Origin of the sequence: Aporhodopirellula rubra, assembly GCF_014192335.1 — a bacterium.
In the GTDB taxonomy this organism is placed as follows: domain Bacteria; phylum Planctomycetota; class Planctomycetia; order Pirellulales; family Pirellulaceae; genus Rhodopirellula; species Rhodopirellula rubra.
In genome coordinates, this window is the sequence record NZ_JACHXU010000012.1 from 78,656 (window position 1) to 136,326 (window position 57,671).

At 56.6% G+C, this 57,671-nt stretch carries 42 protein-coding genes (1 of these 42 cut by a window edge); 24 read left to right on the top strand and 18 right to left on the bottom strand.

The genetic code is table 11. The annotated features are described in order from the left end of the window. The first annotated feature begins 665 nt into the window (after positions 1-665). The 5 genes from FHS27_RS16860 to FHS27_RS16880 all read left to right on the top strand — a co-directional run bounded on the left by FHS27_RS16860 (position 666) and on the right by FHS27_RS16880 (position 11,000). Positions 666-2,087, top strand: coding sequence for an efflux RND transporter periplasmic adaptor subunit (locus FHS27_RS16860; protein ID WP_184306066.1), 1,422 nt, complete (start codon positions 666-668; stop codon positions 2,085-2,087). 98 nt (positions 2,088-2,185) lie between these two features. After that, the gene (locus FHS27_RS16865; protein ID WP_184306067.1) at positions 2,186-5,293 is read left to right on the top strand and encodes an efflux RND transporter permease subunit; all 3,108 of its coding nucleotides are present in this window, start codon (positions 2,186-2,188) and stop codon (positions 5,291-5,293) included. Positions 5,294-6,002: 709 nt separating this feature from the next. Beyond that, positions 6,003-7,439, top strand: a complete 1,437-nt coding sequence (locus FHS27_RS16870) for a maltoporin (protein WP_184306068.1) — start codon at positions 6,003-6,005, stop codon at positions 7,437-7,439. A gap of 151 nt (positions 7,440-7,590) precedes the next feature. Beyond that, the gene (locus FHS27_RS16875) at positions 7,591-9,537 is read left to right on the top strand and encodes a serine/threonine-protein kinase (RefSeq protein WP_184306069.1); all 1,947 of its coding nucleotides are present in this window, start codon (positions 7,591-7,593) and stop codon (positions 9,535-9,537) included. Positions 9,538-9,728: 191 nt separating this feature from the next. Then, positions 9,729-11,000 carry a hypothetical protein gene (locus FHS27_RS16880; protein ID WP_184306070.1) on the top strand — a complete coding sequence of 424 codons (1,272 nt, stop codon included), beginning with the start codon at positions 9,729-9,731 and terminating at the stop codon, positions 10,998-11,000. Between the two features lie 114 nt (positions 11,001-11,114). Here the strand turns inward: FHS27_RS16880 and FHS27_RS16885 are convergent, their stop codons facing one another. Then, the gene (locus tag FHS27_RS16885) at positions 11,115-11,432 is read right to left on the bottom strand and encodes a DUF1294 domain-containing protein (RefSeq protein WP_246419961.1); all 318 of its coding nucleotides are present in this window, start codon (positions 11,430-11,432) and stop codon (positions 11,115-11,117) included. A gap of 48 nt (positions 11,433-11,480) precedes the next feature. Between FHS27_RS16885 and FHS27_RS16890 the strand changes: the two genes are divergently transcribed. Next, positions 11,481-13,739, top strand: coding sequence for an AAA domain-containing protein (locus FHS27_RS16890; protein WP_184306072.1), 2,259 nt, complete (start codon positions 11,481-11,483; stop codon positions 13,737-13,739). A 6-nt stretch (positions 13,740-13,745) separates the two neighbouring features. On the opposite strand, the gene FHS27_RS16895 is transcribed toward FHS27_RS16890, so the two are convergent. Beyond that, complete coding sequence (locus FHS27_RS16895) at positions 13,746-15,074, bottom strand: MerR family transcriptional regulator (RefSeq protein ID WP_184306073.1); 1,329 nt, start codon at positions 15,072-15,074, stop codon at positions 13,746-13,748. A 174-nt stretch (positions 15,075-15,248) separates the two neighbouring features. Next, positions 15,249-15,770, bottom strand: a complete 522-nt coding sequence (locus tag FHS27_RS16900) for a CBS domain-containing protein (RefSeq protein ID WP_246419965.1) — start codon at positions 15,768-15,770, stop codon at positions 15,249-15,251. A gap of 313 nt (positions 15,771-16,083) precedes the next feature. Between FHS27_RS16900 and FHS27_RS16905 the strand changes: the two genes are divergently transcribed. From FHS27_RS16905 to FHS27_RS16940, 8 genes are all read left to right on the top strand, one after another. Then, on the top strand, positions 16,084-16,563 hold the full coding sequence (locus FHS27_RS16905; protein ID WP_044256526.1) for a hypothetical protein: 480 nt from the start codon (positions 16,084-16,086) through the stop codon (positions 16,561-16,563). A 156-nt stretch (positions 16,564-16,719) separates the two neighbouring features. Next, the gene (locus FHS27_RS16910; RefSeq protein WP_184306075.1) at positions 16,720-17,472 is read left to right on the top strand and encodes a flagellar hook-basal body protein; all 753 of its coding nucleotides are present in this window, start codon (positions 16,720-16,722) and stop codon (positions 17,470-17,472) included. A gap of 133 nt (positions 17,473-17,605) precedes the next feature. After that, positions 17,606-18,409: a flagellar basal-body rod protein FlgG gene (flgG, locus tag FHS27_RS16915; protein WP_009102571.1), complete on the top strand. Its 804-nt coding sequence runs from the start codon at positions 17,606-17,608 to the stop codon at positions 18,407-18,409. 11 nt (positions 18,410-18,420) lie between these two features. Beyond that, positions 18,421-19,776: a flagellar basal body P-ring formation chaperone FlgA gene (gene flgA, locus FHS27_RS16920; protein WP_184306167.1), complete on the top strand. Its 1,356-nt coding sequence runs from the start codon at positions 18,421-18,423 to the stop codon at positions 19,774-19,776. Beyond that, positions 19,773-20,615, top strand: a complete 843-nt coding sequence (locus tag FHS27_RS16925; protein ID WP_184306076.1) for a flagellar basal body L-ring protein FlgH — start codon at positions 19,773-19,775, stop codon at positions 20,613-20,615. The genes flgA and FHS27_RS16925 overlap by 4 nt, the downstream gene beginning before the upstream one ends. Positions 20,616-20,681: 66 nt before the next feature. After that, entirely contained in the window at positions 20,682-21,794 is a 1,113-nt protein-coding gene (locus FHS27_RS16930) for a flagellar basal body P-ring protein FlgI (RefSeq protein WP_184306168.1), read from the top strand. Between the two features lie 9 nt (positions 21,795-21,803). Beyond that, complete coding sequence (locus tag FHS27_RS16935; protein ID WP_009102564.1) at positions 21,804-22,151, top strand: rod-binding protein; 348 nt, start codon at positions 21,804-21,806, stop codon at positions 22,149-22,151. A gap of 39 nt (positions 22,152-22,190) precedes the next feature. After that, complete coding sequence (locus FHS27_RS16940; protein ID WP_184306077.1) at positions 22,191-22,703, top strand: hypothetical protein; 513 nt, start codon at positions 22,191-22,193, stop codon at positions 22,701-22,703. A gap of 251 nt (positions 22,704-22,954) precedes the next feature. Here FHS27_RS16940 and FHS27_RS16945 read toward each other — a convergent pair whose 3' ends face one another. From FHS27_RS16945 to FHS27_RS16980, 8 genes are all read right to left on the bottom strand, one after another. Continuing rightward, entirely contained in the window at positions 22,955-23,482 is a 528-nt protein-coding gene (locus FHS27_RS16945) for a gamma-glutamylcyclotransferase family protein (RefSeq protein WP_184306078.1), read from the bottom strand. 10 nt (positions 23,483-23,492) lie between these two features. Beyond that, a complete protein-coding gene (gene polA, locus FHS27_RS16950; protein ID WP_184306079.1) occupies positions 23,493-26,819 on the bottom strand; it encodes a DNA polymerase I in 3,327 nt (1,108 codons plus the stop codon). A 502-nt stretch (positions 26,820-27,321) separates the two neighbouring features. Then, the gene (locus FHS27_RS16955; protein WP_246419968.1) at positions 27,322-29,139 is read right to left on the bottom strand and encodes a hypothetical protein; all 1,818 of its coding nucleotides are present in this window, start codon (positions 29,137-29,139) and stop codon (positions 27,322-27,324) included. A gap of 248 nt (positions 29,140-29,387) precedes the next feature. Next, positions 29,388-32,147, bottom strand: coding sequence for a glucuronate isomerase (locus tag FHS27_RS16960; protein WP_184306081.1), 2,760 nt, complete (start codon positions 32,145-32,147; stop codon positions 29,388-29,390). A 61-nt stretch (positions 32,148-32,208) separates the two neighbouring features. Beyond that, positions 32,209-33,192 carry a putative 2-dehydropantoate 2-reductase gene (locus FHS27_RS16965; RefSeq protein WP_184306082.1) on the bottom strand — a complete coding sequence of 328 codons (984 nt, stop codon included), beginning with the start codon at positions 33,190-33,192 and terminating at the stop codon, positions 32,209-32,211. Between the two features lie 78 nt (positions 33,193-33,270). Further along, positions 33,271-35,409, bottom strand: a complete 2,139-nt coding sequence (locus FHS27_RS16970; RefSeq protein ID WP_246419969.1) for a DNA polymerase Y family protein — start codon at positions 35,407-35,409, stop codon at positions 33,271-33,273. Next, positions 35,291-36,370: an ImuA family protein gene (locus FHS27_RS16975; protein ID WP_184306083.1), complete on the bottom strand. Its 1,080-nt coding sequence runs from the start codon at positions 36,368-36,370 to the stop codon at positions 35,291-35,293. Before FHS27_RS16975 ends, FHS27_RS16970 begins: the two co-directional genes overlap by 119 nt. 196 nt (positions 36,371-36,566) lie before the next feature. Continuing rightward, a complete protein-coding gene (locus FHS27_RS16980; RefSeq protein WP_009102541.1) occupies positions 36,567-36,707 on the bottom strand; it encodes a hypothetical protein in 141 nt (46 codons plus the stop codon). Positions 36,708-36,790: 83 nt separating this feature from the next. Between FHS27_RS16980 and FHS27_RS16985 the strand changes: the two genes are divergently transcribed. After that, complete coding sequence (locus FHS27_RS16985) at positions 36,791-37,108, top strand: LapA family protein (RefSeq protein ID WP_221225169.1); 318 nt, start codon at positions 36,791-36,793, stop codon at positions 37,106-37,108. Between the two features lie 314 nt (positions 37,109-37,422). Here FHS27_RS16985 and FHS27_RS31150 read toward each other — a convergent pair whose 3' ends face one another. Then, positions 37,423-37,869 carry a hypothetical protein gene (locus FHS27_RS31150; protein WP_246419970.1) on the bottom strand — a complete coding sequence of 149 codons (447 nt, stop codon included), beginning with the start codon at positions 37,867-37,869 and terminating at the stop codon, positions 37,423-37,425. Between the two features lie 462 nt (positions 37,870-38,331). Here FHS27_RS31150 and FHS27_RS16995 point away from each other — a divergent pair, with 462 nt between their 5' ends. Then, positions 38,332-39,423, top strand: a complete 1,092-nt coding sequence (locus FHS27_RS16995; protein WP_221225170.1) for a hypothetical protein — start codon at positions 38,332-38,334, stop codon at positions 39,421-39,423. Between the two features lie 23 nt (positions 39,424-39,446). Here the strand turns inward: FHS27_RS16995 and FHS27_RS17000 are convergent, their stop codons facing one another. Together FHS27_RS17000 and rimO are read right to left on the bottom strand one after the other, a co-directional pair. Then, the gene (locus tag FHS27_RS17000; RefSeq protein WP_184306086.1) at positions 39,447-40,424 is read right to left on the bottom strand and encodes a hypothetical protein; all 978 of its coding nucleotides are present in this window, start codon (positions 40,422-40,424) and stop codon (positions 39,447-39,449) included. Between the two features lie 283 nt (positions 40,425-40,707). Continuing rightward, on the bottom strand, positions 40,708-42,186 hold the full coding sequence (rimO, locus tag FHS27_RS17005) for a 30S ribosomal protein S12 methylthiotransferase RimO (protein ID WP_184306087.1): 1,479 nt from the start codon (positions 42,184-42,186) through the stop codon (positions 40,708-40,710). Between the two features lie 233 nt (positions 42,187-42,419). On the opposite strand from rimO, the gene ypfJ reads away from it, so the two are divergent. Then, positions 42,420-43,271, top strand: coding sequence for a KPN_02809 family neutral zinc metallopeptidase (gene ypfJ / locus FHS27_RS17010; protein WP_184306088.1), 852 nt, complete (start codon positions 42,420-42,422; stop codon positions 43,269-43,271). Between the two features lie 41 nt (positions 43,272-43,312). After that, a complete protein-coding gene (proB, locus tag FHS27_RS17015; RefSeq protein WP_184306089.1) occupies positions 43,313-44,524 on the top strand; it encodes a glutamate 5-kinase in 1,212 nt (403 codons plus the stop codon). A gap of 124 nt (positions 44,525-44,648) precedes the next feature. Here proB and FHS27_RS17020 read toward each other — a convergent pair whose 3' ends face one another. The 3 genes from FHS27_RS17020 to FHS27_RS17030 all read right to left on the bottom strand — a co-directional run bounded on the left by FHS27_RS17020 (position 44,649) and on the right by FHS27_RS17030 (position 48,851). Further along, complete coding sequence (locus FHS27_RS17020; RefSeq protein ID WP_221225171.1) at positions 44,649-45,632, bottom strand: hypothetical protein; 984 nt, start codon at positions 45,630-45,632, stop codon at positions 44,649-44,651. A 269-nt stretch (positions 45,633-45,901) separates the two neighbouring features. Next, positions 45,902-48,340 (bottom strand): flagellar hook-basal body complex protein, encoded by a 2,439-nt coding sequence (locus FHS27_RS17025; RefSeq protein ID WP_184306091.1) that lies wholly within the window; start codon positions 48,338-48,340, stop codon positions 45,902-45,904. A gap of 55 nt (positions 48,341-48,395) precedes the next feature. Continuing rightward, positions 48,396-48,851 carry a flagellar hook assembly protein FlgD gene (locus tag FHS27_RS17030; protein WP_184306092.1) on the bottom strand — a complete coding sequence of 152 codons (456 nt, stop codon included), beginning with the start codon at positions 48,849-48,851 and terminating at the stop codon, positions 48,396-48,398. A gap of 314 nt (positions 48,852-49,165) precedes the next feature. Between FHS27_RS17030 and FHS27_RS17035 the strand changes: the two genes are divergently transcribed. The 6 genes from FHS27_RS17035 (at position 49,166) to FHS27_RS17060 (ending at position 56,002) form a co-directional block, all read left to right on the top strand. After that, positions 49,166-50,059: a class I SAM-dependent methyltransferase gene (locus tag FHS27_RS17035; RefSeq protein WP_184306093.1), complete on the top strand. Its 894-nt coding sequence runs from the start codon at positions 49,166-49,168 to the stop codon at positions 50,057-50,059. A 652-nt stretch (positions 50,060-50,711) separates the two neighbouring features. Next, complete coding sequence (locus FHS27_RS17040; RefSeq protein ID WP_184306094.1) at positions 50,712-52,349, top strand: LTA synthase family protein; 1,638 nt, start codon at positions 50,712-50,714, stop codon at positions 52,347-52,349. A 14-nt stretch (positions 52,350-52,363) separates the two neighbouring features. Then, positions 52,364-53,272: a hypothetical protein gene (locus FHS27_RS17045; protein ID WP_184306095.1), complete on the top strand. Its 909-nt coding sequence runs from the start codon at positions 52,364-52,366 to the stop codon at positions 53,270-53,272. Positions 53,273-53,911: 639 nt separating this feature from the next. Continuing rightward, complete coding sequence (locus FHS27_RS30815) at positions 53,912-54,646, top strand: LicD family protein (RefSeq protein ID WP_221225172.1); 735 nt, start codon at positions 53,912-53,914, stop codon at positions 54,644-54,646. Between the two features lie 82 nt (positions 54,647-54,728). Continuing rightward, a complete protein-coding gene (locus FHS27_RS17055) occupies positions 54,729-55,463 on the top strand; it encodes a class I SAM-dependent methyltransferase (RefSeq protein WP_184306096.1) in 735 nt (244 codons plus the stop codon). A gap of 92 nt (positions 55,464-55,555) precedes the next feature. After that, complete coding sequence (locus FHS27_RS17060) at positions 55,556-56,002, top strand: adenylyltransferase/cytidyltransferase family protein (protein WP_184306097.1); 447 nt, start codon at positions 55,556-55,558, stop codon at positions 56,000-56,002. Between the two features lie 731 nt (positions 56,003-56,733). Here FHS27_RS17060 and FHS27_RS17065 read toward each other — a convergent pair. Continuing rightward, positions 56,734-57,671 carry the 3' portion of a capsular polysaccharide export protein, LipB/KpsS family gene (locus FHS27_RS17065; protein ID WP_184306098.1) on the bottom strand. 514 nt of this gene lie beyond the right edge of the window, so the window shows 938 of its 1,452 coding nt (coding positions 515-1,452); the start codon falls outside the window, past its right edge; its stop codon occupies positions 56,734-56,736.

Below are 57,671 nucleotides of genomic sequence, written 5' to 3' on the forward strand. Positions count from 1 at the left end.
GGTTGGCTTTCACACAGATCAATCGCGAGCAGATTCGTCCTATTTCCAAACACCCTCGCGTAGTAGGCACAGGCCCTGTGCCTACATCCAACGCCAACAACCTCTCGACGAGCCAAAACTCGCATTGACGAGTCGAAAACAGGTCGCCATTCAGATCCGTTTTACACCCGAACGGCACAGGGCCCGTGCCGTCTACGCTCGGCATCGACCAAATCTCGCAAGCGGTTGGCTTTCACACAGATCAATCGCGAGCAGATTCGTCCTATTTCCAAACACCCTCGCGTAGTAGGCACAGGCCCTGTGCCTACATCCAACGCCGACAACCTCTCACGGCGGATTGGCGAGCGCAGCAATCGACAACCGATACGTCGACAGCCACATCCGTTCTGTTTGCAGACAAGTTCACACCCAACGGCACAGGGTCTGTGCCTTCTACATGGATGCTCTGACAGTGTCGTGGCAGGAACACCGCGCACTTTCGCGATCGAAACCTTCCGACTTTGCTTGGCCTCATTGGGACGCAAAAGTCGCATTGATTTAGTGAGAAGTCATTTTCCTTTCGTCCGTTTTGATCAGCTGTGATCAGGAGCAACTTACCTCCACGCGACAATCTGTTCGATCGCATTCGCGCATCGCAAACCGTCAACAACTAAGAGAAGCACAACATGAGTTCATCCCATTTTTGGGGGACGTGGGGCAAGCGATTACTGGTGTTCCCGCCGATCATCGTGGCGATCATCGCGTACACGTGGTTAGTCAAACATTCACCTCCACTGTCATTGCAGCCCGAGGAAGAAGCATCACGAATGTTGGATACCATTGTCGTTGAGCGAATGGATGTTCGCCCACTGGTCAGCGGATTCGGGACGGCTAAATACGCCCGCTCTTGGCGTGCGGTAACGCAAGTCGAGGGACGAATCGTCAACATCCATCCTGATCTTCGTGCGGGATCAAGAATCCAGGCCGACGCGGTGTTACTGGAAATCGATGATTCAGACTACCAATCCCGTATCGACGAATTGAATGCCGCGATCGATCAACAGAACGCGGAGATCGAACAGCTCGAACAATCGATTCTCAACGACGAAAAGAACCTGACTCTTGAGAACGAGGTCCTCGAAGTTCTGCAGCGAGAATTTGACCGCGAGCAAACCCTGTTATCTCGGCAAGCCGGCTCGAGTGCATCCATCGACTCGAAACGACGCGAGTTACTGACCCAAGTGAAAGCCGTTCAGGACCTCCAGAACAGCATGTCGTTGGTCGCACCACAAATCAAAGCACTGCAAGCGATGGTGCGACAATCCGAAGTGCAAAAGGAACAGGCACTCCGAGACATCGAACGGACCACGATTACCGCACCTTTCGACATGCGAGTCGGCAGTGTTCAGTTGGAGGTAGGGCAGTTCGTCAGCTCGGGTGAAGAACTGTTCGTCGGTTACAGCGGCACGGACATGGAAATCGAAGTGCAACTCCCGCTGCAGGACATTCATCGACTATTCGTTTCCGAGATCGGTGACGTGGAGTCCCGGGAGACATTGAACCCCGAGACCTTCAAAGAAATGTTTCAATTTGACGCGCTCGTCAAGGTTGCCGGAGCGGGTTCCACGGAATCCTACCATGGTCGATTTTTGAGAGTTCGAGAGATCGTCGATGCCCAAACCAAAATGGTTGGATTCGTTGTCGGAGTTAAGAACTTGCCACCGGCCGAGCAAGAACGACCTCAACCACCGTTGCTCGAAGGCGCCTTCTGCGATGTGGACATCTTTGGGACGCCGCTTTCGGATCAACTCGTCATCCCTCGTCGAGCGATTCGCAACGACTCAGTGTATCTCGTTGATGGCCAAAGCCGTTTGACTAAGCAGGACATCGACGTGACGTTCACGCAAGACGACTACGCCGTCGTCGCGTCAGGCCTCAAAGGTGGTGAAACGCTGGTCATCGTAAACCCCTCGCCCGCCATCGTCGGCATGCTAGTTGCGCCAGTCCAGTCCGACGAAGAGACGCAGCGACTCGCCGCATCGGTCAACAAAGCATATGGCGTGTCTCGGAAAGATTCGCACACGCCCGTTCCTTTATCGGACCACTAAGGCGAGCCACAAACGTGCTCGCATCGAGTGATTGATCGCCACGACGTGGCCGACAAACATTGCCGCCTGATTTTCATCAACGAATCGGACCCACCTTCGTGCTAGAGAAATTTGTTAACCACCGAACGTTAGCCAACACGCTGATGCTGTCGTTTATCGGTTTAGGACTGTACGCGATCCCCAAGCTTCAAAAGGAAACGTTCCCGAACTTCGACAGCTCGGAAATTCAAGTCGTGATGACTTATCGCGGTGCGTCGGCCGAAGACGTAGAGCAAGGCATCTGCTTACCGATCGAAGACGCACTCGACGGCATCCAGAATATCAAAAAAGTGACGTGCACCGCGCAAGAAGGCGCAGCGTCGGTCGTCGTTGAGATCGAAGAAGGAGCCGACGTCACCACAGCACTGAACGACATCGAAACCGAAGTCGAGGCCATATCAGATTTTCCTGCCGGGGCCGAAGATCTAATCGTCACGGAATTGAATCGCACCGATTCCGTCATGACCATCACCATCAACGGCCCAATGGATGAAGACTCGTTGAAAGATTTTTGCGAACACTTCAAGCAACAACTCAAACGGTTACCTGGTGTCTCATTGGTCGAGATTCAAGGTTTCTCGGATCGACAACTTCGCATTGAACTCGATGCCGATGCGTTGCGACGTTTGGGTCTGTCCGCCGAAGTGGTCGCCCAAGCCGTGCGAAATCAAAACCTAGATGTTCCTCTCGGCACGATCGAATCGGAACACGAAGATTTGTTATTACGTTTGGTAGAACAGCAACAAAGTGCGCAAGACATCGAGAACATCGTTATTCACGGCGTAACCGGGCGGTCAGAAGTCCGCATCGGTGACATCGGAAGAGTCGTCGACAGTTTTGCCGACGCGGAACAAATGGCTTGGATTGATGGTGAAAGGGCGGGCATCATCCAGGTCAACAAGACGCGTTCCCAAGACACCACCAAAATCGCGGAAGTGGTCCGTGCATTCGTTCAGAAAGAACAGCAACGACATCCACAACTTCGCATCGCGATCACCAGCGATGGATCGGAGTTAATCATGGAACGATTGACTTTGTTGGCAAAAAATGCTTGGCAGGGCGTCGTTCTGGTTTTCCTGGTGATGTGGCTGTTCTTCAACCTGCGACTCTCGTTTTGGGTCGTGATGAGTTTGCCAGTTTCGTTCATGGGCGCGTTCTTCGTGTTACCGTTGATCGGTCAAACTCTCAACATGATGTCATCGGTTGCGATTCTAATGGCGACGGGCATCTTGATGGACGACGGGATCGTGATCGCTGAAAACATCGCACGACATGTTTCGATGGGCAAGAACTCGATGCGGGCCGCAGTCGACGGTGTTAAAGAAGTTGCCGGCGGTGTGATCTCATCGTTTTTGACAACATGCTGCGTGCTGTGTCCTTTGTTTGTGTTGGAGGGGCACATCGGCAAAGTGTTGCGGCTGATCCCGATGGTATTGTTGACAACGTTGATTGTCAGTCTCGTCGAAGCCTTTCTGATCCTTCCCGCTCACCTCGGACACTCGATGAAGCACGCCGGCACCGGCTCCTCACGCAGAATCCGCCACAAAATTGATAACGCGGTTGACTGGATTCGCGAAAGCGTCTTCGGGCGCGTGATCGACCAGGCGATCCAATGGCGATACCTGACGATCGGTCTCACCATTGCCACATTCATCATGTCACTGGCGATGGTTGCGGGTGGATTGGTCAACTTCATCCCCTTCCCCAACCTCGAAGGGGACACTATTGAGGCGAGAATTTTGATGCCTCAGGGAACCCCTTTGGCCAAAACGGCCGAAATCGTTCGACAGATCAACGAGGCTACCGCTCGCACCAACTCAAGGTTTCCCGATCAACCCGACGGTGCCCCATTGGTGCAGTCGGTGATGTCCAAATTCAACGAAAACAGTGACGCGGGCGAATCAGGCCCCCACGTTGCGACGGTTTCGATTCGGATGCTGCAACCGGACGAGCGAAACACCACAACGGCAGATTTCATTCGCGTGATGCGTGAGGAGGTCGGCAGGGTTCCTAACGCAATTTCAGTTACGATCGCCGAGGCGACTCCGGGGCCAGCCGGTCGCGCAGTTGAAGTGCTGTTCAAAAGCGATGACTTGCAGATGGCTCAATCGGCCGCGATTGAGACACAGCAGTGGATGTCGCAGTTCGCGGGTGTCTACAACTTCAACATCGACCTGCGACCAGGCAAACAAGAGATCCGGCTGCACCTCAAGCCCGATGCGGTGGCATTGGGATTGAACGTGCAAGCCATGGCGAGTCAATTGAGTGCGGCATTCCAAGGTGCAAAGATCAGCGACATCCAGGCCGGTGTGGATCAGTACGAAATCAACGTGCAGTTGGCTCCCGATAGCCGCGACACGCTGGAGTCGTTTCTGGACTTCCAGTTCATTCTCGCCGGTGGCACCCAAGTCCCCTTGGAGTCGGTCGCCGACTTGGAGACGACGTACGGATGGTCGAAGATCTCGCGAGTCGATGGTTGGCGTACCGTAACCCTGATCGCCGACACCGATACCGACGTGGTGAACACCAGCAATTTGATGCGTGAGTTTCGAGCTGAGCTCGTGCCCGAGCTCGTTTCCAAACACAGCGACCTCATGGTCACGCTCGGTGGAGAAGCGGAACGATCGAGTGAGACGGGTAATTCGATGGCATCACTCTTTTTGATGGGACTCTTCGGCGTTTACGCGATTCTGAGTTTCCAGTTTGAGAGTTGGTTGGAACCACTAATCGTGATGGCCGCGATCCCGATGTCGTTGATGGGTATGATCTTTGGGCACATGGGAATGGGTATGGACATCAGCATGCCCAGCCTGATCGGTTTTGTCTCGCTGGCCGGGATCGTGGTCAACGACTCCATTCTATTGGTCCAGTTTTTGAAAAAAGAACGTTCCGAAGGCAAACCGAGTTATGAGTCGGCACGAAACGCCAGTCGACTGCGTTTCCGGGCTATCATGTTGACCAGCATGACCACGATGGTCGGCCTGTTGCCACTGACCCTTGAAAGAAGCACGCAAGCGCAAGTGCTCATCCCGACCGCCGTCTCGATCGTATTCGGTCTATTCGCATCCACCATCCTGGTCTTAATCGTCGTGCCGTGCCTCTACGTCGTCCTCTGCGATTTCGGCTGGATCAAACCGGACGATCACGAGCCACACCCGGCGAGTTAGAACTTGTCTGCGGCGGTGAGCGATCGCTCACCGCGCGATGGTGTTTTCCCAATCGTTGGACTTAGCGTCCGACGATGGGAATCTGCGAATGGCTGACCGTGAACGCCACTTAACCTAGCAGCCGCGCAAACGCCTCGCGTGGTCGGATGTTTTCATTCCTCCAGCGGGACAAATTTAATTGATCAACCGAAGTATTTGCGAAACAGCAACAGTCGCGGGAAACTCCGCCGCGATGTGGGCGTGATCTTCAATTCCGCCGATTTCCAACCGCGTTCTTGCCGTCTCGTGCGCGATGCCACCGACATATCGATAGACGATCCGGCCCTAACATCTTCGCGACCGAACCCGCAGAACGGCAGCCTCGGCAGGGGCGATTCCGACAATCCCGCGACGCATGATGTCGAATTATCAATCTTGACCTGAAATCGAGGATTGCGTACGTGGTTTATCCGCGGGCGGCGTGAGGCGTCTGTGACTCTTAACACCGCACAAACCATTCGCGCGAGATCAGAATTTGTCCCCGACACTCGACGCACGCATTCACGTTCGCCGCTGGTGTGTTTCACGACGACACAGTGCAGGACGGCACGGTACAGAACGGCACGGTACAGGACGGGAACGTGCCACGTACCGTACGGCCTCAAAAGCGATCCACAACGTCTGTCGCATTGGCATTGCGATCGCGGTGTGCACTGTTCATCTCTGTGCGATGCCACAGCCCTTGATGGCCCAAGAAGAATCGATCGAAGATCTACGCCTTGAGTTTGAGCGAATGCGGCTCGACTACGAGTCTCGGATCGCACGACTCGAATCCGAACAATCCAATTTTGTCGCGCAGAATACCAATCAGACCAACGAACTCGCGGCACAAACCGAAGTTTTGCGCCGGCAACTGGAATTGCGTGTCCCTGGTTACACCGCCCTGCCCGACAACGCGGAGCAGGAGTTGCTGTCCGACATTCGCGATCAAGACGTTTTCCAGAATCTATTCACGTTTCACGGGTACGCCCGAAGTGGATTCGGCGGAAGCGGTACGGGCAGCGATCAGGAAATCTTCCAAGCACCAGACGCACCGAGCAAATATCGACTCGGCAATGAAAACGACACCTATGTCGAATTATCGCTGGAACGCTCGCGGCAACTCGACAACGGAACGATGGTGCGTGGCGAACTCATGTTTGCGATGCAGACTCAACAAAACGCATCGTTCGATCCATCGGACAATTTTGTATTGAGGCAATCTTATCTGGAAATGTGGAACTCACCGTTGCTGCCCGAATGGAAATTCTGGGTTGGCAATCGCTATTATGACCGCCATGACATCCACGTAAACGACTACTTCTTCCTCGACATGAGCGGCTATGGAGGCGGCATCGAAGACATTCCGTTTCACAACGCCAAACTGGCCGTCGCGTATCTCGGTGGTGCCGCGGAACTGCCTGTCACGGATAACGGACGGATCGCCGATCACAACATCGATGTTCGCCTTTATGACATCTCCATTCCTACCGGCACGCTGCTTCTTTGGGGACTCGGGTCATACGAATCGGGAGGGACCGCAAACGGAACCGGCGACGTCCAAGGCAGCGATCGCGGGTATGCGTTGGGAGCGGTTCATGTGATCGAAGAACTGTTCGGCGGATTCACCAAAACCTCGGTTCAGTGGGGCGAGGGCGCCGCGTCGAATTTCTCGTCTTCAGTCAACATGCCCTTCACTCAATCGAGTCTCGATTCTCAATTGCAGTTCACCAACACGGTCACCATCCAACCGAACGACTGGTTTACCATGCAAGCGGTAGGCATCTATCGACGCACGACCGCTCCGGAACAAACCGACGAGAAAACAGAATGGGTGTCCGCGGGCCTACGCCCGATCGTGCATCTGACCGAACACGGGGCCGTCGCGGTCGAATATGGAGTCGACCACATCGACAGCGGACGGCTGCAGGCGAGCGGCGAGGTGCACAAGCTAACCGTCAGCCCCATGTTGCGAGCGGACAACAATTTTTTCTCGCGTCCGGAACTACGTTCGTTCGTGACATTCGCATGGTGGGGCGACGAGTTCCGCGGTTTGGTGGGAGGTCCCACGTACGCCAACGACACCAATGGAATCTCTTTTGGCGTCCAAGGCGAACATTGGTGGTAGTGAGTCGGATCCGCAAACGGCGCCAACAATTTGATTCAATCGAGGTTGCCTGCTACTATCCTTTCGAGGTGAATCCCATTCTTCCATCGCGAGACGCGGCATCTTTCAAGTCGATTCACCGAGACCGTTTGATATTTAAGACGCTCGCCTTATGAACAAACCTGACCCTGCGTCGCGACCGCATCCTCTCGAGGAAACCATTGAGCATTCGGTCACCGACGGAACCACCCCCAACGGAGGCAGCAACGGAGGCCCGGGTTTCGAAGCCAGCAGTCTCGCTCTCCCGATGACGCTCGGACGGTACGAACTCTTCAAACTGTTGGGCAAGGGTGGCATGGGCGCGGTCTATCAAGCCCGCGACACGTTGCTCGGCCGTGACGTCGCGATCAAGGTGCCCAAGTTCGGCCCCGGCGTGCCCGACCAACTCGTCAAACGATTCCACCGCGAAGCACGAGCCGCGGCGAGCCTTTCGCATCCCAACCTGTGCCCCGTGTTCGACGTCGGACGCGAAGGCGAGATTGACTTCATCGCGATGGGATTCATCAGCGGTCGACCGCTCTCGGACTACACCCGCGGAGACAAAGCGATCGCCCCCGCGGCGGCCGCTCGCCTGATTCGCAAGGTCGCGTTGGCGATGCACGAAGCCCATCAAAGCGGCATCATGCACCGCGACTTGAAACCCGCAAACATCATGGTCGATAGTCGCAAAGAACCGATCGTCATGGACTTCGGTCTGGCATGCTCCGTCGAAACGGGTGACGAATCTCGATTGACCCAGGACGGCGCGTTGCTCGGGTCCCCCGGTTACATGTCGCCTGAACAACTCACCGGACGGGCCGCAGACGTCGGGCCACATTCGGACGTCTATTCGCTCGGCGTCGTGCTCTATGAAATGTTGGCGGGTCGTCTGCCGTTCGAAGACGCCGGTTCCACGATCGCAATGATCGGTCAAATCCTATCACTCGATCCTCCTAGCGTCTCAACATTTTGCCCCGGGCTGGACACGCGACTCGCCGAAATTTGCCAACGTGCGATGGCAAAATCGGTCGACGAACGCTACGCGTCGATGTCGGACTTCGCAGCCGATTTAACTCGTTACATCAAAACGCCTGCTGGCGAACCGACCGCGAATACAACGGCCACGAATCAAACGACCGCGAATTCGGGCGTCGCATCCAAGACGTCGAAAGCGACACGGCCAACACAACCGGCGTCCTCGACGAAAACACCAAAAGGGACAAGCAACAACAAAACGGAACCTACCGCCGCGTCCACCAAAATGCAGCGGGCCAACCAGCCGACCAAACCCGGTGTGCGACACTCAGGCAAGGCGTCATCGCAAGAACCAGATGTTCTCCATGAGTCAATGTTCGATTCGTTGCCCGAGATCGCAGCACCAACGACGACCTCCGCGTTCAAGGGCACACCCACCGTATCCCTATCACCGGGAACGTCTCCTCCCAACGCAACCGCGAAATCAAAAAAGGGATTGATCGCGGCAATCGCGGGCGGACTCACGTTATGCGTGGTCGTCGCAGGCGTGGCGATCACCATGTTTCCCCGCAACGCGACTCGGCCAAACTCGACCAACACCGTCAACACACCGCCACAGGCAGTCAGCGATCTCGATCCGGCATCGGTTGAAACGGGACCTTGGGCGAACGATGCAACCACTCCGCCTCAACGCGGCGGCGGGCCTCGATCGGCCGGCGCGACGACGGGCAACAATGAACGCCGCGGCAACCAACGGCGACTGCGGTTTGATGACTTGCCCCGCGATACCATGGGCCGAGGAATTCCGCCCGAACGAATGCTCGACTTCGATACCGACGGAGATGGAATGGTCGCCATTGAGGAACTTCCCGAACCCTCACGCGAACTGATGGGCATGGCTGACCTAAACCAAGACGGCTTCATCGAAAAAGACGAAATCGAACGGATGCCTAACCCCGCCGGACTTGCTCCGCAGGCCCCACCAAACGGTGAACCAGGAATGGGACCGTGGGGACCATTCCAGGACAGTGACTTGCCAAGACCTGGACGCCGGCCCGGGCGAGGCCAAGGCCCCGGCAATGAATTCGGCCCATCAAACCGCTGATGCCGCTCCGTGAACGTCACCACATGACGCTTCACTCAGTCCAGCCCGTTACCCGGACAACGCGAATTACGAAGCCTACGACTCAGAGCGTGTTTTTTGATCATCCACACGCGAGAGCGATGCTGGGTTGTGTATAACGACACGAAGCAGGCTTCTCTCCCACCCATCCCATTCTCGCACGAGTTTCGGCAATGGCGGACGCACTCGGCAGCAATTCTCTCGACAACACCGATTCGCTTGGCAACGTGGAATCTTTCAACAACGCGAGATCCGCTCGCGACTCTCAACCTTCATCGTGTTTTGCCGATGCACGGCGGAAACGATGCGAAGCGTTTGGGATCGAGATGGCGAGAATGCCGGAGTGCGTTAAGAAGGCGTTGTCGCACGATTCGCTGCTAGTGTCCGTCGTTTGCAGTCGGGTGGGACACGACGCCAAACGCCATCGCACTCTCTCACAACAGATCGCCGCCTCACTACAACAGATCAAACACGACGACGCGGCGTTGTTGATCGCCGGTGAAACCGCGATCGAGCCTTGGGTGGCACACGCCGCAGACGTCTTCCACGTTCCCACTTTGCGGATCGAGAGCCTCGAGAAACGCGATCGATTGGTAATCGCATTGGCCGATCGTGTCGACGCGGTCTACGTGCGCCCGGGTGGCAAGGTTACGAAACTGCTGAAGGATCGTGCCGCGATCCAGTCGGGAATCGTCCGCATTGCGATCGACGTGGGCAACTCACAACGAAAACTTGAATGGGATCTGTTGGGCGCCGGTGCAGTCGGTCGGTATCTTCCCGATCCGCAACCTGACCCAACGGCGATTGATTCTCCTGTTGGATTATCCGGTCACGAATCCGCATTCGCGTCAATCGATTCAGTCGACTGGTCATCGCATCTCGTCCACTGCACGCGATCGGTATCAGGTCCATGGCCGGGTCAAACGTGGGACCAATATCGCGATGACTTGCTGCTGGCGGATCCGCAATCTGCCTCGCGTGACGCGATCGACGCGTTGTGTCGTATCATACGCAAACAACGCTTGGTCGCTGGTGCGATCACATCGCGTCGTGACGCACCGGTGGTTTGTCTCTCCGAAGTCCCGCTGCCCGCCCTGCTCGCACGGCGGACCTATCGCAGCCACCTGCATCGTTGGGACTACGAGCCCTTTGGCATCGCGATCCGACGTGACGCCGCAACGCACCTCGGTGTCCAACCGGTAATCTACGGCGATCACCAAACGGAAAAGGACTTACCGAACGAGGATCGATATCGTTTCCAATCCATCGGCAAAACGCATGACTGGACTGCCGAACGCGAATGGCGAAGTGCGTCCGATATCGACTTGAGTCAGCTCGACGCGGATGAAGTTTCCGTCTTTGTGCCCGACGCGAGTGCCGCGGCGAGAGTCGCGTCGGTGAATCGCCCAGGATGGCAAATTTTCGTTACCGGACACGCCCAATAGGCTTGTCGACGCGGGCCACCTTTGCCTCCCGTCGCAACACGTTGTGCGTTACCGGGGACGCGGCACGAGTAGTTCCCGAACGCCGATCGAATTCGTCAACATTCGCCCCCCCATCTATGTTCGTTGAAACCAGATGAATGCTGCAATCAGGCAGACGTTGAGCACGGTGGCGACCCAAAATTGGACGCGAAACGAGACCTTCTTTGTCTTATGACGAAATTTCTGTGACGCCCACCATGCCCCGGGCCATCCGCCGAGCAACGAGATTAACAACAGCGTGTTTTCCGGAACGCGGGAGTGCACCGTTCGTCCCGCGTAGTCACGACCGGCCTGTTCGTTCTTTTTGGCCGCTCGTTTGTCCCACCAATAGAAAACAATCGCCACAGCACTGGCGAGAATCATTTCAGCGGCGATGATAGGCAGATAGCTCATGGGCACCGAGTCCATTGTTTCGTTTTAGTCATTGCCCGGACTCTTCGCATGTCGGCACGCTCTCGTAAAGGTCGATCCGCCACGTCGGACGGCCCTCAAAACCAAAAAACCAACAAAAAACGTGGGAAACTCCACGCCAACAGCCGCGGCGGGCACGAAGTCCGTCTCGGAAAATCGTCCGACTCGTTCGGCGACGGAATCATCGACGGAAAATCGAGCAAGAAGAAAAAGGGTTCGAAGTCCGCAAAATTGGCGGATGCGTCGGATTCGCGATCCCAATCGGCACCCTACCCCAACGGTTTGCCCACGGACCGACCGCTCGACGTCAACGACTATTTCGACCAATTGCACCTTTGGCTCGACCTCGAAGCGGAGGCCGAACGAGCGCGTCTGGCACGGTTGCGTCAGATCCGATCACAACGTGACGTGGAGAGCACCGGACAAGCCATCGTTGGCTTGGACCTCGTCGACTACCACACCGGATTGGCCGGCCGCTATCTGCTGGACCTCGCCAAACCGTCCGGCGAAGCTCTGCCGATGAACCGATTGAAAGTGGGCTCGCCCGTTGTTCTGTCCAACGACGCAGACCCATCCGACGAAGGTATCCCAGGCGTGGTCAGTTTTCGAAAGAACTACCAAATCCAAATCGCCACCGAAGTCTTTCCCGACCCAGACGCACAAAACGCCAAAACGGGCAAAGCCAGCAAGCACAAACGAGCGTCGATCGGTGAGATTCGATACCGACTCGATATGTCGCCTGACGAAACAACTCGCAAACGTCAACTCGCCGCGATGGCGAAAGCACGCGGCGAACGGGGCCGTGGCGGACGACTTCGCGACGTCTTGCTCGGCATCGAATCCCCTCGATTCGACGGCAAGAAAATCGATGTGTCCCCTTTACCCGAATCGACGATCGCGGAGGAACGCGCGGACATCGATTTCCGAACGGAATTGAACCCGCCTCAAAAAGATGCGGTCGCGTTCGCACTGCTCGCCGATGATTTTGCGATCATCCACGGGCCTCCGGGAACCGGCAAGACCACCACTCTCGCCGAAGTGATCTCGCAGGCAGTCGAGCGAGGTGAGCGTGTTCTCGCGTGTGCGGCCAGCAACACGGCCGTTGACAATTTGCTCGAACGGCTTGAACGGTTGGTGCCCTACGTCGTCCGTGTCGGACACCCGGCCCGAGTGTTCGAACATCTGCGTGACCTTACTCTCGACGGACAAGTCGAAAAGGATCCTTCGAGTGCGGTCATCAAAGACCTGCGACGTGAACTCGAACAACTCCTCCGGTACGCACAGCGGGACACCCGAGGAGGCCGCGCTCGTGGTGAAATGTTCGCCGAGGTGGGCCGCATCCGATCGCAAATTCGCTCACTCGAACGGACCATCGTGCGTGGAGTGCTCGATCGCGCGGACGTGATCTGCACCACCACAACGATTGACGAAGAACTGCTCGGCGATGAGCGGTTCGATCTCATCGTGATCGATGAGGCGTGTCAAAGCACTGAGGGTGGCATGTGGCAGGCGATCCTGCGTGCCGATCGCCTGATCATTGCGGGTGACCATTGCCAATTGCCGCCGACCGTCCTGAGCGACGAAGCGGCCGAAATTGGAATGCGTGATTCTCTGATGCAACGACTGGTACATCGCTTCGGCGAACCCGCCTATCGACGTTTAACGGTTCAGTACCGAATGCACGAATCGATCATGCGATTCAGCAGTGACCATTTCTACGAAGGCTCACTGGTCGCCGACGCATCCGTTCGCTCTCATCTGCTCTGCGATCTGAAGAACGTCGCCACGACGTCATTGACCGATACGCCTTTGCTGTGGATCGACACCGCGGGTGCGGGATATGAAGAACAACTCGAACCGGATGGCCAGAGCAAGCTGAACCCCGGTGAAGCGAACGTGATCGTGGAATTGGTCCGGCAACTCGAAGAAGCGGGCATCGATTCGCACGAAATCGCAATCATCGCTCCCTACGCTGCCCAAGTCCGGTTGCTGCGTTCACGTCTGGACATGGACGGACTCGAGATTGATACCGTCGACGGGTTCCAGGGACGCGAAAAAGAAGTCGTCTTGTTGACGATGGTTCGCAGCAATCCCGAAGGCATCATCGGTTTCCTCGCCGACCAACGCCGGAGCAACGTCGCCATGACGCGAGCGAAACGCAAACTGATCATGGTCGGCGATAGCGCGACGCTATGCAGCCATGATTTCTACGCCGACGTCCTGAAATACTTCGAAGACGCGAACGCGTATCAAAGCGTGTTTGAATTCCAAACGTTGGTCCCCGAATAGGATCGACTACGGGCGGTCGTCGATCCCCAACTCCAAACGCCCGCGAGCTTCATCGGCCCATGGACTGCCCGGCGCGAGTTGCAAAAAACGACGCCAATGCTGTTCCGCTTCAATCGGTCGCCCTAACTGATCGAGCAACCTCGCGAGGTTGTACTGCACGTCGGGATAGTCATCGTTAAGGGCCAGCGTCCCTTGATAGGCGGCGACGGCGAGTTCCAGTTGCCCGGTTTCGGCGAGTACCCCCGCGAGACTCGAGCGGGCTTCGACGAAATCCGGGTCGACTTCGATCGCGGCGTAGTATCGCTCTCTCGCGGCGATCATTTCGCCCATGCGATACAACAACTCGCCGATTTGGAAATGCCAATCCGCTCGCACGCCCTCACGAGCCAGCAACGCGTGATAGCAATCCACCGCGAACGCCAGATCGCCATCGTCTTCGGCCTCGTATGCCGACAACAACAAATCGTCCTCCGACTCGGCCGCTCCGTTTTCATGGTCTTGTGGAGGAAACGCGAGCACGTCCGACGCTTCGGGATCCGGAAACCGAATCGACACGGTCGGCTCATCGTCGGAATCTGAATCCTGGTCAACGGACTCCGGTTGGCTGAGCAAATCAAAATCGAATCGCAATTGCCCCCCCGGTTCGATCAACCCTTCGCCCTGACGCAGCAGAACATGCTTGCCTTCAACCAGGATCGATAATTGATCGAGCGGCCGACGGAGATCGGGAACGATCTCGATTAACTGTAACAATCGACGTTCGATCGCTTCGGGGCTCGCACCGGACGCGACCCACGCCGCCAGACGTCGCGCCGTGGCGACTTCTTGAAAATCAAAATACGGCAACCGGTGCAGCGTGCGAACCGGCTTGATCAAACCGCGACGATGCCACCGCCGAATCACGTGGACCGACACCCCGAGTAAATGAGCCAGCATCGCGGGAGTGTGCAGTTTGCGAATCGAGTGTTCGCTGTCGACGAGTCCTAACCGATGCCAGAGATCGGTCTCGTGCAAAATTTGGGCTTGCCCCATCGGCCCTCGACGTCGGGTTGCCTCGTCGATCAATTCCGCCTCCGCCAGCGGTGACTCTTCGGCCCCGATAACGATCCAATCGACCGCCGCCGAATCCGATTCGATCACAACGGCGCCGTAGGATCGCAGCAGGTTGGCCGCTTCACGACGATTCATTCCACCGAGTCGTCCGACGATTGTGATTCTTCGCCCCTGAAGGCCCTCATCATCGACTTCGTCATCGTTCCCCGCGACGTCATTCTCATCGAGCGCGAGATCGCCCGGTTCGTCGAAGTCTTCATCGTCGGGATCGAAATCGTTCATGCCGCCTATGGTAACAATTTCCGCTAACGACAACAGGCTTCGACGCGGCACGACGTTCCCGATATCCAGTTGTTCATGGCTTGCGAACAGCAAATGAAAAAACGACCAGCAACGATTGTGTTGCTGGCCGTTTTACTCGCTGGCCGTTATCGGTTCGATAGACGAACGAAAGACTCAGACGCGGCGTTCTTCGCTCGAAAGAATCGCGCTGAAGAAAAGTCCCGATGCGGTGTTCGTTTTCTTCGGTGCGTTGAGATGGCTGCGAACAGCTCGCATCACGTCTCGCCGCGAAATCTGTCCACGCAACCGATGGTTCTCGTCGAGAACTGGCAATCGGCGACAGGCCGCGTTCAAGAACGTTTGTGCGATCGTCAACAAATCGGTTTCTTCGCCGATGGTTGGCGGGTCGGCGTCGATCAACGAAATCACATCGGTACTCGGCATCCCGTCATACGCCATCGAAACGACAAACCGCATGCAAGATTTCTCCGAAAAGATCCCCAAAAACTTGCCGTCCTCGTCGACGACAGGCGCACCCGATATCCGATTGCGTAGCAAAACATCGAGTGCTTCCAGGGCATCCATCGCCGGATCAAGTGTGATCAAATTCCGGACCATCATCTCACGGGCCGTTACCGCCGGCATCGCGGAGGGATCCATAACGGGAGCATGGGTAGTGCCCATAGTTTTTGTCATCATTTGTCTCCAAAGCGTGGAAGATTTGAATAGAGGCACGCCGTGGTGAACCAGTGTGCCCGTGACGAGTGTCAATTGGCTGTCACCAATCTGATACGTCGAAACCACAACAGTCAAGGAATTTCTTTGATCATTTCACGCAGCCCGCGTTAACATAGAAACACTGCTGAGAAAGCCGCATTTTTCACAATCTCGGTCTGACCTCGCTTTTTGCGAGCAAATCCGTCACAACAGTGGGGTGCCACGCCGCAACACCGATACGGTTGGCCGATTATGTGAAACATGTCACGAACCGATCCTTGGAGAGAACAGAATGCTCGGTCGATGGGTGGAATTCGAATTCGATTGTTTGCCATTGCGTAGTGTCGGTCGCCTGGACGTGCCATTGGACGCGTCACCGGCGTACGAGGCATTCGTGCTGCGAGTCAAAGCCGCAGTGGCGAAACATGGGATGCACAACTCGTACTATTTGCATCACGCCGTGTGTCGTTATTACTTGACCAACGACCCCAAAAACGGTCGCGTCGAGTTCGCCGTCGAAGGCGTCGTTTTGACCGGAGAGAACGACCTGAAGACGCGAGCGGTCGATCTCACGATCACACTCGGCAAGGAAACCTGCCCGTGGCTCAACGAGCCCGCAGTCGAGTTCCTCGCCGAATCCGTCAAACATGCCGTCGCGACCGAATTTGACCGCTATATCCAAGCCGGCGATCTCACCAAAACCAAAGAACGCATCGCCGCGATGCAGGAACAGATCGAACAGGGCGAAGGTTTCCAAGCGATGTATTTGTGAGAGGGAAGGGTTGCAGCTGACAGGCTACAGGTGAAACTCCCGCAACGCGCAACCTGTCACTCCCAAAACCTCTCTTCCATTGCCCCGGCAAATTATCGTATCGACTTGAGCGTGACTTCTTATTTTTCTTCACGCCAAGCTTGAACCGGTGGCATCATGCCTTACGGGGTTTACCTTTCGGCGGCTGGGGCGCAGGCTCAGAGCCACCGACTGCAGCAGGTCAGCAATAATCTCGCCAACGTTGAAACCCCCGGTTTCAAACCGAGCGAGACGATTCTGCAGGCACGTTTTTCCGAATTGATCGAACAGGGTGCCGTTTCACCCGGTCTCGGTGGTGCCGACGATATCGGTGGCGGCGTGACGATCCAGGCCGAACAGACTCAATTCAAAGTCGGCGCGATCCGCACTACCGGCCGTGAAACTGACTTCGCGATCCACGATAAAGACAGCTTCTTCGTGCTCCAACGCGGGGACCAGCAACTGCTCTCTCGGGCGGGCGACTTCCTTTTCGACAACACGGGCAAACTGGTCAACTCCGGCGGCGACCTCGTTCTCGGCAGCGACGGGAACCCGATCCAAATCGATCCCAAAAAATCATTCCAAGTCGGCCCCCAAGGCCGTATCCACCAGGCCGGCGCCTCCCGCGAATTGATGCTCGCTCGCCCCAGGAACCTGGGTGATTTAGCGAATGTCGGGGGCAACCTGTTTCGCCCACTGGCAGAGTTTGATCTTGCCCCATCGAACGAAAGAAACGTAATAGCCGGATCATTAGAACACTCCGCCGTCAGCCCCACGGGCACGATGATGGAGATGATCGAAACGACGCGTGCGTTCGAAGCCAACGTTCAAATGATCAAGAACCAAGACAGTGTGATGGGCAGCCTTATCGGTCGGGTGCTCAAGAGTTAACGACGCCGAGGCGATGGCTCTTTCGCTCACGCAATCGGAATCCGTGTGAAACATCAGTCCCCCGCCTTTTACTCCAATCACCCCGCACTAACGCCCAAACCGCGACGAACAAACTTAACGAGGAATCGGTCCCATGAGTGTCCAAACGCTTTATACCGCCGCCACCGGCATGGAGGCGATGCAGACGAAACTCGACGTCATCGCCAACAACCTCGCCAACATCAACACGACCGGCTTCAAGAAAGATCGCGCGAACTTCGAAGATCTGCTGTACCGCACGGAGGTCTATCCGGGTATCCAAGACGCGACCCAAACCCCGACCGCCGTCGGCACCCAAGTCGGTCTCGGTGTTCGCGTTACCAGCACGCAAACCGATCATCGACAAGGCACGTTGCAACAAACCGGACGTGACCTCGATGTTGCCATCCAAGGCGGCGGATTCTTCAAAGTCGTCGATCCGTCGAGCCAAGACAACATGTACACGCGGGCGGGCAACTTTGACATCAACGCCAACGGCCAACTCGTCATCGGTTCGGCACAAACAGGACGCCTGCTCGATCCGCCGATCACGATCCCGACCGATGCGACGGCCGTCGTCATCAACGCCAACGGCGAAGTCCTCGTCCGCCAACCCGGTCAAACGGAACTGGCGAACCAAGGCCAACTGCAGCTCGCCAGCTTCATCAACCCGGACGGTTTGCTGAAGGTCGGCGAGAACATGTACACGATCACCGACGCCTCCGGCCCCGAACAACTCAACAATCCAGGCACCGATGGACTCGGCGTTTTACGACAAGGAAACCTCGAAGCCTCCAACGTCGAACCGGTCCAAGAACTCATCGACCTGATCACCACCCAACGCGCGTTTGAGCTCAACAGCCAAGCCGTCCAGGCGGGCGATCAAATCATGCAAAACATCTCTAACCTCCGTCGTTAATACCGTTGTCCGTGTATCGCAGCCTGCCGGCCCTCGCTCGTCAACTCATGCAACCTGAGTCGATCGCTGCATGCGCCGCATCGTTGCTGTTCCTGCTGGCCATGGTCTACGGCGCATCCCCCGCCCATGGGCAGTCGCCCCTCGACAACGAAGTCACCACACCACTGTATTCGTCACATCGCGGGTCGGTTTCGATTGTCCCGAACGTGTCCGCTGAATCCAACGATTCGTCACCCCGCGTCGGCACCATTGACGCGAACACGCGGTGGCAATTCGTAACTCGTGAGGACGTTTCGATTACCGGATCGATCATCCGTCTCCAAGACGTGATCCGGCCCCTCGAATCAAACCTCGTCGCATGGCAACGGCTCGCCGAATCGACAATCGGTTTGATGCCCGCCGACGGCAGCGACGCGAAGATCTCACGCGACCGGCTTGCCGACCTGATCTCACGCGCCGCCGCAACGCCGGGCCGCATCAAGATCTACGGTCCCGAGACCATCCTCATTCGTCACTCGCGTCAAGCCACGGAAGCAAACGCTCCCAAGATCATTCGCACCGGATTCGCGTCGGAATCCGATGCAAACGGAAACGAAGTCAGCATGGTTTCCGCGACTGACGACGTGGATGCCGCTCCTCCGGTCGATCCGGACGTGCTCGAACGGATCCAACAATACATTTTGGCGATCATTCGCAACCAATATCGAGACCTTCACGAGGGATTCGATATCGATATCCAGTTCGATCCCGCTCAACTCGCATTGCTAAGCGAGACGCAAGGGATCAGGCATCTTTCTTTCCCGGGCGATGTTCCCGTTTGGTCGAACAACTCGACCGACCCGATTGAGATTGAGGTGCGTGTCCACGGCCGCGCCGTCGGTGAAGATTGCCAAGGAATTGCTCGCCTAATACTGACTCCTTATCCAGGTGTCGTGACCGCCCGGCAATCACTCCGTCGCGGTCAGCGTGTCACTCGCAGCGATCTACAGTATCGTCCGTACTCCGCCGAAGGCATCTCGCTGCCCGACGACGTCGTTCTTTATCCAGATAACATTATCGATATGGAAGTCGTGGGTCTGGTCCGCGGCAACGTTCCATTGTTCCAATCCGCCTTCGCTGCCCCGCGCGTGATCCGTCGCGGCGACCTCCTCGAAGTCCAAGTCGGAGGCGGCGGCATTCGCGTCACCACGGGTGCCAAATCGCTCTCTGACGGAGCGGTTGGCGAATTGATCGAAATTGAAACCATCAGTCCGAAACGTCGTCTCCTCGCGAAAGTCGTTCACTCGTCGCTAGTCGAGGTTATGACGCAGGCTCCGCAAGTTCGATCCGAGCGTTCAACTCCCTCCAACGCCACGGCCCAGCGATGACATACCTTACCTTTGCTGCCCCACTCGTCTTCGTCGTCGCCATGACTTGGACCGCCGCCCCCGTATCGGCGCAAAACTCGTCGCTACTGCATGCCGCTGCGCCGGAGATGATCCCGACCCCCAGTGCGATCGCCCAACGTGCAGCGTCAACGAACGCTCCGGGCGGCCCGGGTGGCCCCGAAAACAACGCAAGCGGCGCCGTCGTGCCTCCCGAATTTGTCGTTTCGGCACCTGGCCCGCTTAACAACGCTTCACCACGTGGACTGCCTAACCACAACCCAGCCGTTGGTCTGCAGGGCGTCAGTTGGACGTACCAGCAAGCTCCTCCGCTGCGGCAATTTCGAATTCAAGACATTGTCACGATTCGCGTTGACGAAATCACGCGAATGCAGGCCGAAGGCGAATCAGAAAAGCGTCGCAACTCGATCTTCTCAGCCGTCCTTTCGGATTGGATCAAACTCACCATGCGAGGCCTGATTCCCGATCCACAGGAAGACGGTGACCCGACCGTCGCTGCCTCTTCACAATCCAATTTCCGTGCCGAAGCGAGCGTTGGATCTCGTGAATCGTTGACCTTCAACGTTGCCGCTCGGATCGTCGACATTCGCCCCAATGGGAACCTCGTTCTCGAAGCCCGCAAAAAATTCCGACACAACGACAACCTTTGGGAAACCTCACTGTCGGGAATTTGCCGCGCCCAAGACATCGGTCCCGACAACGTCGTCCTAAGCAAAGATCTCATCGACCTTGAGATTCTCAAGGAAGATCGCGGTCAACTGCGTGACGGATACCAGCGAGGTTGGTTCCAAAAAGCCATGGACCGGATCAAGCCGTTCTGACCTCGCTGACGAACTCGCTCCCCCTCGCAAATGCAATCACGCTCTACTCAAATCATTTTGTTTTCCATGTTCATTCGGTTCATTCTTTTCACCACGGTCTTGCTCACCGCCGCATCGTCTGCGATGGCAGGTGGCATGAAATTGGGTGATCTGTGCCGTCTCAAAGGACAGGAAACCAACACGCTGCAGGGCCTCGGTCTCGTCGTGGGATTGCGTGGGACCGGTGACGGGGATTCCGCGCCGACATCACGCGCACTTGCACGAATGATGCAATTGATGGGTGGCCCCATGTCGGTCGATTCAGTGGGCAACCTCAACCTCACCGATGTCGAAGACGCCAAAAACGTCGCGATGGTTTTTGTCACTGCTAAATTGCCACCCGTCGGCGCACAACAAGGTGACGTGCTCGATGTGAGTGTCAACGCAATCAGTGCCAAGAGTCTCGACGGAGGCTATTTGATGCTGACACCGATGCTCGGTCCACGTGCCGACAACCCGACCGTGTATGCCATGGCGCAAGGTCGATTGTCACTGTCACCCGATGCTCCCGCGACGACGGCCACGATCCAAGGCGGCATGAAGATGGAAGCGAACGTACGGGCGTCGTACGTCAAAGACAGCAAGATCACACTCGTCATCGACCGAGACTTTGCCGATTTCAACACCGCCCAACGGATCGAGGACGAAATCAACTCGTTGACGTCGCTCACCATGGGCAATCCCGAACACTCGCGATTGGCGGGCGCTTCGCGACGCAGCGGATCGTCGACTTACGGCGAAACCCATGCTCAGGCAATCGACCAATTGCACGTCGAGGTTCTGATCCCCGCGATCTACAAAGAAAACCCGATCAAATTCATTTCGTTCTTACTCGACATTCCCATCCAACTCGCCAACCGAGGCAAACGTGTTGTTATCAACGAGGCCGCCGGGGTCGTCGTGATCGGTGATGACGTCGAAATCGCTCCCGTGTTGGTCACCCACCGAAACCTCCGTATCGAAGCGGGCGGTGGCGGTGGCTTTGTCGAGGTCGGTCCCGACGGGACTCCCGCGGCCGCCAAACTGAAATCGCTCGCCGATGCATTGGGGGCTCTCGACGTCCCCACCGAAGACCTCATCGCGATCATCAAGACGCTCAAAGCAAAAGGCGACTTGTATGGCGAGGTCATTTTCAGGTAGGAGAAAGACATGATCCCATCCATGACACCGTCACCGTTGCCTTCAGCAACCGGTCCCAAAATGCCGTACGAGTTGCTCGCTGAAAAAAGCAGCACCGCCGGCGCGAAACAAAACACCACCGAATCCGAACCGATGAAGGAAGCGTTCAGCGACTTCGTCGGACAAACCCTCTTCGGCAGTATGCTCTCGACGATGCGTGAAAGCACCGGCAAAGCAGCGTACTTCGATGGCGGTCGGGCAGAAGAGGTATTCCAACAACAGCTCGACCAGAAGTTAGTCGAAGAGATTTCCGATGCATCAGCGGAGTCATTCGTTGATCCCATGTTTGATCTATTCCAACTCCAACGACGCGGCTAGTTGATCGCGTCCGAGCCTTCACCACCCAACCTAACGATCATGAACAACGCCCAACCTGCCGATTCCACGGTGCCACAATCGTGGCGCGAGCGTGTTGCGACCTACGTCGACGAGATCGCTCAAGTCGCCGAAACCATTGATCTGATCCTGGACGAAACCCGCATCCGCACCGTGGGTCTGCGTCCGAACGAAGTCGACGCATCGACCACACAACTGATCGCCGCAATCAGCGACCTCGAAAAGATGGTCGAACGGCGTGAAGCATTGCTGCGTGCCGAAGACGCGCCGACGAAAGGCCTGAGCCTTTCCGAGAAACTACTCTCGACTCGCAAAATCGACGACGCTCGACTCGCACGTCGTTGCGGCGAAGTCGCCGAGATGATCGCGACGACCCATCAACGGGCCACCGCACTGTTCATCTGCCAATACCATTTGTCCGAGTTCCAACGCGACGTATTGCAACGCTTGACCGGCGCCACCGCGCCACAAACGTACAACCGATCCGGACAAAAACCCAAACCCAGCAGCGGACTGTTCAACGAGGCTGCGTAAGCGGTTGAATTCGACCGGCGTTTCGCATCGCCTATGCATCAACGTAGGCCGAATCAAGGACGCGAGCCGTGCCGGAACAGCGCAAACAATCGCCTCTCAAACGACGCAGTAAATCGAAACCACGTTCTCGATAACGTCCGCCGCACCGGCAATAAACTCGTTTGCTCGGCCTGGCCTACTGGAAAGAAAACGTTCGCTACGGCACGCGGTCGATCTTCCTCGGCTACCACGACGTGTGTATCGATTCGGCTCTAAACGATTCCACCACGCGGCTTCGTCAGACAATCACAGATGGTCCCCGACTCAGACTTCTCGATCAGTTGCCGTAGGCTTTCTTGATACTCCCGTGGCAGGCCGTGTTCCACCGCACCATCGAGAACGTGCTCAACGTACCAACGTGCGGGACGCAGAGACGCACTGATCATCGACGGCAACGCTTCGTATAAATACACGCGATGTGCATCACCGGTCGACGTATGCACTTCCACCGCGGCGGTCGTGTAACCGACACCGATGGATTCGCAACGATCCAACATCGCTCGGTCGGATTGGTTGCATCGGTAAATGACGCCGTGCAAGACATCACTCGCGTCCCCTGTCCAAAACGCATCCGCCTTGGCGGTTCCATCTTTACCGATTTTGTGAAAACACAATTTTCGGCCAACGACGTATCCGGTTGAAACAACGACCGCACTCGGACATCGCTTCCGCAATCGCCTCGTCGACATATTGGAACCATACGCGAAATGGTCGAACGTTTCTTCCAGGCGTACATTCACGCGATCAATCTCAACAGTCGGCCCACGTCGGACCGAACGCCACGTCGACTTTCAACGGAACGTCCAACTCCATCACCCCGGTCATCGCCTCGACGATCAATTTCGACAACGGCTCGACTTCATCCGCGGGAGTTTCCAACAACAATTCGTCGTGGATCTGCAACAACAACCTCGCCCGCAGATCACTCTTCTGCAACTGTTCGTAGACTCGCAGCATCGCGAGTTTGATCAAGTCGGCAGCGGTCCCTTGAATCGGCATATTGATCGCGATCCGTTCGGCTTCGGTCAAACTGCGACGTTTCGATTCGGGTATTTTGGCAAGGTCACGAACGCCTTGAATCTCGCGTCGTCGGCCCAGCATCGTGGACACGTAACCTTCCGTGCGACAGCGAGCCAATGTTTCCATCATGAATGTTTCGACGCCCGCGTAACGTTGAAAGTACTGTTCGATGTAGTCGCGAGCCTGATCTTTGGGAATCGCGAGCGTCTTCGCCAAACCGAACGGGCTCTGGCCGTACACGATTCCGAAGTTGATCGTTTTGGCGATGCGTCGCAGGTCGCTCGTCACGTCGGCTTCATCGATTTCGTTGACCTCCGCCGCGACGCGTGTGTGAATATCCGCGTCTTCGCGATACGCCCGCAGCAACGCTTCGTCACCGCTGTAATGTGCGAGCACCCGCAATTCAATTTGCGAATAGTCGGCCCCGAGCAACACCCAATCCGGTTCGCTCGCCGTGAAGGCACCACGGATGGCTTTGCCCTGTTCGGTTCGAATCGGAATGTTTTGCAGGTTCGGTTCGCTGCTGCTGAGCCGTCCCGTCGCGGCGACATCTTGCCGGAACGAAGTGTGAACACGACCGGTTTTCTCGCATATCAATTGCGGCAACGCGTCAATGTACGTGTTCTTCAATTTCGTCGCTTGACGATACTGCAACAAATGCCGAGCGATGTCATAGTTCACGGCGAGTTGTGAAAGCACGTCCGCGTCGGTGCTGATTCCGGTCTTCGTCTTCTTGATGATCGGCAACTCGAGTTCTTCGAACAAAACAACCGAGAGCTGTTTGGGACTGTCGAGATTGAACTCGTGTCCGGCTGCGGCGAAGACGATCGTCTTCAGATCAGCGATCTCTTTTTCGAAACGCTCGCTCATGTCCGCGAGGGTCTTCGCGTCGACTCGGATGCCGTTGGTTTCCATCTCGATCAAGACTTCGATCAGCGGCATCTCCAACGTGCGATAAAGCTCCGCGAGATTCTCGTCATCGAGTTCTTGCCGCAACGTTTCGGCGATCCGGAGCGGAACGTCGACGTCCTCGCACGCGTACGGCGAAACTTCATCGACCGGCACTTCGTCCATGCGAATTTGTTTCTTTCCGGTGCCGATGAGTTCCTTGATCGACGTCGTCGTGTGTCCGAGTCGCCGCTTGGACAGATCATCGAGTGTGTGATTTCGACCACCCGGATTGAGCAGGTAGTCTGCCACCATCGTATCGGTCTCGATCCCGCCAAGAATCACACCAAAAATCCGTGAGTCTTGGTTGGCCTCGGCCGGCGGTTTGCCCGCAGCAGACCGAAGCACGATCGCATCGAATTTAATATTGTGACCGACCTTCTTGATTTCCGTTGACTCAAACACTTCTCGCAGCGTTTCAATCACCTCGGTCTCATCAAGCGTCGGCTCCCCCATCGGTGCGCGAATCGGCAAGTAGGCGGCTTGGCCCTTATCCCACGCGATCGAGATACCGACCAAATCGCATCCGCGTGCATGCGTGCTCGTCGTTTCGGTATCAACGGCAATGCAGGTCTGCTGGGCGAGCAAATCGGCGAGTTCGGAGAGCTGCTGCGAGGTGGTGATGGTTTGATAGTCTGTAACCCACTCACTCTCGACCGGCTCGCTTTCGCCGTCGCCCAACAACTCCGCCGCACGACTCCGCAGTCGACGAAAGCCGAACTCCTGCAACAACGCATCGATCCGCGAGAGGTCCGCCGAGCTGCGTTGACATCGACTCCACGGGATCGGAGAGTCGACGTCTTTGCGAAGCGCGACCAATTCGCGGCTGAGCATCGCTTTCTCGCGACCTTCCATCAAATTCTGTTTGCGTTTCTTTCCCGTCAGTTTCTCCGCGTTGTCGAGCACGTTTTCTAACGTGTCGTACTCCTCGAGCAAACTCTGCGCGAGCTTGGGACCGATCAACGAGATGCCGGGAACGTTGTCGACCGGATCGCCGACCAGCGATTGATAGTCGACGACTTGATCAGGCCGCACGCCCCACAGTTCCCACAACTTAACCGAATCGATGATCTCATCTTTTCGCAGGTTGTAGATTTGTGTTTTGTCAGTGATCAGTTGCCGGCAATCCTTATCGCTGGTCACGACGAGACATCGACCACCGCCGGCTTCGACTCTGGCCGCAACTGTGGCGAGCAAATCGTCCGCCTCGAATCCAGATTGTTCCATGATACCGATCCCCATCGCATCGACGGCTTGTCGGATCAGCGGGATCTGTTGCCGCAATTCATCCGGCATCGAGTCGCGGTTCGCCTTGTACTGCGGAAACAGCTCATTGCGAAACGTGATCTCGCTTTTGTCAAACGTCGCGATTAAGTAGTCCGGGTTCTTCCGCGCGATTAACTCCAACATGTCACCGACGAACCCGTACACCGCCGCGACGGGCAACCCGCCGGTACTGGTCATTGGTGGCAACGCGTGGAACACCTGGTAGATCAACGAGTGTGAATCGATCACGACGACGAGCTTTCCGTCGAGATCGGGAGTAGGCTCGTCTTCGGTCGGCGCGATCGGGCGACGAAGGATTTCAGGCAACGAGTCGTCCGCGATACCAACAGCACTGTGCCGCTCGCGTCGTTGTTCCGCGTTTTCCTTTCCGCGATTCTCACGCCCCTGCGTCGGCTTGGTTTCGCTGGCATCGCTTGCCGGTGGCGTTTCGACTTGGTCAGCAACCGGCTCGGACGTTTCCGCAGCGGGTGTTTTCGTTTCTGGCGGTTCTGATTCCGGAGATTTTGATTCTGGAGATTCCGGCTCGCTCGCGTTGTCGGATTCGATGGCGAGTTCCGGGGTGACCTCGTCCGCGGGTTCGGGCTTCGATGCCTCTGGTGGCTTCACATCGTCCACTCCAACGGCTTCGGCTTGAACCTCATCCGCTACATCGCCGACCGACGAATTGGGCTCGGAGATCGGCTCTGGTGTCCCGGCAGAATCAGGCGACGTTGCGGGTTCGATGTTCGAATCTGCTGGTGACGCAGCGGGTTCAGCGTCTTCCTCAAACCCGCTCAGCAACATTTGATCGTTTGTCTTATTCGCGGGGCAAGATTTGGCCATCAGGGCTGAGTATCGGTAGAGGATCGAGGGCAGCGTGCCGGGTGAGGATTCTCCTCATCGAGCGTGGCACGGTTGGGGGGATGATTCCCACCGGAGTCGCAAACCGCTGCGGCTGTGAAAAGCCAATTGTTCGCGACACGGGCTAATACGTCGACAAAATCAGCGAGGACTAGGCCGGCGCAATCGCGTCCGAGGGATCTCACCTAGTCTGCCCGTTATCCCTATCCTAAGCAACGGTGGGCGGTCCGATATTGCCAACCCTTGCCAACGAATTCTCTCTGGCAACACCTGCGGAAGATCTCGCGGTTATCCGGCGTGGTGCGTTCGCTCGTGCGGACCGTTCATCCCGGACGCACCGGGACTCCAATCGTCGGACGCCAATCGTCATTGTCATCCCGCTCACACCATTGCCCGAGGATTCCGTCCGGCAGCAACGCTTTCCGCAGTCAGAGCATGAGCCCTTCGGTTCGTGCTGCGATCAAACGGAAGCTAATGAGGGCACCTAGCGTTTGATTTGGAAATCGACGATCGACTGGCCGTATTTCTTGCCGTGAACGTCTTCCATCGTCAATCGCAATTGATAGTTGCCCGGCTCGATCGAATCAGGCAGATACATTTGATAGGCGATGAAGTAATCACGCAGGTGCTTTTTCGAGATCTGGCGATCTTCGGGCAACGTTTGGCTCGAGACCCGATGTCCGTTTTGATCGAGCAAATCGTAGCTGCCCTGCAAACGAGTTTCGAAACCGCCGTCGACCGAATTGGCGACAAAGTTTTCGATCTCGCAATACAGGATGACTTCTTGGCCTGGCGAAAATCGCCGGCTCGGGAACGGTTTGATTTGTCCGTACGATTCGATCTCGGTGCAGAACTCGAGCGAGCGAACTTCGAGCGAATCGCTCGCTGCGGCGAGGTAACCGGTCGCCTTTCGGATCTCGGGCAACGCCGAACTGAAACGACGCGACGGAACGGGGTGCCCCTTCGGATCGATGATCGTCCATAACCCTAGCAGTTGATGCCGCAGGTACTCCTGTTCTTCGTTCGAAAGTCCTTCCAGATTATCGACCGCGCGATCAGGATCACCCGACAAAACCATCAAGTGACGAGCGACGACTTGACGACGATGTCGATCCGCGTCACTTTCGCCAGGAACATTCGTCTGCAATCGCTTGACCAATGCGTCGAACAGTTCCGCATCGGTCATGTCCGCCGATGCAGTCGTTGACTCCGCGACAGGTTGCGCGTTGGCAACGGGCGTTTGCATCACTGCGATCGCCACGCTTTCTTGGTTCGGCGCGTTCGGGTCCGAACTGTTAGCGGCAACGTCGCCTTTATCAGTGCCGATCGCGGATTGGTCACCGCTGAGGCTGGCGGTTTGCAACGGTTCCGCAGGCGTTTGGGTCGATGAGTTTTGTGCCAGTGGGGTTTGAGCGGCGTTCGGGTGAGCCTCTGGCATTTGGTCCGATAACGATTCGTGTGCCGCGGTGTGAACCGGCGACTGCGAAACGTCTTCGTTTGTCGGCGCAACGGCGGAAACAGTTTTCACCGTCGGGGCAGCATCGGCTGCGGCGCTACCGATCCGGGTCGGATTCACGCCTCGGTCGATCACTTCATCGGGAAGTTCCGGGAGTGAATCGAAGGAGGCCGCGAGCGCGTCTTCGATCGCACGCGGACGATCCGATGGGCGTGCTCGTTTACGGGACATTGCGATCAAGCGAGCGATTGCGGCTTTTTGGATTTCAGGCGGCGCGTCTTGGAGAGCACTCATCAATTCACTCACGTCAACGCCGTCATAACCTTCGGGAAGATTAAGGGCGGCGTCCGACAGGCTGGCACTGGCGCCTTCCGATGCCGCGGGCGGAGCGGCCGGTGTGTTGGCGAATCGGTCAGAATTTGCGTTTTGGAGTGCCTCGGCGACCTGTTCAGGTGGGGCGACGACCGCGGATTTCGCCGATTGATGCGAAACTTGTTTGACCGGAACGGCAGCAGACTGTTGGCTGACAGCCAGCCGTTGTTCGACGGGTTCGATGTCGGTTTCCGGGACGGCGTTTTCGCTCGTCACACGGATTTGGCTCGCGTTGCGAGATGCCGCCGCTCGGGCGTTCGCCTGCATTTGGGCGGGACCGCCGATCGATGGACCGTGCATCGACGGTGCCGAATCATCGATCGCCCGACGGCTCGCAATCGGCGAGAAAATTCGCCCCTGGCTGCAGCCGCAAATGGCCGAAAACGTCGTAACGCCGAGCGTTGAGACGAGAACAGTGGCCAAGGAACGGCGGAAAAATCGTCGACTCGGTTGGCGAATATCGATCGCGTGCATGACGAAAACCTTGCGAATAATGTCGCGAGTGGGACGGTGCCGGGGCGTGTGGAACAGCCCGAGGTACGTCGACGCTACAAAATTCACCTATCCCGCGACAACGTCAATTGATATCCGCCGGGAAAACACGGGTCGAAACCGCGTTTGAGAGCATTTCAGAGGATGCCGCGTCCGTTCAAAGTCGCTAGATTGACCAGGATTCACTCCCCCCGAATCCTGGCGGCATCGATGCTCTTTCGACAAACGCTCTAGCCTTCGATTTTGTCCGAATCGTCGTCCTCATCGAGCCAACTCAAGTTGAACTCGTCGTTGTCGTCGTCGATACCGTCCCCCGGAGTGACCGTGGGCTCGGCCGGTGGCGTGGCCCCGAAACGCAGTTCACCGGTCAACGGATCCGGTTTTAACTGCAACGACTCATCATCGGGTGCGAACGAGGACTCTCCGCGAAGTTGCTGGATTTGAGGCATCTCGGAATCGTCGTCATCATCGGACGTCAAATCTCCCACGTCGAGTGGCGCGTCATCGATCGCCGACTCGATCGAGGCCGCGTCGTGAACCGGTTCGTTCGCAACGTCAAGCAACTCGACATCATCCAACCCCAGTTCGCTCAATTCTTCTTCGGCAGGCAACGGGTCGACGTCAGGCTCGGATTCGTCCTTGGCCGTTTCACTGTCGTCGAGAGATACCGGCTCCGGGTCGTCCACCTTTGAAACCAAGTGTTCGATGCCGCTCTCCGATGACTCTTCCGTGGACTCTCCCTCAGGTGCAGTGAATGGTAACTCTTCAAGGCTCAATTCGTCCGATGCGAGCGAATCGTCGAGAACCTGCGAACCGGATCTGCCTCGCTTTGCCGCCGATGATTCATCGAGTGGGAGCCCATCCTCGAGATGGATCGTTCCAGAGCCCGCCTCTTCCACGACCGTCGCGGCCGAGTCCAATGCAGCGGTCCCAAGATGATCCGAGTCGCCATTGGGTCGTCCGAGATCTTCGTCGGTATCGAATTCGTCAGGGACCTCAGACTCCGAAGCAACCAGACTCGCCGTTTCGGAGGGCGCGTCTGATTCAGATTGATCCGTTTTCGCGAAGTTGGGATCCAGCACAACCGTGTCGAAACTCTCGCCGACATCGTCGTCGGAAAGCTCATGTCCGGAGAGATCTTCGGCAGCGAGATTCTCAGCAGAGGCAGTTTTCGATGACAGGTCATCATTGTCGCCGTCGAGTGGTTCGGATGAATCCGTCAACTTTGATAATTCATCGTCGACATGAGATTCGCCCACGACATGAGCTTCCAACATGGTCGGCGCCGGATCGATCAGCTCAATGTCAGCGAGGTCGCCGGTGGTCGGGTCTTCGATCGAATCCAAGCCGTCGAGCAGTTTCTCATCCTCGTCAGTCGAATCGTCACCGACCACTTCGGACGCGAGTCCAGCGGCGACGGCGGCCAATCCGGTCGCGCCCAATGCCGCACCGATCACCCCGTCGTCGTTTCCCTCGTCGTCGTTTCCCTCGCCGTACTCGTCACTAGAGGCATCGCCGCTCGCCGCGTCGTCTGATTCAAGGCTGATCGCGCCGAGATCTTCAACCTTTTGGGTTTCTTCGACCATCATCAGGTCTTCTTCGCCGTATTCGTCCGCGATTCCAACCGTAGCGATTCCCGCGGCACCTGCCAACGATGCATCCGCGATCGTTGCTCGTGTTGTTCCTCGACGCGGGAACAGGACCTCGGTGTTGTCTTTCAAGACTTTGCGTCCTAATTCGACCGCACGCTCGACCGACCAACCTTGATCGCGAACAAACTGGTCCGCCAACACGCCCGAGAGCACTTTGCGGTACATGTCAAATTTCGGCCAGACAAATTCCAATTTGTACGCGTCGCTGTAATATCCGATCATCTTCGTTTGTGGCACCGCTTCCAAACGCGCCGCCAAATCGTGAGTGATCGTCGACGGAGTGTTGCTGTACCACCAGTGACCGTTGGGGTAGACGTTCGGAAAGATCCACGCGTAACTGACGAGTTCTTGATTCGTCACACTCGCCAACACCGACACGGGGAACTTCACATCGGGGAATGTGTTAAACAGATCGCGGTACTGAATCAACGAAACCCGCGAATCGTACAGGTCCTGGCCTTGGAATACGCCTTCGGGATAAACCTTGCGATTGACGCCGATCATCAAGTCAAACGGCAACTCAAACTCATCACACAACTCGGCGAGCGTCCAGAACACACGACGCGAGAGAGCTTCCTTCTGACTCGGGTCAGTCGTTAAGCCGCCTCGCAACACCGCGTCCAGAGCCGTCGCGGCGCGACCATCGGGGACCGACGTCGGAGTAAACGTCGGTGGCAATGAGATCGCACAGGCGCGAGCCCCACGTCCGACAAAGTGTTCAAACAACGAACGCAAGCTCGCACGTAAACTCGCCAGCGATCCGTCTAGTTCGATGCCGGTACATTTCGCGAGTCGCTCGCGAACGACGGGGTCCGCCAAGTGGAATACGAGATCGTCGGTTCGCAAACACGGGATGTAACGATCGGTATCAAAGCCGGCGAGGTCGTCGTCGAAATCGTTGGTCAAAAACACCGCTTCGACATTCGACTGGTCGAGCACCATGTCGGGCCACTGCGCCGACGACATGATCGACTCGCTGCGATCGTAAAGTGCTTCCCAGTTATTCAGATGCAGTCGATCTTCATCGAACCCGAAGAACGTGCGGCAGATCTTAATCAGCCAACTGTACTGCACCGTGTTTTCTAACGGGGCCAGCCCACCGACGAGCCGCTCGACCAACTCCTTCGGCCCGATGGATTTGTCTTCGATCCGCGACTTCGGCATTCCCGCCGAGTGAGCCAGCTCGGTGTAATAGTGATATCCGAGCAGATCGGCGAGAGTCGTCGACGCGGGCGAATGCGGATTGATGTGCGTGTGCGGATCGATCAACCGCAACGATGCCAGTTCGGTGTAAATCTCGTATCGAGCGGTCCCGCTCTGGCTGAAGACGTCAGACATATCTGCTTGCAATCACACGTTGATAGAAATGAACCTATTTCACGCCCAACAAGATAGTCGCTTAGCCGCTGAGATTCGACGCCATGGCGGGCCGTGAATCCAAAAATTGCAGCTGTTCACGCAGCATTTTGACCGAGGGCATCGGATGAGCCCGTTTTTCCGAAGATTCGGCGGTCAACTCGGCGATTCGCCGCTCCACCGCCCGCAGCGGGCTGCCGAAGATCGCGTCGACCTCCATCGGACGCCCGTTAAGGAAATCCAGCCGCATGCTGCTGTCGTAGGGCACCATGGTCTCGGTATGCCGCATCGTTTTCTCAATCGCCCCTTCTTCAATCGAAACACCGCAAAGTGCCGCACCCGCGTACACCTCGTTGATGATTCGGTCGGCCAAGGTCCGAGAAGCGGGACACCCAATGATTGCATCGGTCGACGCATCCAGAACTACAGACAATCCGTTGAAAGGCACGTTCCACATCAGTTTTCGCCATCGCGCCGCCGCCAAATCATCTGTCCACTGAACATCGATCCCGGCATCGGTCATCTCGGACGCGATCCGTTGTCCGATTTCGCGAATCTGGTCATGCCGACCGACGAATTCGTATCCACCGAAAACGATGCGCCCGTAGTCAAGATGATGAATATGCCCCGGCCCAACTTTGTTACTGCACAAGAAACAGCAACCACCGAGCACACCGTGGCCGGGCACGGCTGAGACACTATCGGCCTCCACGTCCAAACCATTTTGAAGCGTCAACACGACACCGTCTTCGGCGATGATTTTCGGCAACGTTTCGGCCAACATCGCGTTGTTGGTCGACTTTAGCGCCACGATGATGACATCGCAGCGTGGCATGTCCTCTGCCCGCTGATAAATATTGGGTTTCGGCAACACAAAGTCGCCTTTGATCGAATCGATCCGCAGCCCGTTTGCGGCAACGTGATCAAAATCCGAACGCAGCAAGAAATGAACATCTTGCCCGTGATGGGCCAGCATGCCGCCGTACAAACCGCCAACCGCACCACTTCCAACAACCGCATATCGCATAAAGATTCTCTTAAGCCAAAAACAAATACCGAGGTTCGCCGTCGGGCTCCTAACATCGAACGTCCAAACGGATCGAAATCACGCAAACCGACCGTGAAGATACCATCGTTTCTCATCTTCGATCACTCGGCCGGTGCCGTCTCCGAGATCATAGTAAATCCACAATCGGGCACCGTTTTCCAGCTCGATCCGAAAGTAGTCACGACGGATCAACGGCCCACGCCACCACCGTGTCTCGATACGTTCGGGGCCCCAATGCTGGCACACTTTTTCGACGCGGCCTCGAATGCGAAATCGCGTCGGAAAACCGCCGCCCGGCCCAGTCACCGAAACTCCTTGAGCGGACGAACCGTTCGTCGGCACGGAATTCTCCAGCGGAGTGATCGCGTGCGGCTGTTCGTGCAATTCGATCGGCCGTCGTCCCAAATCGGTTGTCTGCGGTCCGCTTCCGAATCCACCGCCGAGACGCCCCGAACCGCCACCATGGGCCGAACCGTTCCCGTGCGTCTGATCGTGAACCCCCGCCACGCGGCCCGGCGGCGCCGCGTCCCGCTGCATCGCATCATCGGCCGCTCGTTGCCGCATGGTCGGTTGTCGCGAGGCCCGTTTGGCCTTGCGCGCCTCCGCCTTCAAACGATGTGACGTCAACGGATAATCTTCAATCGAATTCTCCGGCAACGGATCATCACTCACTCGCACGCCACGCACCGCGTCTTCCCCAAGCCGTCCGGCGAGGGCATCGATCAACCGGGCCGCCTCCGTTTGCGACGTCCAGTCTTCGTTCGACGATGCAGCGAAATCGGGCCCAAAGATCGACGGTTGACGGCTCGACAACGGCGCATGCTGCGCCACACCAACGGTCATCCGTGTGACTTTCGAACCAAACCGAACCGCCTCGAGTGCCCCCAACATCAATCCGGTCAAATGCGTTTGGTCGAGCGTCGGTGCGAACAACCCGGTCTCCAAAACGACCGGCGGATGCTGTGTAAAATCGAGCTGACACCGCAACCTCAAGACGCCTCGACGCAGCGTCGACAAACCTTCGGTCGATTGACCGATCAACCGCGTTAGGCGATCAGCGAGCAAATCGATCGCGTCGGTCGGGTACTCAAGGTCCAACATCGCGGCATGTTCGCATTGCGATTCGATCGCAACCAATGACTCGTCGACTTCGCCGGTCGCCTGCGCGATCCGTTGACATAGCGCCGGACCCAACCGAGTGGCGAGCCCTTCACGTGGCAACCGCAGCAAACTGCCGATCGTTGCGACACCGAGCCGGTCGAGCGTCGCGACAATGTCGGGCTGCAGACGCAACGCCGCGCAGGGCAGCGTTTGCAACGCCTCCACCGATCGCCCAGGAGGAGCAACGAAAAATTGATGTCTGTCACGAATTTCATCGTTACCACCAAAGTCACCAGCACCTCGAAACGCACCCGACCGCTTTTTCGCACTCCCCTGCGATGCCGCATGATTTGCCAGAGCCCAGGCAGCGCCGATCGTGTCGGCGATCGCAAATCGGCCCCACAAATTTCGGCGTGCCAGGATCGAGGCTGACGCGGACAGCAGGCCGAGCTCTCCCGATCGGTTCGGGTGGTCAGCAGGGTCCGGTTGAACGGCATCCTTATCCGCAAATAAATGCGTGACCCCTTGTATCTCCAACAAGATCGCTTCGGGGTCATGCCGAAAACGACCGGACCACTTGAATCGCTCGAGCGTTTCGACCGCGGTCTGCGGACTCAGGTGAGTCTGCAGTTCGATTGCGAGTGACTGCAACGCGGCCCGATCCGCATCACGATCGTACGGTTCCAAAACTGCATCCGTCATCGCCGCCAAATCCGCCGCTTGGGCGATCGGCATCCCCAACCGCACGCCCGCACCGAGCGCCCGCGGGCACGCCGCCGCAACCACCCGCCCACGTCGTGGATCGGCGTGCCACAAAATCACTGGTGCGTTTGCGGATGTCGGTTCAGCATCTCGGCCTTCAACCGCTCCCGCCTCCGACTCGGAACACCCGGAGTCTTGGGCTGCTTGGTTGCCCGACGACCGTTCTTTTTGATCAGCCGACTTTTGTTGTTCAGCCGACGACGGGGCGTTTGGGTTAGCCGACCCGGCGTTCGGTGTTGGCGGTGGCGACGCGTCCTGTGCCCGCATCTCGGTCCCGATGCGTCGACGCTGGATCGGCCAATCGGGCAACCAAAGGCACAGCAACCGCTTCATGACGAGAGCCTGCAGGAGTTTGAATGTTTCGTTGCGGTGTTTGCAGATGAGCGACCGCTGCCGACGAAAGCGTGTGCAAACGGGCATTCGGCGTGATGGCGAGATACGCTTCGTTTTGACGTTGGCCCCGGGCCCGATCCAAACTCACACGCAGAACCCGCAAATCCAACGGTGGACGCACCGGCAATCCAGCCGCCACTCGCTGATCAGCGGACAATCGCGACGCGTCCGCGGCCACCGATGCGACATGCAAACGGACCGCAGCAAACGAGGGACGCACCCTAGCCGAACGCTGCAAAACAAATAACCCGGGAGTGCGACCTGCCTCGGCGGCCAATTGCAGACGTCTCGCGTCGCGGTCGTTCAGGTTCCACGGCAACGTGGCCCACACCGCCGCAACGGACGAACATCGCAGCGACTGATCCATCGCCCAAACCGCATCGGCCCGGGTCCGGCAACGACAAACCACAATCCGCTGTGGCGAAATTCCGCACGCAATCGCCGCGGAGGCATGAAACGTCGCCGTCGGATCGACAACGATGATCGGCCCACTGTGGGCGAACGCCACATCCTTCGGCGCGCCAGCCCCTGACACAACATCCCGTTCGGTATCCCGTGCAGGCTTGATCGTCGACGCAGCCGCCAACATCGCGAGCGTCGACGCGCCGCTGGCGTCATGTCCGGCCACCCACTCGCAAATCCAACCGCGTTTCAAACCGCCACCGGGCAGCCACGAATCGACCGTCGGCGATCCCGTCGAAAACTGCTCCGCCGAATCCATCGCGGGGCTGGACGAAATCGCCGCCGCCCGGCCACGCAAATCCGCCATCAACGATTCACGGCTGATCAACGGGGCCGCAGAGGAAGAAGATTCCGAGGAGGAATCTTCCGTGCTGTTTTCAACAACCGAGTCAACGGGACACTGCCCGGGACCTTTCGTGGGCAACGCTTCAGCAGCCACGAAAGCTTCCGATTTCGCGAAAACGGCCGAATTCACCAAAGACGAACGCTTTCTAGACGAATGCCCCCGTGGTGTAAAATCGACCGCAGCCCCCGCTCGATCGCCCGTTCGGCCCCCCGTCGAGAGCCCCGTTTTCGCCCCCTTTTTTGTTTTCGCTTCCGACAAAACGGCCCCCCGACGATCGCACGGATCTTCCTCAGGCTCCCAAAACGCGAACGTTTGCTGAGCGAGAGAGTTTTCGGGATTCGGCCGCGTCGCTGAAACGGGCGTTTTCGATACGGGCATCGGCGTCCTGGCTGCCTTCGGTTTCGTAGATCAGAATGTCCGGTGAATTCATTCGCTGAATTCGCTCACCAAGACGTTTATTATGCAAGCAAACCTTTTGCTAGCAAATCCTTTTCAATCCGATCGTCTGACGTCATGTTGCAAAAAATCCGTTATTTCCTGTTCCTTGCCGCAGTTCTCGTCGTCATCGTTGTGGCTTTCCAAAACCACCACGACGTGGACATTGACCTGCTCTTCTTCAGCGGCCAGTACCCTCTGACGCTGCTGCTTTTGGCCTGCTCGGTGATCAGTTTCATCCTGGGGTCGGTGTGGACGATGTGGCGGTTACGTAAACGAGAAAAAGCGAAAGCTCGGGCAAAAGCGGACGCGGGGAAAACGCCCGACCGCGACCCGGCCAAGGGATCCCACGACACCTCGCAACCCACCGACGCCGTCAAAGAACTCGGCGGTTAAAAGCCGAGCGACCAATCAATGCGTGCTCCGCAACACGCCTGTTCCGCAACAGAGCTCCCCTCGTTTGCATCGATCTACCGGCGGTGAATAACGGTGCCGAGGTGGTTGCTGAGACGAGATGGTCACTGGGTCCAGATGGTCACTGGGTCCAGATGGCTACTGAGACCAGATCGTTACGGGCCGCAGCACGAGCAGCTCAGTCAAGGCATCCCGCTCTATAGCGAACGTTTGGCGGTGGGTTGCAGGCTGGCAGCCTGCACTACGGCTGGTTTTCTTGCCTCCCCCAATCCGCACTATCCCTCTTTTCGGCTGATTCACGAAGCAACATGAACTTGTGCGGGCGTTTGGGCTAATCCGACCACGGGCACCCGAGTCGCGGCGGCACTCGATGCGGCGACGGTGGAGGCGACTTCCTCACAAACCCTATCTGCCGAATGGTTCGATGCCGAGGCGGCGGCCCGGCGGCGGGCAACCAAATCGTGACGCAGCAAAACCGACTGGGCCAAATCGCCGATCGACTGAATCGGACGACTGCGGACTCGCGACTGAGCCTCCATCTGGGCCCGCCCGTCGCGAATCAAAGTGGCCAGTTTCAACAAAGTGTCCTGCTCGCCACTTTTGCTCTCAGTTGCCCGCGGCGCGTCCGCTGCAGCAGACGAGCAGTCTTTCGGGGCAACTGATTGCCCGCTCGAGGAAGAAATGGAAGGGGAGACGGGGACCGGCGAAGCGGTGAGATCCGAAAAAAGGGTCAACTGGGTCATCGAAAAATCCTTCGCAGTCGCGGAGACAAAGGCAAACGCCGTTCAACTGCAAACATTCTTCGCTGACCCCGTGACACGTTTGGTCACCCCGCCAAAAACAAACTTTTCTTGCGATTCAGAAACTTCCCCAAACACACACCACCACGCCGGGCCACAATCGAACCATCCCGCAGAACCCATAAGGGAAAACGGTGCGACTTTAACGGTCGTAACGGTTCTCCTAGGGCGCCACCCCCCTCACTAACGCATCACAACCCCGAAGTTTGCCCCGCTATCACCAGCAAACTAGACTTGCGGGAGTTAGCTAGCAAATCCGCTCTCTTAGCTTGAGCGAACTCTCCTCTTCTTTCTTATCTCGTCAAAACGAATTGCCATCTCGTGCTTTGGGATCCAAGCTCCACTCGAAATTCGGACTTTGATTCCAGAGACGATACGCCGACGGAGCAATACGATCCGGTGATCGTGCCGTCGTCTCCCAACTCATTGCTCGGCGACGCACACACCGACCTGACAGAAGACGAGCAAACGGAAGTCGCCAAGACGGACAGTGACCTCGTCGAAAACGAGCCCGCCGACCGCGACGAAACACAACTCGTGGCATCGCCCGCCAGCGACGCAGTCATCGGCGAGGGAATCTCCGCCACCGAGGAGGACATCGAATCTCGCCCCGATGATTCATCTGTTGTCCCAACGGCGTCCAAGGAACAGAAGCCGCCCCGTTTCGTACAACAGGCGTTTGCAACAACGATCTGCCTATCCGGTGCAATCGGCTGGAGCCTCGCGATCGGCGTCTGCGTCATCACCATCGTCAGTCGATGCTTCGAACTCGCGGGCTTTCCCTTCAACGACTTCCTTCCAACAACTCTCTCGGTCGCGTGTCTTTTCATCGCGATCACTTTGTTCATCGTACCGACCGGCCTGCGATCGCTCGGCATTCGAATCAAGAATCGCATGCCTGAGAAGCTCGCCCACCGTTCGCGAATGAACAGCGTGGCCGATCACCTCAAATTCTCTCGCATCGCGTTGGCCGTCGCGGTCGCCTTACCGCTGCTGGTCATCCTCGCCGATCAACTCTTATCGGGACTCGACGATTCCTTTTCCCGGCCCATCGATTGGTTGCGCACTCTTTCGATCGCCGTGGCGTGCTTCCTCGCCGCGGGTGTGATTCGATGGCGAGGTCTTTCATTCTACCGTCAATCCCACGCGGCGTCGCTCATCCAAAGCCTCCGTGCTCACCACCGTGGCGTGGCGTTACGCAGCTTCATCGCACAGTGGGACAATCCGGCACGAGAAATCTATCGCTCCTGTCGGCTCAGCAATCGCTTGGCCGTCGTGCACCGAACCCTGTTTGTCACCGTTCTCGGATTGCTATCGGCATCCGCTTGTTTGGCCGCACTCGTTTCCACACGTTACTACGTCGGCGAAGCACTATGCGGCATCGCAGTTTTGGCGATCGCGGTGCAGTGGCCGACCAGCCATCGGCTCGTGGTCTGGTCAGGTAAAATGATCGACCCGTTCTGCGAAGACGAAGAAGAATACGAAGAATTCGGGTAATCCGAACGGAACCGCCCCTCCGTCTACGCAATGGCACGATCCGTCATCGCACCGGACACCTCATCGTGCCAGCGGATGACTCCCCTCGCCTGGTCACATTGAGTCGCACTGCCGAACGACGAAACGAACCGGCACGCTGAATAATCCGCCGATTGCCGCTCGTAACGCTGCACCCAACGGTTTCGGTCCGGCAACCGCTCCGGCGAAACCGGCCACACGCCCGGACGTGGTTTGAGATGATCGTCGATGCCGATCCTCCACGGTTTGGGCGTTACTCTCGCACGGAAGCAATTTTGATTGAAGCACATGCGGGCATAGATCGGGTCGGTTCCGATCGCGTTAAAGAACGATCGCACCTGATCACTGCGTGGATCAAACGTGGCGTGGGACACCAATACTCTCCATCCCCGTGGTGTCTCGTAGAGACGCATGCCCCATTCATGATGTCGATCGGCAAACCGTTCAATGCGAGCCCGCGCCGCTGCCTTGGGTGACCCGCGAACGCGATCACGGATCCAGTGCCACACACTGCCAAAGACGGTCACCACAACGATCGCCCCTAACAAAAACAGAAACAACGAACGTAGCCCGTCCAACTTCCACGCGAACCCGACATACACGATCCCATACAACAGAAACGTGTATCCGTACGCCGAACAACCTCCGTCATCCTCCGCATCGACGTCCGCGAACAACACATCCGGGGTGTTCAAACACAACGCGCCATATCCGTTGCGAGTCATCACAGCGTCATCCTGCCGCGAGACAATTTCCTCGCGAATGGGCAATCCATCGGCACCGTTGTAGGGCACCTTCGGCTCCGCGAGCAGCGTGGGTTCCCCGCCGACGACACGCTCGACCGCTTCGGCAACACGTTGCTCGGCGTGCTCTTCCGCCGCCGCTTGACTCACGTCCGACCATCCGAAACGTCGCAACGTCATTTGACGTTGATCGTGCTTGATCGTCCGCTTCGCCTCAGCCCAGTACGTGGGGACAATCATCAAACGTCTCGTGGCAAAAGAGAAAAGGGCAAACCAAAAACACCATTTCCCATCTTAATGCACTCCCATTGCACCGGCGACCACACGCTTTCTCCGGCGCAGAACATGGCACCTCAGTCTCAGCAATGTCCGCACGCCCGTTCGCTCGGCGGGCCATCGTCGCTCAAACCGCTCAACGACGCAGCCCCTCGCACGCGGAGAATAACCGACGAATCACGTCACCCGGTGGTCCCAGAGGACTCACTAAGGATGAACCATCAACGGTGACACGCTTCGCGAGCGTTCAGTCGATTGCTGCCGCAGCGAGGTCATATCCCTGCGACGCGACGATCTCGCAATTGCGAATCTGCCCGACTTCGACCGGTGACTCTTCGCTGACCTGCGACACGTAGACGAGTCCATCGACGTCGGGCGCCTCGCTGCGTGTGCGGCCGATGAAAACGCCTTCTTGTTCGGGCATCGCGGCATCGATCAAGACTTCTTCGACGCCCCCAACGCGGCTGCCATTCCACTCAAACGCAATCGACTGCTGCAACGCCATTAACTCATCGCGTCGACGGATGGCGACGTCAGGATCGACGCGGTTGGGCAGTCTTGCCGCCGGCGTGTCTTCCTCGACCGAATAAGTGAACACGCCGAGGTTTTCGAACTGCGACTCGTCCACGAAATCCATCAACTCTTTGAAATCGTCTTCCGTCTCGCCCGGGAATCCCGTGATCATCGTCGTCCGCATGACGAGCGAGTCAATCCGCTCTCGCAACTTTCGCACGATTTCCGTTTGCAACTTCCGCGTCGTTTTTCGCGACATCCGGCGAAGCATCGAATCACTCGCGTGCTGCAGTGGCATGTCGATGTAGGGCACGATGCGGCGTGCGTTCGCGATCGTATCAATCAGGGAGTCGTCAATGTACATCGGGTAGAAGTACATCAGCCGAACCCAATCGATCGAATCGACTTGATCGAGCTGTTTCAACAAATCGTTCAGCCGAGGCTTGCCGTAACGATCCATTCCGTAGTACGTCGTGTCTTGAGCAACGACGACCAACTCCCGCACTCCACTGCGTCCGAGACGGTCAGCCTCCTCGATGATTTGTTCGATCGGTTTACTGAAGTGCTTGCCACGCATCTTGGGAATCGCGCAGAACGTACACAATCGGTCACATCCTTCGCTGATCTTCAAATACGCGAAGTGTCGCGGAGTCACGGCGGATCGCACCGCGTCGCTGAGCGGATTCACCGCGGCGGGCTTAAAGACGGTCCGCTGTTCCTCGAGGCCGGAATACAACTCGTCCACGACACTGACGATGTCATTGCGACCGAACACTCCGACGAGAGCGTCAATCTCCGGACGATCTTCGAGCAGTTTGCCCTGCTGTCGCTCAGCCAAACATCCCGTGACGACGACGTTGCGTAGCTTTCCTTCACGCTTGAGCGTCAGCATCTCATCGATCGCCGCCATCGATTCCGCACGTGCCGAGTCGATGAAGGCACACGTATTGACGACGACAAAGTCCGCTCCATCGACCGAATCGACCATGCGATAGCCGTCCGCGTCGAGTCGCCCGAGCATCTGTTCGGTGTCCACCAAATTTTTTGGACACCCCAATGACACGACCGCGTAATTGCCGCGAGCACGGGATGTGTTCGGATCGACGGCGCTCATCGTATCCACTTGCCCTCCGCTATCGGCCGTTCCTGCACCGGGTGCGTTCGGCGGCGTAACAACGTTGATTTCGGGCTTTTGGTAGATCGGAAGCTGCATCGAAACGCGACAGATAGGCTGAAAATGGGCTTGTAAATAAAACTCTTCAAAACGTCAGTCGACGTGGCATTAGACCAGAAAAGGTCAATTTGACAATTTGAAATTTGCAATTGGTGAGCGTCCATTCACTCCGCACACCTTCCGATCCGGCCCGCGGTTTGCCACAATTTGGGGTTACCTCACAAAACACGACTTTCTCAGGACAGCGTTTTTCGCTGATAAAAGGCTCCACAATGCGATGGAAAGGTAGACGACAAAGCGAAAACGTTGAAGATCGGCGCACGATGGGTCGTCCCGCCGCAGTGGGTGGCGGAATCGGCATCGTCTTGATCGCCATCGTGATCGGATTGCTGGGCGGAAACCCTCAACAATTCCTCCAGCAAGCACGTCAGAACCAACCGGCCGCCGCCCCCGGCCAGGCCGCCGAACTAACTCCCGCCGAAAAAGAGGCCGGTGAGTTCGTGTCGACCGTGTTCGCGGACACCGAAGACGTGTGGACACGCCTGTTCGCCGAAAACGACATGCAGTACCGAAAGCCGACCCTGGTTCTCTTCAAAGACCAAGTCCGCAGCGGTTGCGGCATGGCCAGCAGCGGGACCGGCCCGTTCTACTGCCCGGCCGACCAAAAGGTGTATCTCGACACGTCTTTCTTCAGCCAACTCGCACGCCAACTCGGCGCTCCCGGGGATTTCGCTCAAGCCTACGTGGTCGCACACGAAGTCGGCCACCACGTGCAAAAACTGCTGGGCTACACCGATCAAGTCGACCGGATCCGTCAACAAGTACCGGAAGTCGAATACAACAAGTACTCCGTCAAACTCGAACTGCAGGCCGATTTCTTTGCCGGCGTGATGCTGCACCATGCCGACCGGATGCACAATATCATCGAACGTGGCGATATCGAAGAAGCGTTGACGGCAGCCCAAGCCATCGGCGACGATACCCTGCAACGCCGCAGTAAAGGTTACGTCCAACCGGAAACCTTCAACCACGGCACCAGTGCACAACGCGTCGAGTGGTTTAGCAAAGGTTTGAAAACCGGCGACCTAAGCCAGGGCGACACGTTCGGCGCCGCATCGCTGTAATTGATTCGGCGCATTTTCTTTCCCTCAATTTCGAAAACATTTTGAATTTCGCTTGTGATACCCCGGAGGGGAACGCTGACGACGAGACTGCCGCACAGGATGCGATCCGCGCTCAAGTCATTGAACAAACCAAATGTGTCGTCGTCAAAGTCGGCACGCGGGTCCTGACGACGAACGAAGGGAAACTCGATCTCGCCCGAGTCGATTTGCTCGCCGCCCAGCTGGCGCGAATCGCCGACACCGGCCGCCAGGTCATCATGGTCAGTAGCGGTGCCGTCGGTGCAGGCGTTGCAAAGCTCGGTCTTCCGACGCGTCCAGTCGGGATCGCCCGGTTGCAGGCCGTCGCCGCGATCGGACAGGCTGACCTTATCAAGGCCTACGAGAACTCGCTGCTTCGGCACGGTTATCAGGCCGCACAAGTCCTACTCACCAAGAGCGACCTTCGCCGCCGCAGCGGATACCTGCACGTTCGCAACGCCATCAACGGCATTCACGAATTCGGTGCCATCGCGGTCGTCAACGAGAACGACTCCGTCGCGGTTGCGGAATTGAAAACCACCTTTGGCGACAACGACCGCCTCGCCGCTCACGTCGCTGGCCTCTTCAATGATGCCTTGCTGATTTTGTTGACCGACGTGCACGGACTCTACGACGGACACCCCGACAGCGACGGCAGCAAGAAGATTGAACTCGTCCGTAACCTCGACGGCAACGTGATGTCGATGGCCGAAGACAAATCGTCTGCGGTCAGCAAAGGCGGCATGGAAGGAAAGCTTCGTGCGTCACGGCTCGCCAACTCGCACGGCCACCCCACCATCATCGGCCCCGGTCGGCAAGACGATGTTCTCGACCAAATTTTCGCTGGCGGACGCGTCGGCACGCTGTTCATCCCTCCCAAACGCACCCTGCGTGGACGCCGTCGTTGGATCGGCAGTGCCGCCGTCGTGCAAGGCAGCCTCCATCTCGACGACGGTGCCGCCCGAGCGATCTGCAACCAAGGCCGCAGCCTCTTAGCCGTTGGGATCGAACGCGTCGAAGGCACGTTCTCACACGGGGACGTGGTCAGCCTGATCGATCGCAACGAACAGGAAATCGCACGTGGCTTAGTCAACTACCGCAGCCACGAGATCTCACTCATCGCGGGCCGTTCTAACACCGAGATCGAATCCATCCTCGGTCACCGGCCCTACGAAAACGTGATCCATCGCAACAACCTGGTGCTGCGAATCCTCGCCGAAGAGCCCGCTGAATAGCCCGCCACGCGACCTGCGGTGTCATCGCGGTGTCGGGAGTCAACCTCGCTCACATCGAACGCGACGCGGGGACTGGTTGCGTCAGACAAAAAAATCGCAGCGACCGGAATCGCGACCTCGAGAATTACCGCGTCACCTGGACACGGTCCACGTCGACGAACGTCGCCATCTCAGGTGCAACCATCAACAGACTGACGAATTTGACGTGCGCTAGATCCAAAACACGACCATCCGGCCCGCCGATAATCTCATCTCGGTTCATCACCAAATGGGATGTTTTGCCGGGCTGCAAACGAAACGTCTTACGACTCGTGTCAGTATCCCAATTACGATGATCCCCATCGACGACTTTCAAAATCACCTCGAGCGGAACGGGATACGATCGAGCCAGCGTCACGTCGAGTTCCAACGATTTCACGTCCGACCAATCGGGAACCAACTCGACCAAAGTTGCCGCCGGAGACGGAGCCCGTTCGACCAAAATCCTCAGCGCGCTGCGGCCATGCGTGACGTTCTGGTCCGTTCGTGTGCAACGACAATCGTCGAAGTACCAACGGGTCAGTTCCATGTCGCCTTCAAACGATCCCATCAACGGATACGACAACCGCACGTCCGCAATGTCCATCAACAACGCCACCGGTCGAGCCAGTGCGATCCCGATCATCACCATCGCGATCGCCGTCGCGGTCACACTGATCCAACGACGGTCTTCGTGGTAGCGCGCGTTCAACACCGCGAAACAAATCGCGACCCCCGAGATCACCCCCAATCCATTGGCAACCGCGTCGTGCATCGCGGCACTCCGGCCGGTCATCATCTGAGCGAACTCTGCCAACACGCCCGCCAAGAATACGCAAACGGCGACCAACGCCATCCGGCCCATCCACTCTCGGCCGAACGAATCCAACGGGTTAACTCGGTGCCAAAGGAACAACACCACAATCGAGATCGCGGCGAACAGCGGCCCGTGAGCGACATCACCCAACGCCGCCCAAATTCGGCCCCGAAACGGAATCGGCACCAAAAGCATGCCGACCGCGGCGAGCAAACCAAACACGGCCATCCAGCCGATCGAACGCGGTTGCTCCACATCCGGAACGCCGTTCATGTTAACTGCGGAGGTCACAGGATCGTTAATGGGACACAGATCGGAGTTAGAAAGCGATAGGGGCGAGGAAAGTGCAACAGATTCGCCGATGCATTCGCACGATACCGTCCCGGCAAACTCGCCAGAACATCGTCCGAACCATCACCGGCCAAAAACCTGATGCCCACCGCAAACGATCATCCGCCAAAAACCTCACCACGTGAAGACCACCTGGTAAATCGCGTTCACGCTCACTCGCCTCCAAACCGCCGCCGCCAAAGCCCAGCCGACTATCGACGCAGGTTCAACAATTCGTCAATCAACTGCTGAGCCGTCGTGATCACTCGGCTGTTCCCTCGGTACTGAGTACTCGCCAACACGAGCTCAACGAGGTCGTTCCCGATGTCGGTGTTGGACAATTCCAACGCACCACCGATCGTGGTTCCGATCCCATTTTCGCCCGGTTGTCCCGTCACAGGCAAACCCGTGTTCACACCCTGAGCGTACATGTTCAAACCACGAGCTTCCAAACCGGCGGGGTTTGCGAACCGAGCCAATTGCAATTGGCCGAGATCTCGTGAGATACCATTACTGAACGTTCCCAACAACGTGCCGTCATCACCAACGGTGAAGCTGTTCAAAACCCCCGGTGCACTCCCGTCCTGACTCGTCGCTGCCAAAGTGGCCTCTTGAGTCGCCAAACCCGAAACGAGCGAAAAGTCCATTTCGAACTGCAACGGCGTGACACTCGGCAACCCCTGACGATTGATCGAGATCGTCTCCTCCGTCGCGGTCACAAAGTTACCGTTTCCGTCAAACTGGATCAGTCCCGTTCCAACCGCGATGTCATTCTTCCCGGGCACCGAGTTATCCGGACTGTCGGCGTACCAACGATAAACGGTCGCTTCATCGGTTCGGCTCTCCAACGTTGTGGTCACTCGAACACTGATCGGAACCCCGAGCGAATCGTAGACGACGAAGTCCGTCGCCGCACTCTGCCCGACCGCTTCTTGAGTCGTACCGAACGCCATATTGGGCGTCGAGACCTGACCAAACTCATCCGTCAAACGGAATGACGACAGATCGATGTCGATCGCATTGGATTCACCGTTATTGGAGATCAATCGAATCCGGCCGTCTTGAATGTACGCTCCTGGTTTCAACGTTCCGGTTTCGCCGAGAATGTTGTTTGCCGAATCGGGAATCGGGTTCTGCGAATCGACTTGCAACGTTTGAATGCCCGATGCGTCTTCGATAAAGTCGAGCAGATCCTGCATCGTTGAAGTCGACGTGATCTCCAACTCTTTGGTGCCCAACGTACGACCACCCTTACGCCCGGTATAGCTCAGCGTGCCTTCACTAAACATCTGTTCGTACACGAGTCCGTCGCGTCGAAGAACATCAGTCAACAAGGTGTTGCTGTTGACCGATGGACCGTCCTGGTTCAAGACCTGGTTCGCACTGTCGGTCAAATCAGAGATTTCTGCATCCGACCGCGAGTCCGTGAACGTTTCGCCCGGTGCGGCGCTGCCAACCAAATAGAAGTTGTTTTGGTCACCGGACAAGTTTCGATAGATTCGAACTTCGTCATACGCGGGAAACCCACCGCCGATTGGTGGCGTTGGAGGTGTCGGAAAGTTCGACAAAGTGATGCGTCCATCGACAACACTCTGCGGGCCCACGTACGCACTCGGACGACTCTCCGGATCACCCGCCTTGTAATAGGTGATCATATACGTGTAGTTGCCCGTCAGGTTTTCATCATTCAGAGGCGTCGACGTGAGAGCTGTCGCACCGGTGTCGTTGTAGGTCCCGCCGCTAGCAGCCGAATCGAGCAAAAAGTAGTCACTGCCGTTCGGTCCGGTTCGATAGATATTGACCGTTGGATAGGTGCCCCCGGTCGGGTCGTTGGGCAAGTTGGCCAAATCAATGTTGCCGCTGGGACCCACCGAGGCGCTGACGACATTACTAGCTGAGGCTTCGTATCCGTTGGCATCAACGAGCGCGAATCGATACTGATACGTGCCCGAACCCAACGTTCCCGACGAACCGGGCGTCGCGGTGGTGGACGTAGTATCCGCGATCGGCGCGGTTTCCGCATTCACCGACGACGCATCTGGCCGTGGCACTTGATTGTCACCAAGGTGCAAACTTTCGATCACCTGAGCAGCCGTTGCGAGATCGCCTTCCGGTGTCAGCGTGCCTTCGAAAGAAACGTTCTCAGTCGCCTTGGCAACCGTTTTCGTTCCCAGCGGAACCGTCAGTGGCGTCAAAGTCGACGTCTGCAGCTGAAACTGCTCATCGATGCCGTAGCCGAGCAGCCGCTGGCCGGTCGCGTTAACGAGTTCCCCGTCGCTGTTGAGTTTGAAAATACCGTTGCGGGTGTAAAGGATTTCACCATCGGCCGCTTGGACTTGAAAGAAACCGTCGCCCTGGATCGCCAAATCGCTGCTACTGCTGCTGATCTCGATCGTGCCCTGATTATGGTTCGCCGCGATTTCAGCGACCTGAACCCCCAGACCGATTTGGCGGGGGTTGGTCCCCCCGTTATTCGCCGATGGGCCACCACCGAGCGAGAGTGTTTGCAGAAACTGCGTCGCAAACACCACGTCCGATGATTTGAACCCGACCGTTTGCGAGTTAGCAAGGTTGTTGCCGATCACGTCAATTTGCGTTTCGGCGGCACTGAGGCCAGTCAGAGCGGTCGTCAGAGCGGATTGCAGACCCACGGGTGATTCTCCTGAGACGTTACCGAGTCAGGCTCACCGATCTAATCGGTAAAACTCACCCAGTTTGAATATCGCGAATGTTCTCTAGAATCATCGTCTTTCCACCGACATGAACTTTGATCGAACGTGCTTCGTTTTCACCATTTGTTTCCACGGTGACGCGATCGACCACTCCGTCAACTTGACTGGAGTCTGTCGCAAGTCCCGAAACCTGCTTCCCGATCAATCCGCTCGCCGTGACGAGTTGTTGGTTGTCCGACAACGTCGTCAACGTCCCGGTCAACTCGTCGGTCGCCCCGATCTCACGAATCAAACCGATCTGCTGGACCATTTCCGAGTTGTCCATCGGGTTGAGCGGATCCTGGTTCTGCAACTCCTGAATCAACAACTTTAGGAAGTCATCCGTCCCGAGGTCGTTGTACCCATCGTTGGTCCCCGAACTCGACGACGTCGACGAAAAATTCGCAGTCGAAGCAGCAGTCGTACTTCCGGTCTGGGAGGCAGCGGACATGGGCAAAAATCCTCAGAGAAAATTGGTTATCGAGCGATCCACTCACGCCCACCCGATACCAAACCCCACCCCGGCAAATCAAGAGACATCATTCAACAGAAACAACAGGAGCGTTCACATTAATAATGTCTCCTTCCATACTGTCGCCGATTATTAACCCAAGACAGCCTTGAGACGTGCCACCCGATTTGTTTACGGTCCGACAGGTATTAGGTGATGAATTTACACCATCGCGGATCGCCCGCTCCCTGTCGTTGAGTGCTCAGCGTCGCCCGCTCGCGATTCACGCCGACCTCATTCAACCAGGCTGCATCATGACAAATACCACGACGTCCCCTGCGACGACCACTTGCCCCATCCTCGACCGCGAGACCGATGTCACGCCGACTCCGTATCAGCGTGACGAGTGGAAGATCGTCAAATGCCAGGAAACGGGATTCGTTTTCCTGGCCGATCCACCAGACTACTCTCAGCTGGAAACGGAGTTTGCGTGGGAAAAAACGAGCGAGCAAGAACGCACCCGTCGAGAAACCGAACAGCCGATCGCGTCGAGAATTTCCAACATTGCGAAAGGCATTAAGAGAACAGTCAATCCGGGCCGCAAAAAGATCGCCCGACTCGCCAATCAATTCCTCGCACAGCAGCAAAATTCCGAGCCGACAACGATCCTAGATATCGGATGCGGCGGCGGTTGTCTGCTGGTCAATATTGCGAAGGAATCGACACGTGTGGGTCGTGACATTCGCCCGCTCGGCATCGAAGTCTCGGAACAACTCGCAAGAAACTCTCGCAAATTGCTTGGCCCTTACGGTGGCGATGTCATCATGGCCAGCGCGATCGATGGTGCCGCCGCGATGGCCCCACAGAGCGTCGGGTTGGTGCTGATGTCATCGTTTCTCGAACACGAATGCCAACCACTTCGTCTACTTCGCAACCTAAGAGAAGCACTCACACCCGATGGCGCGATCATCCTGAAAGTGCCCAACTTCGACTGCTGGAATCGAGTCGTCCGAAAAGAACGTTGGTGTGGTTTTCGATATCCCGATCACGTCAACTACTTCACACCCACGACGTTACAACGCCTCGCCAAAGAAGCCGGCCTCGAGATGCTTCCTCAGCCACTGAGTAATCGCTCACCGATCAGCGATAACATGTATGCGACCCTCAAACTTGGCACCGCCAGCGTTGCCAAACGATCCGCGGCGTAGCCTCAAACACCGGTCGACGCTTCAAGTCACTGGCTGGAGCATGTATGCAAATGACGTCGGTTGTCAAAGGTAGCTACCTTCAACGCGACAAGCTCGCGCATTGCTTCTCGCTATCGACGCCCACGACTGGTTGGCTCGCACAACCAGTTTGCTCACTCCGCCAGTTGTTGCACTCTGCGTGATGCAACGTTCGCGGTAGAGCGAGCCCTCTCACGTGAATTCGCTTCGCGCGACAAAACGCCCGGCAACTTCTCAACTCCATATGGCAACGACTCGAGTTGCCCTCTTTCGTTTGCGCATCGGCTTGTGTGAACCGCTCGCCCCCCTCGCTTACGGTGAAATCCGGGTTGCGGGAAACACGCTTTTTCGCGTACAGGAGCCGAGATTCTTCCCAATTCCTTTGCCAAGATTTCATTTTCAACCGATCGTTTCACCGCGAAAATCGTGGGCAAAAACGTAAACTGAATGAAATCGTCACGCGTTTTTCAAGACGTCCCAACGTGTGAACCGTCGCTCCACAGCGTGGCGAGCATTTCGGAAGCATCCCCCGCGACCGCCCGGCTGAACACGCCCCCCAAACGATCCACCAGCATAACGCTACACCTCGGCGCAACTCAAACTTCCGACAACGCACTTCATCGCGATTCCTTCCATGACAGCAAACAGCGAATCCGCAACGCCCGCGACTTCCGACGAATCAGCGATAGCTGAACAACCGACTCGTCTCGCCACCCGCCGGACCCTGTGGATATTGTCCGCTCTCGTGCTGTTTTGGGCAGTCGAAATCCTCATCCTCCAACAACTGACGACCTTTCCCGAAGCGGCGATCCCGACTGGCCGTGTCGTCAAGGATGCCGCCCGACGCCTCCTCCTCAATGTTGCGGCCTGTACGGTCATCGTCTGCTTGCTTCGAGGATGGGCACTGCGAGCATCGTTCGTAATCGGGTTGATCGCGACCAACCTGCTGTTCGTATACGCCAGCTACTTTGGGTCACCACTTTCATGGCCGGTCCTGTCCAGCCAGTGGCGTGAAGGACTCGCGGTCAGCGATCACGGCATGTCACTCATCAATTGGAACGTGTTCGCCATCGGGCTTCTCGCCCTCGCGATCAAAATTGGACTCGCCAACGCAGTCCGCCGCGGCCCCTTACCACGACGCACCAACCTGAAATGGGCATCAATCGCGGCAACGACCTACGTCGCCCTCGCGGTGAGCCTCGCCGTCGTTCACAAGCCCATTCGACGCATCCACATGGGCACGCCCGAGTACATCTATGGCTATGTCGTGGCCTGGACCGCCGAAGCCATTTCTTTCGATAACGAAACGTTATTGAAGGAAGCTCTCGCGAAAGCCGAAGCCAAGAGCGACGTACTGACGAACATCGAACAACCGCTGAATCTAGCCGACAAGGTCGCAATCATTCAGGTGGAAAGCCTCGATTTCGATGCCATCGAAAGCACCGTCGACGGTGAACCCGTGATGCCCTTTCTCCAAGACCTCCAACAGCTATCGATGCGGTATTCGGTCAAACCGTTTCACAATACGGGATCCTCCGAAGCCGATTTCTCAATGCTGACAACGGCGACGCCCAACGGACGCGTCAATCCGTTTCAAATCTATGGCTTCCCCTACGATCAGGCTCTGCCCTGGCTCGCAAAACAGCAGGGCTATGCTCCATTCGCATTCCATGGAAATACAGGCGAATTCTTCCACCGCCGCAAAGCCTATGACCAAATGGGTTTTGAAAAGCTGTATTTCACCGAAGAACTCAAACCGCTCGAAGTGGCGGGCGAGTGGGACGAAGAACTCCTCGATTTCTCTGCCGAATTGCTCGCCAAAGCATCCGAGCCGACTCTGCATTTCGTCATCACAATCACCTCACACGGCCCGTTCAATAAATTGAAGGAGTCCGAGCGAGAACTCTACACCAAACCATCGAGTCCGCACGAGCACTACCTCAACAGCATGCGTTACGTCGACCATGCTCTCGAAAGCTATATCGACCAACTGCCTGAGGACACCACCGTCGTCATCTACGGCGATCACCAATCAAACATCCATGGCTACGGTGAATCCGAAACCCATCGTGACCATGTCCCCTGGCTGATTTACCAGAAGGGTAACGACCTCTCCAAACAACAGAATTCGCTAGCCTCGGGATTGGCACTTTCTGGAAACTTGTCACAACTCGATATGGTTTGCTACCTTCGCGACCGACTCGCCGAAACTCCGCTTTCCGACGACAGGATTGCGGCGATGAAATCCAATCCACGCACGACGCTGAAATAGAGAAGGAATCTCGAATGCAATTGATACTTAAAAGAATTTTTGGCACGACAGTGCGTGAGCGCATCGCCAACACGATCAGCTATGTCTTGGTCTTTGCCTGCATCACGCTCGGCATGCAACTCAAATGGGCGTCGAAGTCACCGAATCCCGCCGAATGGAACGCCTATTCGCCGCTCGCGAACGCGCACCTATACGAGTCGCTCAACCCCGCTCGCCCTGTCGCAATGCCAGTCGTCTCGCACCGCGGCGGAGTAGTTCCGGGCATCCACGAAGCAGGCACGCTGGCCCGTCTCGACTACAACTACAGCCAAGGCCAGCGGATCTTCGAACTCGATTTCAGTTGGACGTCGGATGAACAAATCGTCGTCAAACACGATTGGAACGAACGTTCTGTGATTCCGACACTCGACGAATACCTCGCCGAATCGCCCGAAGACAACGCGTCGCTCACGATGGTCTACGATTGGCTCGCGACTCATCCCGACGCGTTCATTGTCACCGATTGCAAGAAACGCAGTCTCGAAGGCGCCGCCCGTATCCGCATGGAACGCCCCGAACTCGTTCCCCAGTTCATCCTGCAGATCTACCAACTCAAAGACTATGACTTAGTCCAATCTCAAGGGTTCCGAAACGTTATCCTGACACTGTATCGATGCCTGCCCGACGCACCGGCCTCCTCGATCGCCGACTTCATGCGAACTCACGACCTGTTCGCTCTGACGATTCCCAAAAAGCGGGCGGGCGACAAAGAACTCATCAAAGCCGCCACGGATGCAGGCGTGCCCGTTTACGCACACACCGTTAACGATTCGGAGATGCTAGCAAACCTCCTGCAAGAAGGCATCTTCGGTGTGTACTCCGACGAACTCAACATCGGGATCACCGAAGTCGCCGCGATCACCTCAACCGCATCGAAACGCTAAAGGCAACGAGGAATATCTCGCCGGTGCATCGTAAGCATGCGTCACGTCGTGCGTGACTACTGCAGTCGCAATCGACCTTATCGAGACTGCTGCAAGACGAGATTAAGACAATGCCCCAATATCAGCGTCACCGCGTGCGGGTGGACACAACAAGGCTAACCACAATCGCATCCTCTCGCATGAACTCGGCGCACGCCAGACAAAATGTGATCGGGGATGCGTCACAGCTCCAAAGGCTTTCCGCGCCACGCCCTTTGCATCACCGACACGCACTTCAAACAGTTCCATCTGCGATATGACAGTCAATCGGGCTGCAGCGACGAGCGGTAAATACGGGCTCATGCACGTGTGTTTTGCCCGCAGGCAAATTGATCTTGAACCGGGTATTGATACTTTCTATTCTCCGCGCGTGGGGTGAAAGCATCACTTACCAACCGGGGTACCCTCGGGATGAGTTCCGCACAGGAATGACGTCTCGCGAAGAGGACTTCGCGATGCGTTTTTCATTCAGATTCCAAGACAATGTCGTAGGAAAAGTCTATGTTCGAGCAAATATTTGCACGTCTCGCGTGTGCTCTGATTCCAGGACGGAGAAGACGCCGGCGAGCTCGTAAGTTTTTGCTTCGTCATTCCAACGCCGTGCTCCACGAAAAGGTGGATCACTTGCAAGCGATGTTGGCGTCAATCTATCCCGTAGATGAGGCATTGCCGGCAACGGGCAGCGAACGCAAGGTCCAGGAAGCCGGATTGGGCACGCTTGTGGCGATTGATCGCATATGCCGCAACAACGGCCTGCAATATTGGTTGGACGGCGGAACACTATTAGGAGCGGTCCGACACAAGGGTTTCATCCCATGGGACGACGACATCGATATCAGCATGCCAGTCGCAGACAGAGCCAAATTAATAGAAATTTTGCGTAGTTGTGACAACGGAAACGAATTCGCAATTTACGAACGTCCCTCATCCAAAACGATCAATGTCTGCAAATGCTCGTTTGCGATTGGGACCAAAACCGTCAAGAAAAAACGACAGACTGAACAGTATGTCGGCGGGAAAATGCTAACTCCTGTCGTTGATATTTTCACCTTCGATGAAGACAAAGCCGCCAACATTTGGAAGTCCAATTTTAATGGCGTCCTCAACTTTGAACTCAATACATGCGACCTCTTCCCTCTGAAGGAAGCTGATTTTGAAGGCCATTCGTTCATGGTGCCGCAAAAACCAGACGTGATTCTAACCAAGTCATACGGAGTCAACTTTCAATCCTGGCCTCCACTCGACGGACAGTGGAGCCACGGTGGCAAAGTTGATTGGTTTGAAAACGAGGAAGAAGCAAACAAATTCCTGCAACGCCGAAATAGGGCAGCATAGTTCGGTCAACCGTTCATTCTAAACGCAAGCAGAGATTCTCGAACAAACGTGCCGAATTGGCACGAAAAAATGGAAGAAGAAAATGAAATCGGAAAGCAGGATTTATGGCACTCAGACCAAGATAAACACTGAGAATGTGCATGCATTTTACGAAAGTCGCTTCTCTACTGAGAATCCGCTCGCATCGGTAATGATGCGAGCGAATCCAGATGATGGCATTGCGGAACTGCGAAACCAAAACGAAATGCAGGTACTGAGTTCCTTGCTCGATTTGTCGCAGTCTTATCGAATTTTCGATGTCGGCTGCGGACTCGGTCGTTGGGCCGGAAACCTCGCGGATTCCATTGCACTGTACGATGGAATTGACTTCACGCAAAACTATGTCACTGAGGCCCGCAAACTATTTCCGGGTGCAGAAAACGTTCGATTCACCCAAATGTCCGCAACAGACATCCAGGTGGACCAACTTCACCCGCCATACGATCTCGTAATCATCAACGGATTGTGCGTCTATCTGAATGACGAGGACCTACAACCACTGTTTGAGGCGGTCGCCTCAATGGTGAGTCCGAATCCTCAAATCTATTTCCGTGAATCGATTTCCATCATGGAATCAAGACTCACGCTGAAGGACTTCCCTTCGGAAGAACTCGCGGTTGACTACAACGCGGTCTATCGAACGGCTCAGGAGTACGAGACTTTTTTTCAAAAACACTTGCCGGATTTCCAAATCCAACAGACTGATTTGCTTTTGACAAAAGAATTGGGTGCCCGCGAGGAAACCAACCAACGTTTCTGGTTACTGAAGTCGAAATAGACTAGTGACGGGCAAAAAGCAGGGCGTGTCAAGGACCTCACGTTTGGAACATATTCAGGTCTCATGTTTTGAAGTACTTTGGGAATAAAGCAATGAAGAAGGTTCTCCTCTGTGGCAGCTTTGACCTCTTTCATATTGGTCACTTCACCGTCATCGAAAAGGCGAGTGCACAGGGCGACTTCTTGACAGTTGGCGTCCATCAGGATTCGGAGAACATGAAGGAAGTCGACTACTTCTATTCTCCAGAAGAACGTAAGCGGATCATCAAATCTCTTCGGTTTGTAGACGAAGTCATTCTTTATGAACGTATGGAAGAATTGGTTCGACAGATCGACTTTGACGTGCTCTGCCATGGGCCAGACAACGTTGCCCCGCGTTTCCAGAGGATTTTCGCTTGGTGCAGAGAACACGGTCGAAGTGTAGTGGAGTTGCCTCGTACCGAAGGTATCTCTTCAACTGCGATTCGTCGATTCATAACAAGGACCATTTCTCCTAGCACCCACGGACAACTTCCCTCGAGCGACAAGAAAGTTGCTTAGCAGTCTTGCCTTTTGGTGCGTTCCCCAGGCCACCACAGATAATTCGCGCAATAAGGCGTCGCATTCTTGCACGGCCGAGCGAGAAGGAAGCCACAACCGGGGTGAATCGGCCTGCAACTATCCGATAAACGACGTGACTGCACAACGATCACAGCACTGAAACACGTTGTCACCGCCCGCCGAAACAATTTCGCCCGGCGTCTTCTGACCGTCGGCTGCTCCTCGCGGCGGAATCCCGCTGCGTTCTTATAGCAACCGTTTGGAAGGTAAGCCCGACCGAGAACCAGAACGCCATGATAGGAAACTCGTTACCTGTTTATCGATATTAGGAATTGCTACACGGCCGACTGACGTCCATCCCAGTTCGCGAAGCAGCAAACAATCGACAATCGATGCAAGCCGGTGTGAGCGACTGTCTCCAATTTGACAAATTCGGCACGGCAATTTTTCGAATGACTGCGAACCGCCGTTTCGTCGAGTTCTTTAGATGTTGGCACCGTGATTAGCAGAGAGCAACTTTCGTAATGCTTTATCACTGAGAGCGGTATCCGAGAGAGACCTCCTGAGCGATAGCAATAACTTGTCATCACTCATTCACATTTCATTGAATCGTCTCATGCACGAAAACTCAGGTGCCTGCGAAGAGATAGTTTGCGAGATTACGTCAAGCGAGTTGACGGTGAAACGCCTCGTTGCCAGATGAAGCATCTGAAACTCAGATCGGCAAAAGTCTAAGCAGCCTTCGATTTCTTCGTCGATTGATTGGCCTTCACCGCTCGTTTTGCCCAGGCTTTGATGACGTTGCAGAGGATGTCGTCGGACGATCGGGCGAGCTGGCCGAGCCAGGGGTGTCGTACGCGGAACCCGATCGGTTCCAGCCGTTTTCCGGTTTTGACGTATCGCAGTGGGTTTTGGTCGAAGCACTGATAGTACGCGAAACGGGCAGCGTTTTGACGATCTTTGGCTGGCAGATTTTGTGCGAGTAACTCAACAAATTCCTCACACGTTTCGGGATTATGCGACACGTCGAGTTCGTCAAAATACGAAGGACCTAACATGATCACGGACTTGCCCGCCCAACAGGCTTCCACCGTCATCGTCGATCCGAACGTGACCACGACGTCACTCCAATCCATCAAACTATACGAGTTCACCTGATCGGTCGGGTAATAAATCTTCACATTTGGCAACGCTGCGGTGGCTTCGAACGGCGACAGGATATCACTGGCCACGTCGGCTTGGTTGGGGTGGAACCGAACGCAAAACTGATAGTCGGGATAGGCAACACATGCCGCGTGAACGACGGGTGCGTAGTCACTGAACGGTGACTCCCACTCTTTACCGAGCGACGCGAATTCGTCCTGACTGCTCAGGAAAATGCTAACGGTTCGACGATACCCATCGACTTTCGGCGCAACAAATTCTTCCTTGTGCTTCTTTGCGAACTTGTTGCCCGAAGGACGACGGCGGTTTGAATAATACGTCTCGGCAACGTCCATGTCGGCAGGCTGCGACATCACGCGGCGTTGAATTCCTTTTCGGTCATGGACTAAATGGCCCAGGTGCACGATCGGCTGCTGGCGTGCGGTCACCTCTAACGTATTGAACGTTCGCCCAAACGATTTCGCAGCAATGATCGCTGTTTTCGAGCACGCGTGACGCCCATTGA

Bases quoted from the DNA above. Each gene is read 5' to 3' on its own strand.
- FHS27_RS16900 (WP_246419965.1), bottom strand. From the start codon at position 15,770: ATGACAAAAACTATGGGCACTACCCATGCTCCCGTTATGGATCCCTCC.
- FHS27_RS16925 (WP_184306076.1), top strand. From the start codon at position 19,773: ATGACATACCTTACCTTTGCTGCCCCACTCGTCTTCGTCGTCGCCATG.
- FHS27_RS16910 (WP_184306075.1), top strand. From the start codon at position 16,720: ATGCCTTACGGGGTTTACCTTTCGGCGGCTGGGGCGCAGGCTCAGAGC.
- FHS27_RS16870 (WP_184306068.1), top strand. From the start codon at position 6,003: ATGCCACAGCCCTTGATGGCCCAAGAAGAATCGATCGAAGATCTACGC.
- FHS27_RS16965 (WP_184306082.1), bottom strand. From the start codon at position 33,192: ATGCGATATGCGGTTGTTGGAAGTGGTGCGGTTGGCGGTTTGTACGGC.
- FHS27_RS16880 (WP_184306070.1), top strand. From the start codon at position 9,729: ATGGCGGACGCACTCGGCAGCAATTCTCTCGACAACACCGATTCGCTT.
- FHS27_RS16930 (WP_184306168.1), top strand. From the start codon at position 20,682: ATGTTCATTCGGTTCATTCTTTTCACCACGGTCTTGCTCACCGCCGCA.
- ypfJ (WP_184306088.1), top strand. From the start codon at position 42,420: ATGCGATGGAAAGGTAGACGACAAAGCGAAAACGTTGAAGATCGGCGC.
- FHS27_RS17060 (WP_184306097.1), top strand. From the start codon at position 55,556: ATGAAGAAGGTTCTCCTCTGTGGCAGCTTTGACCTCTTTCATATTGGT.
- FHS27_RS16955 (WP_246419968.1), bottom strand. From the start codon at position 29,139: ATGCACGCGATCGATATTCGCCAACCGAGTCGACGATTTTTCCGCCGT.
- FHS27_RS16905 (WP_044256526.1), top strand. From the start codon at position 16,084: ATGCTCGGTCGATGGGTGGAATTCGAATTCGATTGTTTGCCATTGCGT.
- FHS27_RS16890 (WP_184306072.1), top strand. From the start codon at position 11,481: ATGTCGGCACGCTCTCGTAAAGGTCGATCCGCCACGTCGGACGGCCCT.
- FHS27_RS16895 (WP_184306073.1), bottom strand. From the start codon at position 15,074: ATGAACGATTTCGATCCCGACGATGAAGACTTCGACGAACCGGGCGAT.
- FHS27_RS16940 (WP_184306077.1), top strand. From the start codon at position 22,191: ATGAACAACGCCCAACCTGCCGATTCCACGGTGCCACAATCGTGGCGC.
- FHS27_RS17045 (WP_184306095.1), top strand. From the start codon at position 52,364: ATGCAATTGATACTTAAAAGAATTTTTGGCACGACAGTGCGTGAGCGC.
- FHS27_RS31150 (WP_246419970.1), bottom strand. From the start codon at position 37,869: ATGACCCAGTTGACCCTTTTTTCGGATCTCACCGCTTCGCCGGTCCCC.
- FHS27_RS16885 (WP_246419961.1), bottom strand. From the start codon at position 11,432: ATGAGCTATCTGCCTATCATCGCCGCTGAAATGATTCTCGCCAGTGCT.
- FHS27_RS17040 (WP_184306094.1), top strand. From the start codon at position 50,712: ATGACAGCAAACAGCGAATCCGCAACGCCCGCGACTTCCGACGAATCA.
- FHS27_RS16980 (WP_009102541.1), bottom strand. From the start codon at position 36,707: ATGAATTCACCGGACATTCTGATCTACGAAACCGAAGGCAGCCAGGAC.
- FHS27_RS17035 (WP_184306093.1), top strand. From the start codon at position 49,166: ATGACAAATACCACGACGTCCCCTGCGACGACCACTTGCCCCATCCTC.
- FHS27_RS16935 (WP_009102564.1), top strand. From the start codon at position 21,804: ATGATCCCATCCATGACACCGTCACCGTTGCCTTCAGCAACCGGTCCC.
- FHS27_RS17000 (WP_184306086.1), bottom strand. From the start codon at position 40,424: ATGATTGTCCCCACGTACTGGGCTGAGGCGAAGCGGACGATCAAGCAC.
- flgG (WP_009102571.1), top strand. From the start codon at position 17,606: ATGAGTGTCCAAACGCTTTATACCGCCGCCACCGGCATGGAGGCGATG.
- FHS27_RS16860 (WP_184306066.1), top strand. From the start codon at position 666: ATGAGTTCATCCCATTTTTGGGGGACGTGGGGCAAGCGATTACTGGTG.
- FHS27_RS17020 (WP_221225171.1), bottom strand. From the start codon at position 45,632: ATGAACGGCGTTCCGGATGTGGAGCAACCGCGTTCGATCGGCTGGATG.
- rimO (WP_184306087.1), bottom strand. From the start codon at position 42,186: ATGCAGCTTCCGATCTACCAAAAGCCCGAAATCAACGTTGTTACGCCG.
- FHS27_RS17030 (WP_184306092.1), bottom strand. From the start codon at position 48,851: ATGTCCGCTGCCTCCCAGACCGGAAGTACGACTGCTGCTTCGACTGCG.
- FHS27_RS16985 (WP_221225169.1), top strand. From the start codon at position 36,791: ATGTTGCAAAAAATCCGTTATTTCCTGTTCCTTGCCGCAGTTCTCGTC.
- FHS27_RS16960 (WP_184306081.1), bottom strand. From the start codon at position 32,147: ATGTCTGACGTCTTCAGCCAGAGCGGGACCGCTCGATACGAGATTTAC.
- FHS27_RS17055 (WP_184306096.1), top strand. From the start codon at position 54,729: ATGAAATCGGAAAGCAGGATTTATGGCACTCAGACCAAGATAAACACT.
- FHS27_RS16875 (WP_184306069.1), top strand. From the start codon at position 7,591: ATGAACAAACCTGACCCTGCGTCGCGACCGCATCCTCTCGAGGAAACC.
- FHS27_RS16970 (WP_246419969.1), bottom strand. From the start codon at position 35,409: ATGAAGCGGTTGCTGTGCCTTTGGTTGCCCGATTGGCCGATCCAGCGT.
- polA (WP_184306079.1), bottom strand. From the start codon at position 26,819: ATGGCCAAATCTTGCCCCGCGAATAAGACAAACGATCAAATGTTGCTG.